Annotated in this window: 47 protein-coding genes and 13 pseudogenes (2 of these 60 cut by a window edge); 33 read left to right on the top strand and 27 right to left on the bottom strand. The window is 67.8% G+C overall.

The window, feature by feature from the left end; genetic code table 11:
* On the bottom strand, nucleotides 1-682 hold the 5' portion of the coding sequence (locus OG741_RS00995) for an oxygenase MpaB family protein (RefSeq protein ID WP_405594097.1). The gene continues 194 nt to the left of window position 1, outside the view; 682 of the gene's 876 nt are visible here — the first part of the coding sequence; its start codon is at nucleotides 680-682; its stop codon lies beyond the left edge, outside the window.
* A 339-nt stretch (nucleotides 683-1,021) separates the two neighbouring features.
* Nucleotides 1,022-1,414 (bottom strand): DUF2267 domain-containing protein, encoded by a 393-nt coding sequence (locus OG741_RS00990; RefSeq protein ID WP_405594094.1) that lies wholly within the window; start codon nucleotides 1,412-1,414, stop codon nucleotides 1,022-1,024.
* 417 nt (nucleotides 1,415-1,831) lie between these two features.
* Here OG741_RS00990 and OG741_RS00985 point away from each other — a divergent pair, with 417 nt between their 5' ends.
* Entirely contained in the window at nucleotides 1,832-2,035 is a 204-nt protein-coding gene (locus OG741_RS00985; RefSeq protein ID WP_007379522.1) for a cold-shock protein, read from the top strand.
* Nucleotides 2,036-2,309: 274 nt separating this feature from the next.
* Here the strand turns inward: OG741_RS00985 and OG741_RS00980 are convergent.
* Nucleotides 2,310-2,669, bottom strand: a pseudogene (locus tag OG741_RS00980) (CBS domain-containing protein); the annotation flags it as partial.
* 380 nt (nucleotides 2,670-3,049) lie between these two features.
* The gene (locus OG741_RS00975; protein ID WP_405605331.1) at nucleotides 3,050-3,754 is read right to left on the bottom strand and encodes a helix-turn-helix transcriptional regulator; all 705 of its coding nucleotides are present in this window, start codon (nucleotides 3,752-3,754) and stop codon (nucleotides 3,050-3,052) included.
* A gap of 84 nt (nucleotides 3,755-3,838) precedes the next feature.
* Here OG741_RS00975 and OG741_RS00970 point away from each other — a divergent pair, with 84 nt between their 5' ends.
* The 4 genes from OG741_RS00970 to OG741_RS00955 all read left to right on the top strand — a co-directional run bounded on the left by OG741_RS00970 (nucleotide 3,839) and on the right by OG741_RS00955 (nucleotide 9,112).
* The gene (locus OG741_RS00970; RefSeq protein ID WP_405594092.1) at nucleotides 3,839-4,273 is read left to right on the top strand and encodes a hypothetical protein; all 435 of its coding nucleotides are present in this window, start codon (nucleotides 3,839-3,841) and stop codon (nucleotides 4,271-4,273) included.
* A 208-nt stretch (nucleotides 4,274-4,481) separates the two neighbouring features.
* Complete coding sequence (gene tal, locus OG741_RS00965; protein WP_405594090.1) at nucleotides 4,482-5,597, top strand: transaldolase; 1,116 nt, start codon at nucleotides 4,482-4,484, stop codon at nucleotides 5,595-5,597.
* Between the two features lie 198 nt (nucleotides 5,598-5,795).
* Nucleotides 5,796-7,049: an NAD(P)/FAD-dependent oxidoreductase gene (locus OG741_RS00960; RefSeq protein WP_405594088.1), complete on the top strand. Its 1,254-nt coding sequence runs from the start codon at nucleotides 5,796-5,798 to the stop codon at nucleotides 7,047-7,049.
* 1,700 nt (nucleotides 7,050-8,749) lie between these two features.
* The gene (locus tag OG741_RS00955; RefSeq protein ID WP_405594085.1) at nucleotides 8,750-9,112 is read left to right on the top strand and encodes a peptidoglycan-binding protein; all 363 of its coding nucleotides are present in this window, start codon (nucleotides 8,750-8,752) and stop codon (nucleotides 9,110-9,112) included.
* Nucleotides 9,113-9,294: 182 nt separating this feature from the next.
* Here the strand turns inward: OG741_RS00955 and OG741_RS00950 are convergent, their stop codons facing one another.
* A complete protein-coding gene (locus OG741_RS00950) occupies nucleotides 9,295-9,651 on the bottom strand; it encodes a WYL domain-containing protein (RefSeq protein WP_405594082.1) in 357 nt (118 codons plus the stop codon).
* Between OG741_RS00950 and OG741_RS00945 the strand changes: the two genes are divergently transcribed.
* The 3 genes from OG741_RS00945 to OG741_RS00935 are packed head-to-tail and all read left to right on the top strand — an operon-like array spanning nucleotide 9,572 to nucleotide 10,562.
* Nucleotides 9,572-9,751 (top strand): hypothetical protein, encoded by a 180-nt coding sequence (locus tag OG741_RS00945; RefSeq protein ID WP_405606000.1) that lies wholly within the window; start codon nucleotides 9,572-9,574, stop codon nucleotides 9,749-9,751. The two genes, OG741_RS00950 and OG741_RS00945, sit on opposite strands and share 80 nt — an antisense overlap.
* Nucleotides 9,748-10,020 (top strand): WhiB family transcriptional regulator, encoded by a 273-nt coding sequence (locus tag OG741_RS00940; protein WP_405594079.1) that lies wholly within the window; start codon nucleotides 9,748-9,750, stop codon nucleotides 10,018-10,020. Before OG741_RS00945 ends, OG741_RS00940 begins: the two co-directional genes overlap by 4 nt.
* Complete coding sequence (locus tag OG741_RS00935) at nucleotides 10,017-10,562, top strand: hypothetical protein (RefSeq protein WP_405594077.1); 546 nt, start codon at nucleotides 10,017-10,019, stop codon at nucleotides 10,560-10,562. Before OG741_RS00940 ends, OG741_RS00935 begins: the two co-directional genes overlap by 4 nt.
* A 114-nt stretch (nucleotides 10,563-10,676) precedes the next feature.
* On the opposite strand, the gene OG741_RS00930 is transcribed toward OG741_RS00935, so the two are convergent.
* The 5 genes and pseudogenes from OG741_RS00930 to OG741_RS00910 all read right to left on the bottom strand — a co-directional run bounded on the left by OG741_RS00930 (nucleotide 10,677) and on the right by OG741_RS00910 (nucleotide 13,448).
* Nucleotides 10,677-10,907 carry a hypothetical protein gene (locus tag OG741_RS00930; RefSeq protein ID WP_405594075.1) on the bottom strand — a complete coding sequence of 77 codons (231 nt, stop codon included), beginning with the start codon at nucleotides 10,905-10,907 and terminating at the stop codon, nucleotides 10,677-10,679.
* Between the two features lie 98 nt (nucleotides 10,908-11,005).
* Nucleotides 11,006-11,302, bottom strand: coding sequence for a hypothetical protein (locus OG741_RS00925; RefSeq protein ID WP_405594073.1), 297 nt, complete (start codon nucleotides 11,300-11,302; stop codon nucleotides 11,006-11,008).
* Nucleotides 11,303-11,574: 272 nt separating this feature from the next.
* Entirely contained in the window at nucleotides 11,575-11,718 is a 144-nt protein-coding gene (locus OG741_RS00920; RefSeq protein ID WP_405594071.1) for a hypothetical protein, read from the bottom strand.
* On the bottom strand, nucleotides 11,718-12,623 hold the full coding sequence (locus OG741_RS00915; RefSeq protein WP_405594069.1) for a hypothetical protein: 906 nt from the start codon (nucleotides 12,621-12,623) through the stop codon (nucleotides 11,718-11,720). The genes OG741_RS00920 and OG741_RS00915 overlap by 1 nt, the downstream gene beginning before the upstream one ends.
* Nucleotides 12,624-12,765: 142 nt before the next feature.
* Nucleotides 12,766-13,448, bottom strand: a pseudogene (locus OG741_RS00910) (recombinase family protein).
* Between the two features lie 340 nt (nucleotides 13,449-13,788).
* Here OG741_RS00910 and OG741_RS00905 point away from each other — a divergent pair.
* Both OG741_RS00905 and OG741_RS00900 read left to right on the top strand, forming a co-directional pair.
* Nucleotides 13,789-15,717 carry a pentapeptide repeat-containing protein gene (locus tag OG741_RS00905; protein WP_405594066.1) on the top strand — a complete coding sequence of 643 codons (1,929 nt, stop codon included), beginning with the start codon at nucleotides 13,789-13,791 and terminating at the stop codon, nucleotides 15,715-15,717.
* Between the two features lie 678 nt (nucleotides 15,718-16,395).
* Nucleotides 16,396-17,442, top strand: a pseudogene (locus OG741_RS00900) (beta-propeller fold lactonase family protein); the annotation flags it as partial.
* Nucleotides 17,443-17,564: 122 nt separating this feature from the next.
* On the opposite strand, the pseudogene OG741_RS00895 reads toward OG741_RS00900, so the two are convergent.
* A pseudogene (locus tag OG741_RS00895) lies at nucleotides 17,565-19,118 on the bottom strand (ISL3 family transposase).
* 76 nt (nucleotides 19,119-19,194) lie between these two features.
* Here OG741_RS00895 and OG741_RS00890 point away from each other — a divergent pair.
* A pseudogene (locus OG741_RS00890) lies at nucleotides 19,195-19,699 on the top strand (transposase); the annotation flags it as partial.
* Here the strand turns inward: OG741_RS00890 and OG741_RS00885 are convergent.
* Nucleotides 19,691-19,939 (bottom strand): annotated as a pseudogene (locus OG741_RS00885) (transposase); the annotation flags it as partial. The pseudogenes OG741_RS00890 and OG741_RS00885 overlap by 9 nt on opposite strands.
* 365 nt (nucleotides 19,940-20,304) lie before the next feature.
* Here OG741_RS00885 and OG741_RS00880 point away from each other — a divergent pair.
* Nucleotides 20,305-20,808: an N-acetyltransferase gene (locus tag OG741_RS00880; RefSeq protein WP_283461651.1), complete on the top strand. Its 504-nt coding sequence runs from the start codon at nucleotides 20,305-20,307 to the stop codon at nucleotides 20,806-20,808.
* 271 nt (nucleotides 20,809-21,079) lie between these two features.
* A protein-coding gene (locus OG741_RS00875) for an IS5 family transposase (protein WP_405605329.1) occupies nucleotides 21,080-21,875 on the top strand; the annotation gives its coding sequence in 2 pieces (ribosomal slippage) (nucleotides 21,080-21,322 and nucleotides 21,324-21,875; 795 coding nt in all).
* Between the two features lie 89 nt (nucleotides 21,876-21,964).
* On the opposite strand, the gene OG741_RS00870 is transcribed toward OG741_RS00875, so the two are convergent.
* A complete protein-coding gene (locus tag OG741_RS00870; protein ID WP_405594064.1) occupies nucleotides 21,965-22,351 on the bottom strand; it encodes a hypothetical protein in 387 nt (128 codons plus the stop codon).
* Nucleotides 22,352-22,592: 241 nt separating this feature from the next.
* Between OG741_RS00870 and OG741_RS00865 the strand changes: the two genes are divergently transcribed.
* From OG741_RS00865 to OG741_RS00855, 3 genes are all read left to right on the top strand, one after another.
* Nucleotides 22,593-24,512 carry a hypothetical protein gene (locus OG741_RS00865; RefSeq protein WP_405594062.1) on the top strand — a complete coding sequence of 640 codons (1,920 nt, stop codon included), beginning with the start codon at nucleotides 22,593-22,595 and terminating at the stop codon, nucleotides 24,510-24,512.
* Nucleotides 24,509-25,003: a hypothetical protein gene (locus tag OG741_RS00860; RefSeq protein ID WP_405594061.1), complete on the top strand. Its 495-nt coding sequence runs from the start codon at nucleotides 24,509-24,511 to the stop codon at nucleotides 25,001-25,003. The genes OG741_RS00865 and OG741_RS00860 overlap by 4 nt, the downstream gene beginning before the upstream one ends.
* Before the next feature lie 520 nt (nucleotides 25,004-25,523).
* The gene (locus OG741_RS00855; protein ID WP_405605998.1) at nucleotides 25,524-26,183 is read left to right on the top strand and encodes a hypothetical protein; all 660 of its coding nucleotides are present in this window, start codon (nucleotides 25,524-25,526) and stop codon (nucleotides 26,181-26,183) included.
* On the opposite strand, the pseudogene OG741_RS00850 reads toward OG741_RS00855, so the two are convergent.
* Nucleotides 26,173-26,577: pseudogene (locus OG741_RS00850) on the bottom strand (ISAzo13-like element transposase-related protein); the annotation flags it as partial. The gene OG741_RS00855 and the pseudogene OG741_RS00850 sit on opposite strands and share 11 nt — an antisense overlap.
* 450 nt (nucleotides 26,578-27,027) lie before the next feature.
* The gene (locus OG741_RS00845) at nucleotides 27,028-27,435 is read right to left on the bottom strand and encodes a nuclear transport factor 2 family protein (RefSeq protein ID WP_267003010.1); all 408 of its coding nucleotides are present in this window, start codon (nucleotides 27,433-27,435) and stop codon (nucleotides 27,028-27,030) included.
* Nucleotides 27,436-27,948: 513 nt separating this feature from the next.
* Between OG741_RS00845 and OG741_RS00840 the strand changes: the two genes are divergently transcribed.
* The 11 genes and pseudogenes from OG741_RS00840 to OG741_RS00790 all read left to right on the top strand — a co-directional run.
* Nucleotides 27,949-28,926 (top strand): alpha/beta hydrolase, encoded by a 978-nt coding sequence (locus OG741_RS00840; protein WP_405594058.1) that lies wholly within the window; start codon nucleotides 27,949-27,951, stop codon nucleotides 28,924-28,926.
* Nucleotides 28,919-31,381, top strand: coding sequence for a histidine kinase (locus OG741_RS00835; protein WP_405594056.1), 2,463 nt, complete (start codon nucleotides 28,919-28,921; stop codon nucleotides 31,379-31,381). Before OG741_RS00840 ends, OG741_RS00835 begins: the two co-directional genes overlap by 8 nt.
* Nucleotides 31,378-32,058 carry a response regulator gene (locus OG741_RS00830; RefSeq protein ID WP_405594054.1) on the top strand — a complete coding sequence of 227 codons (681 nt, stop codon included), beginning with the start codon at nucleotides 31,378-31,380 and terminating at the stop codon, nucleotides 32,056-32,058. The genes OG741_RS00835 and OG741_RS00830 overlap by 4 nt, the downstream gene beginning before the upstream one ends.
* A gap of 246 nt (nucleotides 32,059-32,304) precedes the next feature.
* On the top strand, nucleotides 32,305-32,454 hold the full coding sequence (locus tag OG741_RS00825; RefSeq protein WP_405594052.1) for a hypothetical protein: 150 nt from the start codon (nucleotides 32,305-32,307) through the stop codon (nucleotides 32,452-32,454).
* A gap of 133 nt (nucleotides 32,455-32,587) precedes the next feature.
* Nucleotides 32,588-33,037, top strand: a pseudogene (locus OG741_RS00820) (alpha/beta hydrolase); the annotation flags it as partial.
* A 92-nt stretch (nucleotides 33,038-33,129) separates the two neighbouring features.
* Entirely contained in the window at nucleotides 33,130-33,501 is a 372-nt protein-coding gene (locus tag OG741_RS00815) for an alpha/beta hydrolase (protein WP_405594050.1), read from the top strand.
* Nucleotides 33,502-34,025: 524 nt separating this feature from the next.
* A complete protein-coding gene (locus tag OG741_RS00810; protein ID WP_405594049.1) occupies nucleotides 34,026-35,264 on the top strand; it encodes an alpha/beta hydrolase family protein in 1,239 nt (412 codons plus the stop codon).
* Nucleotides 35,265-35,545: 281 nt separating this feature from the next.
* Nucleotides 35,546-36,754 (top strand): glycosyltransferase, encoded by a 1,209-nt coding sequence (locus tag OG741_RS00805; protein WP_405594046.1) that lies wholly within the window; start codon nucleotides 35,546-35,548, stop codon nucleotides 36,752-36,754.
* Nucleotides 36,755-37,236: 482 nt separating this feature from the next.
* Nucleotides 37,237-37,536 (top strand): hypothetical protein, encoded by a 300-nt coding sequence (locus OG741_RS00800; protein WP_405594044.1) that lies wholly within the window; start codon nucleotides 37,237-37,239, stop codon nucleotides 37,534-37,536.
* Nucleotides 37,537-37,590: 54 nt separating this feature from the next.
* Nucleotides 37,591-37,917, top strand: coding sequence for a TnsA endonuclease N-terminal domain-containing protein (locus tag OG741_RS00795; protein ID WP_405594042.1), 327 nt, complete (start codon nucleotides 37,591-37,593; stop codon nucleotides 37,915-37,917).
* Nucleotides 37,918-39,205: 1,288 nt separating this feature from the next.
* Nucleotides 39,206-39,687: pseudogene (locus OG741_RS00790) on the top strand (3'-5' exonuclease); the annotation flags it as partial.
* A gap of 165 nt (nucleotides 39,688-39,852) precedes the next feature.
* On the opposite strand, the gene OG741_RS00785 reads toward OG741_RS00790, so the two are convergent.
* The 3 genes and pseudogenes from OG741_RS00785 to OG741_RS00775 form a co-directional block, all read right to left on the bottom strand.
* Nucleotides 39,853-41,247, bottom strand: coding sequence for a DUF2079 domain-containing protein (locus tag OG741_RS00785; protein ID WP_405594040.1), 1,395 nt, complete (start codon nucleotides 41,245-41,247; stop codon nucleotides 39,853-39,855).
* 528 nt (nucleotides 41,248-41,775) lie between these two features.
* A pseudogene (locus OG741_RS00780) lies at nucleotides 41,776-43,873 on the bottom strand (ATP-binding cassette domain-containing protein).
* Nucleotides 43,874-44,227: 354 nt separating this feature from the next.
* Nucleotides 44,228-44,779 (bottom strand): YceI family protein, encoded by a 552-nt coding sequence (locus OG741_RS00775; protein WP_405594037.1) that lies wholly within the window; start codon nucleotides 44,777-44,779, stop codon nucleotides 44,228-44,230.
* A gap of 776 nt (nucleotides 44,780-45,555) precedes the next feature.
* Between OG741_RS00775 and OG741_RS00770 the strand changes: the two are divergent.
* Nucleotides 45,556-45,684 (top strand): annotated as a pseudogene (locus tag OG741_RS00770) (transposase); the annotation flags it as partial.
* Nucleotides 45,685-45,824: 140 nt separating this feature from the next.
* Here the strand turns inward: OG741_RS00770 and OG741_RS00765 are convergent.
* The 6 genes and pseudogenes from OG741_RS00765 to OG741_RS00740 all read right to left on the bottom strand — a co-directional run bounded on the left by OG741_RS00765 (nucleotide 45,825) and on the right by OG741_RS00740 (nucleotide 51,260).
* Nucleotides 45,825-46,439, bottom strand: coding sequence for a LuxR C-terminal-related transcriptional regulator (locus OG741_RS00765; RefSeq protein ID WP_405594035.1), 615 nt, complete (start codon nucleotides 46,437-46,439; stop codon nucleotides 45,825-45,827).
* A 63-nt stretch (nucleotides 46,440-46,502) separates the two neighbouring features.
* Complete coding sequence (locus OG741_RS00760) at nucleotides 46,503-46,922, bottom strand: hypothetical protein (RefSeq protein WP_405594033.1); 420 nt, start codon at nucleotides 46,920-46,922, stop codon at nucleotides 46,503-46,505.
* Nucleotides 46,923-48,465: 1,543 nt separating this feature from the next.
* On the bottom strand, nucleotides 48,466-48,648 hold the full coding sequence (locus tag OG741_RS00755) for a hypothetical protein (protein ID WP_405594031.1): 183 nt from the start codon (nucleotides 48,646-48,648) through the stop codon (nucleotides 48,466-48,468).
* Between the two features lie 362 nt (nucleotides 48,649-49,010).
* Nucleotides 49,011-49,631 carry a DUF2079 domain-containing protein gene (locus tag OG741_RS00750; protein ID WP_405594029.1) on the bottom strand — a complete coding sequence of 207 codons (621 nt, stop codon included), beginning with the start codon at nucleotides 49,629-49,631 and terminating at the stop codon, nucleotides 49,011-49,013.
* A 53-nt stretch (nucleotides 49,632-49,684) separates the two neighbouring features.
* Nucleotides 49,685-50,155: pseudogene (locus OG741_RS00745) on the bottom strand (DUF2079 domain-containing protein); the annotation flags it as partial.
* A 154-nt stretch (nucleotides 50,156-50,309) separates the two neighbouring features.
* Nucleotides 50,310-51,260, bottom strand: coding sequence for a helix-turn-helix transcriptional regulator (locus tag OG741_RS00740; protein WP_405594027.1), 951 nt, complete (start codon nucleotides 51,258-51,260; stop codon nucleotides 50,310-50,312).
* 65 nt (nucleotides 51,261-51,325) lie between these two features.
* Between OG741_RS00740 and OG741_RS00735 the strand changes: the two genes are divergently transcribed.
* The gene (locus tag OG741_RS00735) at nucleotides 51,326-51,700 is read left to right on the top strand and encodes a VOC family protein (protein ID WP_405594025.1); all 375 of its coding nucleotides are present in this window, start codon (nucleotides 51,326-51,328) and stop codon (nucleotides 51,698-51,700) included.
* A gap of 25 nt (nucleotides 51,701-51,725) precedes the next feature.
* Here OG741_RS00735 and OG741_RS00730 read toward each other — a convergent pair whose 3' ends face one another.
* From OG741_RS00730 to OG741_RS00720, 3 genes are all read right to left on the bottom strand, one after another.
* Nucleotides 51,726-52,295: a transposase gene (locus tag OG741_RS00730; protein WP_405605327.1), complete on the bottom strand. Its 570-nt coding sequence runs from the start codon at nucleotides 52,293-52,295 to the stop codon at nucleotides 51,726-51,728.
* A complete protein-coding gene (locus tag OG741_RS00725) occupies nucleotides 52,211-52,459 on the bottom strand; it encodes a winged helix-turn-helix domain-containing protein (protein ID WP_405605324.1) in 249 nt (82 codons plus the stop codon). The genes OG741_RS00730 and OG741_RS00725 overlap by 85 nt, the downstream gene beginning before the upstream one ends.
* Nucleotides 52,460-52,936: 477 nt before the next feature.
* Nucleotides 52,937-53,716: a S1 family peptidase gene (locus tag OG741_RS00720; RefSeq protein WP_405594023.1), complete on the bottom strand. Its 780-nt coding sequence runs from the start codon at nucleotides 53,714-53,716 to the stop codon at nucleotides 52,937-52,939.
* Between the two features lie 1,272 nt (nucleotides 53,717-54,988).
* Between OG741_RS00720 and OG741_RS00715 the strand changes: the two genes are divergently transcribed.
* From OG741_RS00715 to OG741_RS00700, 4 genes and pseudogenes are all read left to right on the top strand, one after another.
* Nucleotides 54,989-55,564: an ATP-binding protein gene (locus OG741_RS00715; protein WP_405594021.1), complete on the top strand. Its 576-nt coding sequence runs from the start codon at nucleotides 54,989-54,991 to the stop codon at nucleotides 55,562-55,564.
* A 227-nt stretch (nucleotides 55,565-55,791) separates the two neighbouring features.
* A pseudogene (locus tag OG741_RS00710) lies at nucleotides 55,792-56,163 on the top strand (RNA polymerase sigma factor); the annotation flags it as partial.
* Between the two features lie 155 nt (nucleotides 56,164-56,318).
* Nucleotides 56,319-56,741, top strand: coding sequence for a hypothetical protein (locus OG741_RS00705; RefSeq protein ID WP_405605996.1), 423 nt, complete (start codon nucleotides 56,319-56,321; stop codon nucleotides 56,739-56,741).
* 285 nt (nucleotides 56,742-57,026) lie between these two features.
* Nucleotides 57,027-57,076: the 5' end (the start) of a sigma-70 family RNA polymerase sigma factor gene (locus OG741_RS00700; protein ID WP_405594019.1), read on the top strand. 1,627 nt of this gene lie beyond the right edge of the window; only the first 50 of its 1,677 coding nucleotides appear in the window; it begins with the start codon at nucleotides 57,027-57,029; its stop codon lies beyond the right edge, outside the window.

Here is a 57,076-nt window from a genome sequence, read left to right as displayed (position 1 = left end):
GGGGCGGGTGAAGGAGAATGAAATGCGCTGCTTCGCGGGCCTCTTGCGTGGCGCGCAGTTCGGGGCGGTAGGCAGCCAGCCGGTCGGCCAGCTCGGCCTGATCACGTGGAGGGTCGATGACCCCGAGCGCGGTGGCTATCCGTGACATGTCGGCGATGTATTCGTCGCAGGCGGCGGCATCCAGTAGGTGCGCGCCGTAGCGCTGGTGTGCGCGGAGGAAGCTGTCGATCTCGGCGACGTGTACCCATCCGAGCAGGTGCGGGTCTGCGGCGTGGTACCTCTCTCCGGCGGCAGTGGTCCCTTTCACCCGGTCATGCACTGCCCGGACGTGCTCCACAGCCTGTTTCGCGTCGTCCGCGGTGCCATAGGTCGTCACGGCGAGGAAGGTACTGGTGCGCTGGAGCCGTGCCCACGGGTCGCCGCGGTAGCCGGAGTGAGCCGCCACGGCGGCCATGGCCAGCGGGTGCAGGGACTGCAGCAGCAGGGCCGTCAGCCCGCCGATGAACATCGAGGCGTCTCCGTGGACGGTACGGATGGGCCGGTCAGGACCGAACCAGCGAGGTCCCGGCGTGCCGTGGATGCGGGCGCGATTGTCTGGGCCTGCCGGGCCCGCGACGCGCGTGAACAGGCTCCTGCCGAGTCGCTCCTGCAGGTCCGAGACCTTGGTTGCGGACACGTCCATCTGACAAGTATCCGCCGGAACAGGCGGCAGGTGAGTCGCTCCGGACTCTCTCGTTGTCGCGGCCCGAGTGGCTGTCGCCTTCAAGCGCACGGACAAGGCCAAGCGCCCATGCGCCCCCGAGGTGCCGGTGGTCGTCGACGGCGCCTCGGCCGCCAGGACCACAGTCCTGCGTGCTGGAGGGAAAACGATGCGGGGACAGGAGCGTCCACCTGCAGGCGCTGGCCGGCTAAGGCTCATTCCTTGTTGTCGGCCTCGTCCGCTCGGTTTTGGACGTCGGGCAGTGGCGGGGGATGTTGCGTGGGGGTCGGCAAGACTGTCCAGGTTGAACGGCCGGGATCCTTAGTCGCTCAGTTCCGGTTTGCCGAACAGGGCTGCGTATCCGGAGGGCAGCTGGGTGAGGATCTGGTTGAGCTCTCCTCCGGAGACTGCGTCGGCGAGTGTGGACAGCACGGCGCTCGCGTCCCACACGGCGGTCCTCGGGCGGGCACCGGTCCGTTCCGCCACGCGGCGGCCGAATTCCTCCACCCCGTACGACTCAGCTTCTCCCGTCGCAGTTTCCTGGAGCACCTCGCTGAGTGGGGTAGGCAATTGGGAGGCGAGATCCTTGACCTCCCCGGCGTTGATCCGGGAGGCGAGCACCTCCAGAACCGCCACCGTGACCTGCTCGGCTTCGTCCCTGCCGACGTACTCCCCACGATCGCGGACAGCTGCCAAAAACTCCTCGTAGCGCATTGGTGCTTCCTTCCTTGTCCGGCGCGTTGTCCGGGGTGGGGCTCTTCTGGAGAGCAAGGTTCCCCAGGATCCTGCGATCCCCACGGGCGACACACCGACACCTCGCCGATGTCCTCGCACCGCTCGCGCGGTAGGCGCTGGCCCGGCAGGCAGATCGGCGGATAGCCAGCGCGCTGGGCGGCCAGCGGCATCTGTCGGCCTACCACTTCTGATGCGTAGTGTGGGTGCGGATCTTCGTGCTAGCGGCGGCAAGGCGGGCGGTGTAGCGTCGAAATGAAGCAGTCGTGGTTCCGAAGTCCTGTTCGCCCGTGATCACGATCATGGGCGTTCTTGCTGTTCTGTTCAGCGCCTCTCCGGACCAGGGCGATCACCTACCCGGACCTGCGGGCGGCCCGGCTTCCCTTGAAGGAGACAGTCATGGCCAAGGGCACTGTGAAGTGGTTCAACAGCGAGAAGGGCTTCGGCTTCATCGAGCAGGAGGGTGGCGGGCCCGACGTGTTCGCCCACTACTCCAACATCGCTGCCCAGGGCTTCCGCGAGCTGCAGGAGGGCCAGAAGGTCGAGTTCGATGTCACCCAGGGCCAGAAGGGGCCGCAGGCAGAGAACATCCGCCCTGCCTGACCCCCAGGCCCTGGCACCAGCGCCCCCACGAGCGACCGGTGCGTCCGGCTGGCAGACGATGCGCCAAAAGCCGCACATGACGGGGGGACAGCCCGGTCACCGCCTCGCCATCGGACCCTGTGCGCGGGAGAGCGCCCGTGAGCTCGGAGATGGCGCAGTCGGCCGTCACCGGTCGTCGCCGTCGCTCGGGGCGAGCTGTCGGCATGTCGCAGCCAGGCTGACGGCCGGCCTGCCCAGGGTTGCATGCTGGTCCCCTGCAGGCTTCCGAGGCGTTTCATTGGTTGGGTTCGGCCGAGCTGATGTCGCCCAGCGCGGAGCTGGGGTCGCGCTCGATGGCCAGGTCGCCGAGGGAGATGGTGCCCACCGGGCGCTCGTTCTCGATGACCGGTAGCCGGCGCACTGCCTGCTCTCTCATCAACTGCACGGCGGGGTCGATGTCGTCGTCGGGGGAGACGGCGACCAGGTCGTCGCTGCACGCCTGCGAAACGGTCGCCTCGTCGACGTTGCGGCGTTCGGCCAGGACGCGCATCACCAGGTCCCGGTCGGTGACCAGACCGCGCAACCTCTCGTCATCCACGACGAGAACCGCCCCGATGTCTTCGTCACGCATCCGGCGTGCGACTACCGACGCCGAGCGAGACGCGGTCCGTGCCTACGCCCGCCAGGAGTGGATCACCGGGGTGAAGGCCTGGCTGACGGCAGCAGGGCCCGCGCCTACGGCTACCGCGACCGTCCCGCCCCGGCCATGCACCCGGGCGTCGGCGTCGAATTCCACTCAGGCGCCCGCGCGAACCTGCCCTTCGTCCACACCGCCCGCCCCGGACAAGGATGCGGACGCAACGCATTTCAGCTGCAGAGCGAGTTCTAATGGCTTACGCGAGGCCCGGTCTGCACCGCCGTCCGGGGGCCGGGGATGCCGGCGAAGGGGGTGGGCATGCCAGCCGAGGCCGTGACCGGTGCGGTGATGTCCATGACGTACTCCTCGGGGATGTCGAACTGCCGGGCGGGAACGCCTCAGGACGGGCGCACGCTGGTGGGCGGTGAGGAAGCCGGCTCCAGACGGACACAGCAGTGACCGGGGCTGGGCGCCAGGCACGCATGGAGGCCGCTTTCGGCGAGCCCTTCCAGCACGCCGCGAAGCAGGTGGAGGTTCATGCCGCACACCGTCTGGGTGTGTTCGCGGGCGAGCGCGTGGAACGGGCAGTTGCCAAGGACGATGGCGTCACCGTCGCAGCGGGGTTCGAAGCCGTTCTCTTCCAGCACGGCGAACACATCTGCCTGGTCCGGTCCGGCGAGCTGTGTGCCTAGCTCGTGGGCCTTTCGGTGCAGGACTGAACGGACCGGTTCACCGGTGGCCTCGGATACCTCCAGCGCCTGGGCGAGGAGCCGTCCGGCCAGCTCGTAGTGCCGCTCGGGCAGGCTGACGGTGACCTGCTTGCTGGAGCGCTTGTAGAGCTTGGCGGGCCGGCCCGCTCCCGGGCCGGTGCGTCCGCTGCGCCGTTCGTAGACGACGTCGAGCAGTGATTCGTCAGCCAGCCGGTCCAGGTGGAAGGCCGCGGTCTGTCGGGCTAGGCCGAGGGCCTCGGCGGCTTCGTCGCGGCTGACCGGTCTCGGCTGGCGCACGACGTGGTCGTAAAGCCTCCTGCGGGTCGGCTCGCCGAGCGCGGCGACGGCGGAGACGTCGGGGCGGGGTGCTTCCTTCGAGTGGTCCACGAACACCAGTGTAAAACCAATAGCCATTGACTAAAGAAGGTATACGCGCTTCTATCGTTAGTAAAAGTTGTCGATAGAAGGAGGGGCGTCATGTCGTCCGCAACCACAACCACTACATCCGCCGTCCGGCGGGCATGGCTCACTGATCCCGGCTACCAGGCGTTCGTCATCCTGCGCACCGGGTTCACCGTGGCGCCGATCCTGTTCGGGCTGGACAAATTCGCCAACCTGCTCGTGGACTGGCCCACCTACCTCGCGCCGTGGATCAACGACGTCGTTCCTGGCAGCGCTCAGGCAGCCATGTACGCCGTCGGAGTGATCGAGATCGTCGCGGGCCTTGCCGTCGCGCTCGCTCCGCGCTTCGGCGGCTGGCTGGTGGCTGGATGGCTCGCCGGGATCATCGTCAACCTGCTGACCGTCCCAGGGCACTACGACATCGCGCTGCGCGACTTCGGCCTTCTGCTCGGCGCGGTCGCCCTCGCCCGGCTCGCGCAGCGCTACCACGGCAAGCGGAAGTCTCACTGACGGCAGGCAGCAGTCACGGAAGGTGAAGGCGGGTGGGCACTCCATCGGCTCACCCGCACGCGTTGCCGGGGCGGGCTCGGCAATTCCGGAATGCGGTTCACACCCGCCCGACATCGAGTCACTGCGCCGTCGCCGACCTCCTTGCGTGATCGAGGTCTACACCCGGTTCGCAGGAGATATCGGTGAAGCGAAGCGAGGGAGGAAGATCATGAGTGAGAACCTGGACCGGCTGGCCGCCCAAGGCGTAGCGGTCTGGCTGGACGATCTGAGCCGGGAGCGGCTCGCGGGTGGCCAGCTGACCGACCTGGTGCGGGAACAGCGGGTGGTCGGCATCACCAGCAACCCGACGATCTTCGCCAAGGCGATCCGTTCGGGTGCCCGCTACGACGAGCAGGTACAGGATCTCGCCCGGCGCGGGGTTCGGGTCGAGGAAGCCGTCAGGCTGCTGACGGCGTTCGACGTGCGCTGGGCCTGCGACGTACTGCGCCCGGTGTACGAGGCCAGTGACGGTGTCGACGGGCGAGTGTCGCTCGAGGTGGATCCGCGCGTCGCCCACGACTCTGCGGCGACGGTCGCCGAGGCGCGGGCCCTGTGGTGGCTGGTGGACCGCCCGAACATGTTCGTGAAGATTCCCGCCACGCAGAAGGGCACCGAGGCGATCAGCACGGCGCTTGCCGAGGGCATCAGTATCAACGTGACCCTGATCTTCTCTCTGGACCGCTACGACCAGGTGCTCCGCGCCTTCCTGGACGGCATGGGCAGGGCGCATGCGGCGGGCCACGACCTGACGTCCATCGCGTCGGTGGCCTCCTTCTTCGTCAGCCGGGTGGACACCGAGGTCGACAGCCGACTGGACAAGATCGGCACGCCGGAGGCACGAGACCTGCGCGGCCGGGCAGCAATCGCCAACGCCCGCCTGGCCTACCAGCACTTTGAGGAGGCGTGCGCATCAGACCAATGGAGGGCCCTGGCGGCGGCCGGGATGCGCCCGCAACGCCCGCTGTGGGCATCCACCGGGGTGAAGGACCCCGCCTACCACGACACCCGCTACGTCGACGAACTGGTGGCTCCCGGGGTGGTCAACACCATGCCGGAACAGACCCTGCGCGCGGTCGCGGACCACGGCCGCAACGAGGGCGACACCATCCATGGCACGTATGCGGCAGCCCAGCAGGTGCTGGATGACCTGGAGGCTGTCGGAGTGTCCTATGACGACGTGGTGCGTGTGCTGGAGGACGAGGGCATCGGCACGTTCACGGCCTCCGGCAACGAGCTCTTGGAGCAACTGGAAACCGAACTGCACACCAAGCGCGCCGCCGCCTGATGCAGCCCGTCGCCGACCGGATCGTCCCGGCAAAGCAGCCTCCTGCGACCACCGATCGGCAGACACACCGGCGAACACCGCAACCACCCGCGGCGCAGCGCCATCGACGACGATTGGCTCCAGGGCTGCAGGCGCGGACCAACTCGCAGCGGACCGCCATCGCTCTGCGGGCACAGCCAACGCAACCGAGGAGAGGACATGGCAGCGAACACAGGATTCGTGATCGTCGGAGCTGGCCTGGCCGGTGCGAAAGCAGCACAAACCCTCCGGAAAGAGGGCTTCGACGGCCCCATCGTGCTGCTCGGAGAGGAGAACCAGCGCCCCTACGAACGGCCGCCGCTGTCCAAGGGCTACCTGCTGGGCAAGGACGAGCGCGACAAGGTCTACGTCCATCCTCCCCAGTGGTACGCCGAGCACGACATCGACCTGCGCCTCGGCTCCGCAGCCACCGGCATCGACCCGGCCGGACATGAGGTGACGCTCGCTGACGGCAGCCGGGTCGGTTACGCGAAGCTGCTGCTGACGACCGGCTCCTCACCGCGCCGCCTGCCGGTGCCCGGAGCCGACCTCGACGGGGTGCTTTATCTGCGACGGCTCGCGGACAGCGACCGCATCAAGGAATCCTTCACGTCCGCATCCCGCGTTGCGGTGATCGGCGCCGGATGGATCGGGCTGGAGACCGCGGCCGCCGCCCGCGCGGCCGGTGTCGAGGTCACAGTGCTGCAGGCGGCGGAACTCCCGCTGCTGCGCGTGCTCGGCCGCGAGGTCGCCCAGATCTTCGCCGACCTGCACACCGATCACGGGGTCGACCTGCGCTTCGGTGTCCAGGTCGCCGAGATCACCAGCGCCGGCGGCCGAGCGAGTGGCGTGCTGCTGAACGACGGCAGCCGCATCGAAGCCGACGCCGTCATCGTCGGCATCGGCATCACCCCCAACAGCGGGCTTGCCGAGGCAGCCGGCCTCGAGATCGACAACGGCATCCGCGTCGACGCCCAACTGCGGTCCTCCGACCCCGACATCTACGCCGCGGGAGACGTCGCCAACGCCTTCCACCCGCTGCTCGGCAAACACATCCGCGTCGAACACTGGGCCAACGCCCTCAACCAGCCCCAGACCGCGGCCAAGGCCATGCTCGGCCAGGACGTGACCTACGACCGCATTCCGTACTTCTTCACCGACCAGTACGACCTGGGCATGGAGTACTCCGGCTACGTCGAACCCGGCGGCTACGACCGGGTGGTCTTCCGCGGCCGGACCGAGTCCCGCGAATTCATGGCCTTCTGGCTCGCCGACTCCCGGGTGCTGGCCGGCATGAACGTCAACGTCTGGGATGTCACCGAGCCGATCCGCGACCTCGTGGCCTCCGGGCACCCGGTGGACCCCAGCAGGCTCGCCGACCCCGACGTACCCCTGAGCGGCCTCCTCGGCCAGCCCGACTCCACCGGACGATAGCCCGGAGAAGGTGGTCTCAAGGTGACAGCCCCGCCTTCCTGCATATCCCGACCGAACCGGAGACCGCACAACCTCCAGTACGGGCGCACGGTATGCGCCACGGACCGCCCGCGCCTGCCCGATCCCGAACTGCCCTCCGCCTCCCCGGAACCAGCTCTGCCGCCTGAGCCGACGCGGCATCAAATACTCGACGTGGTGGTTCTGGTGGCCTTGCTGGCCGTGTGCGCCGGGTGTATCGCGTGGTCGGGAACGCCAGCTTCTCCGTGATTATCGGGGCAGTCGCCGGGCTGTACAGCACCTGGCGCATGCGGCGTGGACTGGCAGGTCGCTTTTCACCGGCACGTGCCCCTCCCGCAGGTCTGGGAATACGGAGTGGCACTGACAACCGTCAGCCAGGGCACCGTCGATACCAGCCGGGCCCGGCCGCGCTTCGAAGACATGACCTGACACCGCCCCGCCAGAAATCGTCGCTCTGCTGAAGACGCACGAGCCCCAGAGACCGCCCCTTGGCCGCCAGAGACTCGCCGACACCCTCCTGACGGCTATCGCCGCCACCTATGGCGAAGAGCAGCTCCTCCACCTCACCGACCTGATGCGTGATACCGGACTCGCGGTCTTCGTCAGCCGCTTGTGGCGCAGCATCGCCGAGGAACGCCCTCCTGCTCGTCGGGTGTGACGAGCCACCCGCCCCTGAGGGCACCGGAGGAATCGACGAGATGTGGGCCACATCCCGGAAGGCAGGTTGAGACAAGGCCGCACGGGCTGCGTATCGCCTCACAACGAAGCAGCGAAAGCCCGACCCGTACCGCCCGCCCGTACCGCCCGCCTCTCCGTCACAGACCCACCCCTGCGACCGTCATCTGACCATTTGGTGCGTAGTCACCCATGAAGGACATCGCTGTTTCTCCGCGGCAAGACATTCCATGGACGTTGGTTGAGGAGGACCGCCGGTGGGATTCAGCGACACCGAACCTCAGCGAGCTCACAGTTCAGGTCCCGATCTCGCGCAAGAGATCCGGGACTCCTTCCAGGTCGTGCTGGACGCCTTGGAGGCAGCACGCGCCGATCTCTACGCGATTGACGAGCAGCAGGGCCGGCCCGACGCCACGCCGTCCTGGCAACAATCCAGCGAACCGACCGGGGACGCGGGCGTCAGTCATCCGCCCCCGTCTGTGTCCTTGCCCCCGGCTCCGCCCCTACCCCGACGGACACAGCCTGTGGGGCCTGGGCCATTGTGCCGGGATCTGGATCCTCCGCACACCGTCGAGCCGTATGCAGTGGAGCCGCTGAGGACCGGTGGCGTACGGCAGGCCGACGCTCCGGAGGATGTCGTGGTGGAGCCCCTGTGGTTGCGCGCCACGCATCTGGAGCCTGTTCCGCCCCCGCCGTTGGGAACGCCACCCCCGGTGGGAAGGCCGCCGATGGCGAGTGGCGCACGTCGGACGTACGTCGCACCGCCGCTGACCCATCCTCCTCCGCAGGAGGGCGCGCGCGGCCGGGCCGGCCCGCACCCGTACACCAACCCATCGGCTACCCCCGGGCGCCCGGCTCCGCCCTCGGACCAACTCCTTGCCCCGTCCTCCAAGTCGCCGCTGCCATCACCCCCCGTCCGGGCGCACGCGAAGAACAGATGCCGAGGATGGCGGCGCTTCGCCGACCGACGGGACACTCGTGTCGTAGGAGTCTTCGGACTGGGCGCCGTGAGCGGACTGATCCTCGCATCTTCGCTGCTGGGCATCGACAACCCCGGACCGGCGGTCCCGTCCGCGCCGTCCGAACAACTGGACCGGCCGCCCGCGCCCGACAAACCCGCTCCCAGGCTCCCCGAGATCCCGGGCACGGGCGTGCTGCGCCATGGCGACAGCGGCCATGGGGTATACGAGCTGCAGGTCCGTCTGCTCCAGGTCCCCAACGTGTACGACGGCGGCGCGATCGATGGTCGCTACGACACGGAGGTCCGAGCGGCCGTGGCCAGATTCCAGCAGTGGTACGGCGTTCGCGGGGACGAGACGGGCATCTACGGCAACAACACGCGCCTCGCCCTCATGTTGCGTACCAAGTGAGGTCGATCCGGGAAAGGTTCAAGGGTTCGGACGCTGCCTGCGCGAGGGCGCGCATCACCAGGGTCGTCTTGCGGCCCCACCGCCCGGACCGGTCCTGAGCGCACACTGATCACCTTCGTCCGAAGGCGAGTAACCCTCTGACACCAGTTGCGGCTGAGACCTCGTACCCGGCGCAACGCCCCCTATCGGGGCTGACCGCCTCCGTTGTCCTCGAACAGGTCTCGGGTACGGCGCAGCAGCGCCTCCCGTACCCGGTCCGGTGACAGGACCCGTAGCGTGGTGCCCAGGGCGAGGCAGTAGTTGGCGAGTTGGTCGGCGTCGTTGCCGCCGATTTCGACGATGGTGGCATCGGGGCCGTCCGGGTGATGGGTGCCGATGGTGGGCGGGACCAGCCGTAGCGCCTGGTCCATGGGGTGCGGTAGCCGGACTGTCACACAGAGCGGGTACACGACGCCCGCGATGGATCGGGAGACGAGGAGCGGCCGCCCGGCCGACGTGCTGGAGACCGTCTCCGCCAGCAGGCACGACAACACCCTCATCGCCGACCAGCGCGCCGTCCAACTCGGCGGCGACGCCCACACCCACGCCGACCGCAACGGCGACATGTACGTCGTCCGCCCGAGCGGAGCGACGTCGTGAGCGCCCGCCTCGCCCCGTTCCCGCAGTTCACCGGCGCCGAGCCCTGCCAGGCCCCGGACACCGACCCCGCCTGGTTGACCAGCGACGACACGAACGACCGAGCCGCCGCCCAACTGGCCTGCCTGCGCTGCCCGAACCACGAGGCCCGCCTGGCCTGGGCCATCGACCACCCGACCGACGCCGGCGACGCCATCTGGGCCGCCACCACCGCCAACCGGCGCTCCAAACTGCGCCGCGAATTCACCACCACCCCGAAGGAGCCGAAGTGAACGTCGCAGACCGCGCCACCATCGTTGACCGCCTCAAGCGCGGCTGCAGCGCCGCCAGCATCCAGGCCGAACTGCCCGACGTGTCCGTGGGCGAGATCGCCGCCATCGCCGAGACCGAGGGACTGACCAAGGCCCACACCAAGGCCGGAGCCTCCCCGATCTCGGACATCGACCCGCAGCTGGCGCGCGCCCTGGCCGCCCTGGCCTGGGGCGAGAACAGCCACACCGCGCGAGTGAGGAACCTGGCCAAGCGCACCCGTGACGGACTCACCGAACTCCTTGACCTGCAGGCCAACGCCGGACGGATCGCCGCCGCCGAGGCCGAGGTCGCTGCTCTGCAGAAGAAGTTGCCCACGGCCCGGACGAAGCTGCACCGGGCCAAGAACGGCAAGCCTCAGATGCCGATGGCCGAGATTCGAGCCTGGGCCAAGGGACAGGGCATGAAGGTCGGCGATGGCGGGGTCCTGCCGAAGAACGTCATCGACGCGTGGAAGCGGCGGAACACCACGGCCACCGTTCCCGCCCAGCGTCAGGCCGGGTAGTCCGATGGCCGCCTTACCCGCTGGTGCGAAAGGCGGCCAGCCGCTCGCCGGTACGGGACGGGTGACCCTCTCCCGCACCGGCGGCGGCGCCGGCTTCGGCGCGTACGCGCTGCTCTACACCACCCGGCTGGTGCCCGGCGGGGGAGTGGAGGCGATCATCGCCGCCGCCCGCCCCGAGGACACCGACCCGGCCTGGAGACTCCAACACCCCTGGCCGTACGGGCCGCAGGCCAGCGAGACCCGGCCGCTGATGCGGTGGGCCGCCGCCTGGACGAGCAGCTCAAGGCCGACAGCGCGGCCGACTACCGCGTGCGTCTGGCCGTCGACCTGGTCCGCATCGGCCACAACACGCGCATCATCCCGCCGCCCCATGCGGTTGATCTCCCGCTCGCCGTCTGGGAGCCAGGAGCCAGAACCATGTCCCGTCAATGCGGCCCGGAGCGTCACCACTGCTCGGCCAGCCTGAGAACCAGGACCAGCACCGCTGACGCCAGCACGAACAGGACCCAGGCCGCGATCCACGGCCGGCGTCCGTTCACCAGGTGTCCGACGGCCCCGGTGATCTCGACGGCGGCGCCGATCAACCCCAGGACGCCGATGACCGCTGCGGTCCAGTATGCCCAGGCGTGCTCGCCGAGGTACCTCAGCAGCAGGACGGCCGGCAGCAGGAGCACGGCCGGCCAGGTGTCGGCGCTGCCCGGAGTCCGGCGCCGTTCTGTCTGGGCTGCTGGAGATTCCACGGTGTCCCCCATATCCGCGATCAAGGTCCGGCGCCCTGGAGGACGTCGGACCTTGATCGCGGGTTGCCCGTCGGCGTTGTCTTCGCTTCGCAGGCGCGCTGGCAGAGGAGGCGCCTTTTCCGGAGCCATCCCTGCCAGTCCGTGGACTCCGAATAAGCAGCCGATATCAGGAGTCCACGGGCTGACGTGCCCTCAGCATCGGCCGACGAGGGCACGATAGGGTCCGCTCGGTGTCACAGTTATGCCGGTAACAGTGACGCCGGAGCCTCCTGTCACTTCATGAGCGTGTGCACCGCCGTCATGACGGCCACTCCCACGAGCAGCGCGACGCCAATAGTGGGGTGCAGGAACGCGATGTACGTGCCGATGCCGCCGACGACCAGCAGCAGGGCAGTCCGGGTGTCGAGGCCGTTCATCAGCGGCAGCCCCTGGCAGTACGGATAGAGCAGATGCTGGAAGGAACCTCGATGTCGCCGCGCCGCTGTTTGGCGCGACGGCACTGCTCATCTGCTTGGCGTTTGGCCTTGCGCAGAACTCGTTTACCGAATGCCGCCGGGTCGGTGGCGCCGGTGGCTGCCGCGGCCTCCGTCCAGGTTGAACCCTCGCCTTCCGCGTACGCGAAGACGACCAGCCGCTCGGCCGGATCCAGGCCGCGCAGCACTGCGTTGAGCCGTTCGTCCTCGAACACCCCGCCCGCCGTTCGTGCGAGCAGGTCGACGTCAGTGGCGACCAAGTCGTACAGCGACAACCCGTTACCGAGAGCGGCGTCCAAGGACAGCACCCGTCCATGCCGGGTTCGGCGCCGCCACACCGGGACCAGCTGCCGGTGTACCAAACGGGCCTCTGCCTTCAACGTGCCGACGGCCGTCGACGGCAGATGGTTGTCCGTCCACAGGGAGGCGCTCCAGTCGCCCAGCAGTGCAGTGGACACTGCTTCGCGCCACCGCTCGCTGCGCGGGACCACGAGTGTCTTCGCAGCAAGGCTATCTACGATCCCCGCGATCGCTGAGGCGTCGGTCGCGGTGGGCACCAGGTGCTGGACTAGCAGAGCGTGCACAAGGTCGGAGGCCCCTTCCTCGACGACTGGCGGCACAATTGTCACTGCCATCGCTTCCTGCGTCTTCCAGAAGTTGGGTGGCGTTGCGACCAAGTCCAAACCGGCTTCGGTCTTCTTGAGCACCCATGTGAACGGCTCAAGCGGTTGGAGGCGGGTCGTGGGTTCCAGATGCTTGGTGAGGTGCATGATCTTGCTGAGCCTCGCCAAGTGGTCGGCCTCGCCGCTAATCAAGTCATTGACTGGAGGGAGGGGAGGGGTGGTCAACGTGCTGCGCTCCTTCTGTGCGTGTCTACGTTCACCTCCCGGCCCCGGGCGGCGGGCGGACTGACAAAAAATCTGGCCGAGTTGAGTGTGATGCTGGCCACATACAGCGTGGGCAGAGGTCACCTGGCACGAGCCTGTTCCGTCAGCGAGGCCCGGGCAGCGCCGGACGCGACTCGTTCGCAGCGAGAGAGTCCCGACCCGCCACCAGCTCGGGCACGTACTTGTAGAGGGTCGTACGGGAGACCCCAAGCAGTTTCGCGATCGAAGTCACCGTGTTGTCGGGCTGCGTGAGCAGAGCTCGGGCATGCCGGATCTGCTCGGCGGTCATCGCCGGGGGCCGCCCGATGCGTTCCCCGCGAGCGCGAGCAGCCTCCAGGCCCTCGTGGGTTCCCTGCACGATGAGTTCGCGGATGAACTCCGCCAGGGCCGCGAACACGTGGAACACCAACCTCCCACCGGGGGTGGTGGTGTCGAGGGCCTCGTGGAGCGACTGGAAGCCGATGTCCCGCTTGCGCAGGCCGGACACGATGGCGATCAGGTCCTGGATCGAGCGGCCGAGTCGGTCGAGAGAGGGCACCACGAGGGTGTCGCCGGGTCGCAGGTAGTCGAGGCACTTCCACAGCTCCTCGCGTTCCGCATTTTTCCGGACTTCTTGTCGGCGAAGACCCGCGCGCAGCCAGCCTCAGTGAGAGCTGCGATCTGCCGATCCAGCAGCTGTCCCTTCGTGGACACGCGTGCGTACCCGACCCGGGCACCGGACGAGCTGGCGGGGGAGGCCCCCGGCGGGCTGTCAGCTTCCGCCCACTCTGAAGGTGTCGTCGTCATGCTCAGCACCGTACAGAAAAGGGTCCTGACGTGTTGTTGGACGACCTGAGTTATTGAACACCCTTGTTGAACAACGGAAGTCGCATCCGGCCCGGCGTGTTGATGGTCAGGGCCCTGTGTCCAAGAACCGATCGATTGATGGACAGCCCTTCGCCTCGGATATCGAGCGGATATCCGACGCGACCACCCCCACAGGGCAGTTGTTGTCGGACCGCAGGGAGGATTTCAGGAGCGCACGATTCCTTTCAGTAGGCCTTCAGTGCCGCAGCGAAGACTTCAGTACTGCGGCCTCGGAGGGAAGGCTGGCAACCATCCGACCGTGCTCGATCGTCCTTTGGGCATGCCACACCCGAGCCCCGAACCGTCCCTGACTCCGCCTGATTGGCCTCACTGTGGCCACGGCACCACCCCGGAGGACCCGGTCGGCTGCCGTGGCATCCACGTCCCCGGCCACACCGCGTGCCTCGCCCACCTGGCCGACGCCGACCGCGACGCCTACCTGGCCGGCCTGACCCCCGGCACCGATATCGACCACCGCGGCACCCTCTTCTCCCAACCTCTCCTCGCAGCCCTCCTCGGCGCGCTCCGCGACCCCGCCACCGGACACCCCCGCTTCGGTGTCGCCCGGTTCGGGTCGGCGACCTTCCAGGGCCGCGCCTGGTTCGTGTCGGCGACCTTCGAGGGCCGCGCCGGGTTCCGGCGGGCGACCTTCGAGGGCGACGCCGAGTTTGGGTCGGCGACCTTCAAGAGCATTGCCTGGTTCGTGTCGGCGACCTTCGAGGGCACCGCCGGGTTCAGTCCCGCGACCTTCGAAGGCGACGCCAGGTTCGAGTCAGCGACTTTCAAGGGCGACGCCGGGTTCGGGTCGGCGACGTTCCAGGGCGAGGCCAGGTTCGACTCGGCGACCTTCAAGGACATCGCTGGGTTCAATTCGGTGACCTTCGAGGGCGCCGGCAGGTTCGGGTCGGCGACCTTCAAGAGCATTGCCTGGTTCGAGTCGGCGACCTTCAGGGGCACCACGAGGTACGGGTGGCGGCCCATCGAGGGCTCCGCCTGGTTCGACTCGGCGACCTTCGAGGGCGACGCCCGGTTCGAGTCGGCGTCGATCGAGGGCTCCGCCAGGTTCGAGTCGGCGACCTTCCAGGGCATCGCCGGGTTCGAGTCGGCGACTATCGAGGGTGCCGCCTGGTTCGAGTCGGCGACCTTCCAGGGCATCGCCGGGTTCGAGTCGGCGACCTTCAAGGGTGCCGCCTGGTTCGACTCGGCGACCTTCCAGAGCGACGCCGGGTTCGAGTCGGCGACGCATCTGCGCTATGCCACGGTGGACTTCGCTCACGCGGTCTTCGAATACCCCCTCACGATCGCCGCTGAGACCGACCCCTTCGTGCTGCCCGACGGACGGCCGGTGGCAGAACAGGCTCTTGCCGGCGCGCCCGACGCCACGGTGCGGATGGCCTCGCTACGTGGGGTGGATGCGGCCCATCTGGTCCTCGCCGACGTCGACCTGTCGGGGTGCCTGTTCACCGGGACCGTGCATCTGGACCAGTTACGGCTGGAGGGCACCTGCTCCTTCGACAAGGTCCCACCCCGCACGCACTGGCGGCGCTGGCGCCCCATACGGTTCACCCAGCGCCGCACCCTCGCCGAAGAACACCACTGGCGCGCGAGCCAACCGACAGCAGTCGGGGGCTGGAACGTGGCGGTGTTCGGCGCCGGACATGTCGGGCCGGCGCAGCTGGCGCCGGTGTACCGGGCGCTGCGTAAGGCGTTCGAGGACGGCAAGAACGAGCCGGGGGCGGCGGATTTCTACTACGGCGAGATGGAGATGCGCCGCCACGACCGTACCGGCACCACCAGCGCCGAACGCGGTCTGCTGCACGGCTATTGGGTGCTGTCTGGCTATGGCCTGCGCGCCTCCCGAGCCCTGGGCTGGCTCGCTGCCGCCATGCTCGTCACCATCGTGTTGCTGATGGGCTTCGGGCTCCCCCGGGACTCCCCGAAGCAGCAGGCGACCGGCACTGTGCCGCCCGGCGGTGGCAAGGTCACTTTCGAGATCGACAAGGCTGATCCCCAGAATCCCACGGGGGAAAGGTTCACCGGCGAGCGCTTCGAGAAGGCCCTGAACGTCACCCTCAACTCGGTGGTGTTCCGCTCCTCCGGCCAGGACCTGACCACCGTCGGCACCTACATCGAGATGACCTCCCGCGTGACCGAGCCCGTCCTTCTGGGCCTGGCGGTCTTGGCCGTCCGTAACCGCGTCAAACGGTGACCCAGCGCTCCCACGCCAAGGGCCGGCAGACACCGCGACCATCGGAACTCAAGCTCGGGTGCGCCCGAGCCGCCACGAGCCGCCGCAAGGAAGATTCAGTGCCCAGGTCACAGCCCCGCCCACTGAAATCTTCCGTGCGGCCCGACAGTTGTACGCGAATCGCGGACATGGGTTTCGGGGGCCGTCCGGACAGCCCGACCCACCGAGCCCGGACAGCCGTTTCCCGGGAGACGGCCGAGCGGCCGCCGAAACCCGCGCCTTCCTCCCCCACACCCCGGCACTCACCCGAACCGCCCGCCGGCGGAACTCTGGGCGTCAGCTCCCGGTGCCAGCGAAGGCAGCGGAGACGAAACGTGTCATAACGCCAGAATCCAGGAATAGAACCTAAAGTGACGCACGATCACACTGGGTGATCCGCGGCTTGTTGCCGACGCCTTGAGGGCGGTCGGCGGAGGCCGCTTCTCTCGTGAGACGGAGGTGCTGGTGGACAGGCGCGAGAGCAAACGGACCCGGTTGAATCGGCGTACAGAGCCCGAGCGGAGCGGCCTTCGGCCGTGGTCGATGGTATGGGTACGGGCCTTGATGGCGGGGCTGGCCATCCTGGCGGGACTGGCCTTGCCGGTCGTCACCCCTTCCCCGGCCTGGGCCGCCCCGGATTAGAACGCCTACGTCACCAACGCCACTTCGAACACTGTGTCGGTGATCGATGCGGCCACCAACACGGTCACCGCGACCATCCCCGTAGGCACTCAGCCGGTCGGTGCAGCCGTCACTCCGGACGGGGCGCACGCCTACGTCACCAACCGGGGCTCGGGCACTGTGTCGGTGATCGATACCGCCAGCAACACGGTCACCGCCACCGTCAACGTCGGCAGCAGTCCGGTCGCTGTGGCGGTCAACCCGGACGGCCAGCACGCCTACGTCACCAACGGGAGCGCGAACACTGTGTCGGTGATCGATACCGCTACCAACACGGTCACCGCCACCGTCTTCGTCGGCTCCCAGCCGTTCGCTGTGGCGGTCACCCCGGACGGAGCGCACGCCTACGTCGCCAACGTGGGCGCGAAAGACGTGTCGGTGATCGATACGGCCACCAACACGGTCACCGACACCGTTCTCCTCGGCGTTGGCACCTCGCCGCAGGCTGTCGCAGTTACCCCGGACGGCCTGCAGGCCTACGTCGCCAACACAAACGCGGACACAGTGTCGGTGATCGATACCGCCACCAACACGGTCACCGCCACCGTCACCGTCGGCAGCGGTCCGTTCGCTGTGGCGATCGGCTCGTTCACGCCGACGCCGCCGACGCCTTCCTTGACCATCACCAAGAGCCACACCGGGAACTTCGTCCGAGGCCAGCAGGGCACCTACACCATCACTGTCGGCAACAACGGGACCGCCCCGACCGATGGCACCACGGTCACCTTCCAGGACACCCTCCCGGCAGCACTCAACCTCAACAGGGTCACCGCCCCCGGATGGGAATGCACCCGGCTCCCCCTCACCTGCACGCGCAGTGACGTCCTGGCCGCCGGGAGCAGCTACCCGCCCATCACCATGAGGGTCCGCGTCGCCCGCAACGCCCCCTCTCAGGTCACCAACACCGCCACCGTCACCGGAGGCGGCGACACCGACACCCACACCGCCACCGACCCCACCACCATCACCGGCAACTGGCAAAACTGGGAATGGAACTGGCACCGGCCACCCCACCGCCCCCGGTGAGTACCGCAGCGGGAGTACATAACCGCGCGACCGTGAGCGACCAGTGGTGCCCAGCAACATCCCGGCAGGGGACTGTAAATCGTTCGGCCCTGGCTCACATTCGGTGGTGGCGGAGGGTGACGCTATCCGAGGAGGATGCGGTGGCGGAGGAGCGGGAAGCCTGCCTGGCCGTACATCTGCCGCGCGATCAGCTTGGTCTTGGTGTTGACGCCCTCGGTGGGTCCGTTGCTGTGCGGGAGGGTGAGAGCGGCGATCGCAGCCTCACGGTCTCGCTCCAGCCCTCGGGTGAAGGCGTGCAGGTGCGGCAGATCGGCCGCGCGGACCTGGGCGATCCAGAACTCGAGCGTGTCGGCATTTCCTGGGTGTGGCTTCAGGAGCTGGGCGAAGGTCCGGATGTGGGCGGCCAGCTGTGTCACCTCGGGGCAGGCGGCGGTGAGCCAGGCGAGGAGGCCGTGATGCTCTGACGTGAGGTTGTCGGGCCTGGTGAGCAGCATCCGGGCGAGCCTGCGCGCGGAGATGTGGCAGCGGTCGGCGTCCGCGCGGCCTTGGTTGATGTACTTGTGAAGCAGGTTGACGCAGCCCGTGAACCCGAGGGCTTTGATCTCTTCGAAGAGGTGCAGGACGGGGACGGCGGGGTCTTCGGCCCGGCCTTTTTACAGGTGCTCGCGGTAGGGATCGACAAGGCTGGCCCGGTACTTGGGGACGCGGAGCATCCGCTCGGGTCGGTCGGCGCGGGCGTAGCGCTTGACGGTGTTCAGGGACAGTTGCAGGCAGCGGGCACATTCGAGCAAGCCCACGCCCGCCTCAAGGAGGTCGTGGACCTGGTGCCAGCGCTCCAGGGTGGTCTGGGCGCGGGGCCCGTCGTACAGGGGTGCGTCCAGCACGGTGGCCCAGCAGCCGCTGTGCGCCTTGACCTCGCTCAGGGCGCCTTCGCACAGGTTGTGCCACAAATGCCATCGATCAGCGACCTGTGTTGCCTTGGGCAGGGCGCGGCGGATGGCCTCGGCGTAGGTGGCCGAGCCGTCGCGGCACACGATCTCGACGCCCGGATGGGTCCGCAGCCACGATTCCAGGGTGTCGGCCGTGCGGTCGGGCAGTACGTCGATCCGCTCATGGGTCTCGGCGTCGATCACCACGGTGGCATAGCGGTGCCGCCGGCGCAGAGCGAAATCGTCGACGCCTATCACGCGAGGCACCCGCCCGACGGCCAACGGGATGCGCAACAGGGCGCGCAGGGCAGTGTGACGCGACAAGCCCACCGCGGGTATCGAAAGCAAACGTGCCCCCGCCCGGCCCGCTAACTCTTTGACCACGGCCTTGACTTGCCTGGTCAGACGGGCTGTGCGTCGCTGGTATCGCTCCAGCACGCCAGGCACCTGCTCGCGGAAGGTGTGACGGCAGCCGCGCGTGGGACACACCAGGCGCCGCACCCGCACACGGACCACCACCCGCCGCCCGTCCACCGGTACGTCGGCCACGGTCCGCAGGTGAAAGCCGTGCACACGATCGGACGGCGCCCCGCAACCCGGACACGGCACCGGTTCCTCCGGCGTCCGTGCCCGCACCAGAATCCGCTCGGCCTCGTCGGTCACATCCTCGATGGCCAGCGGCGACAGACCCGAAAACACCACATCTACAAGCTCGTTGACATCACGCACGCCATGCCAACGACCCATCACAACCCTCCGTCACCACCGAATGTGAGACAGGGCCAAACGAACGGTGTAACTCCTGATCATGGAAGATGCGCCGATGACCAGTAACAACGTGCCTGAACCTGAGACCGTCGAGGTGGCTGAGCCGCAGTCGGCAAAGGCCGTGGACAACGAGCTGATCGAGGAGTTGGTGGTCCGGGCCAAAGCCGAGGGGCTGCAGCTGACCGGCGACGGAGGGCTGTTGCAGCAGCTGACGAAACGGCTGCTGGAGTCCGCTCTGGAGGGCGAGGTCACCGACCACCTCGGCTATGACCGGCACGATCCGGCCGGGAAGAACGGTGGCAATTCCCGCAACGGCGCCCGTTCCAAGACCGTGTTGACCGAGGTCGGCCCGGTGGAGATAGCCGTTCCCCGCGACCGCGACGGCTCCTTCGAACCGAAGATCGTGCGAAAGAGGCAGAAGCGCCTGACCGGCGTCGACGAGATGGTGATCTCGCTCGCCGCGAAGGGCCTGACGACCGGCGAGGTCCAGGCCCACCTGGCCCAGGTCTATGGCTACCGACGTCTCCCGCCAGACCATCTCGACCATCACCGACAAGGTCGGGAAGTCCTTTCAGCCCGTCGCAGACGAGCATGAGGACGTCGCCAACGCCGCGGTTCTTGATCTCGGTGAGGATGTGCAGCCAGTGCTTGGCTCCTTCTCCGCCGTCGCCGGCCCACAGCCCAAGGATCTCGCGTCGGCCCTCGGTGGTGACTGCGAGGGCGACGTAGACGGGGCGGTTCGCGACGGCACCGTCCCTGATTTTCACGTGGATCGCGTCGATGAAGATCACGGGGTAAATCGCCCCCGATCAGGAAGATCATCTCGACCACCAACGCGACCGCTGCCCTCAAACGTCTCTACCTGACCACGCTCGCCCTGGACCCCACCGGCCGCGGACGCCAACGCTGGTCCAACCGCTGGAAGGACGCGATGAACGGCTTCGACATCGCCTTCGACGGCAGACTCTCGGCCGAACGATCGTAGGCCAGTCAGATCAACCAGAAACCTTTAGAAGCCGTTGCCATACCGATCATGGAGTCTGTCGATCGAACGGGAGTCTCGATCGGGTGATCGCGGGCCTTGCCCGGCATGAGAGCAGAGCCTGGCGGTATGCGGGGAAAATCCAGGGGAGCGGACGGCCGCGCGCTGCTACGGTCGGGCGCCATGAGCTGGCTTCCCGATGACTTCGTCCACCCCGTCCTGGTACCGCTGCCGGGCGGTGGTCATCACCTGCGGCCGATCCGGGAGGTGGACACCCCGCTCGACTATCCGGCTGTGATGGGTTCGCGCGAGCGGCTGTGGACCATTTTCGGCCCGGCCTGGGGCTGGCCCGCGGACACCATGACCTACGAGGCCGACCAGGCCGACCTTTTGCGGCACGAGAAGGAGATCGCCGCGCACCAGTCCTTCAACTACGCGCTGTTCGACGCGGCGGAGACAGTTCTGCTCGGCTGTGTCTACATCGACCCGCCGGAGAGGGCCGGCGCGGACGGCGAGATCTCCTGGTGGGTGGTGGACGAGCTGGTGGGCAGCAAGGTCGAGCAGGCCCTCGACGCGCTGGTGCCGCAGTGGATCGCCGCCGACTGGCCGTTCGAGCAGCCGCGCTTCCTCGGCCGTGAGATCTCCTGGTCGGACTGGCTCGCCCTGCCGCAGCATCCCGACACGTAAGTGGTTGTTGCCCGTACCGATCTCAAAGGCTGTCGGTCGAACGGGAGTCTCGATCGGGTGACTGCGGCGGTTTCCGCGCGTGGAAGCAGGGCCTCCTGGTAGCTCGGGGGTGCGATCCCATTCCGAGTGGTTCCCGGAGGCCCTGTTGTCTTTGTTGTACGTGCCCGAGCATGTTGACTTCAACTCGCCCGCCGTGTCGTGCGATTGCCTCGCGCATGTGTACGGCAACGCGGCCGACCATCCGGACCGGGTGCGCCGGTATCCGTCGGACATGACGGACGCGGAGTGGGCGGCCGTCCGGCCGTTGCTGCCGGTGCCTGCCTGGTTCCAGGGGCGGGGTGGACGGCCCGAGGGCTACTGTCATCGGCAGTTGTTGGACGCGATCCGCTACCTGGTCGCGGGCGGGATCTCGTGGCGGGCGATGCCCGCGGACTTCCCCGATTGGGGCCGGGTCTACGCCTTCTTCCGCCGCTGGCGTGAGCACGGGCTGATCGCCGAGTTCCACGACCGGCTGCGCGGGACGGGTGCGTGAGCGCGAGGGCCGTGAGGCCGAGCCCACAGCGGGGATCATCGACGCGCAGTCGGTGCGGGCCGCCGCGACGGTGCCGGCCGCCTCACGCGGCTACGACGGCGGGAAGAAGGTGCCGGGCCGCAAGCGGCACATTGTGACCGACACCCTCGGCCTGCTCCTGGTCGTCGCGGTCACGGCTGCGAACATCGGCGACCGGGACGCCGCGGCGGGCCTGCTGATGCGGCTGCGCCGTATGCACCGCGACATCACCCTCGTGTGGGCCGACGGCGGCTACACCGGCGGCCTTGTCGGCTGGTGCCGGGACAAGCTCGCCCTGACCTTGGAGATCGTCAAGCGCACCGACGACATGGCAGGGTTCGTGGTGCTGCCGAGGCGGTGGGTGGCAGAGCGCACGTTCGCGTGGTTGATGAACTCCCGCCGTCTGGCCCGGGACTACGAGACCCTGCCCGCCACCAGCGAGGCGATGATCCGGTGGTCGATGGTCACGCGGATGAGCCGGCGTCTGGGACGGCCACGGTCCGCCGGACGGCACTGAACGCCCCCGACGCCTCCAGGAGGAGCCACCCGCGCTCCGCCAGGCGCCGGGCTTTCGACCGCAGCCCCTCGACCTTCGCCGGCGTCGCGTCAAGGCCCAGCTCCACCGCGATCTCCTTGGCCCGAAGCGGTCCGTGACCCCGTGGATCGCTGCCGTTCCAGCACGCCCAGAATGCGCTGATAGTCCGGCGCCAGAACCGTCACCGGCAGCCCTTCCCGCCAGGGCGGCACCGTCGAGCCCGGCACCGGCGCGAGCGACAGCACCGCTTTCTCCTCGGCCTCGGTCCCGGCGGTGGTCTCGGCAGCCGAGGCTGCCAGGGCCTCGACCAGCTCTTCCCGCGCGATCACCCGCCGGTCCAGCTCGATCTCGGCGGCCTCCAACACCTCAGCCAACCGGGCGACTTCCTCCCGTAGCCCTTCCACCCGCACACGGGCCGCTGTCTCCCGCTCCTCCAGCATTCCCAGCACCGACGCCATCGCGCACCCCTCGCTCACGGAGCGGAAACAAGACGCCGGATGTCTCTCTCATTCCGAGCTACACCATGCCTGACCAGCAGAAATCAACGGATCACGTTCGGTTGAGATACGGCTTCTTACATCAACCGAGTGATGTACACCTGATTCGTGATAGTCCCGGGGAGCAGCCAATACTCAACTGTGGTTGCGGGGATTTCCGGTGGGCGGTGGCGTGTCAGTGGGGGTGGTTAGGCTGCCGGTCATGTCTGGTGATCCGGGAGATGGAGATGGTGGTCGCGGCTGGTCGGCGGCGTGGGAACTGTATGAGCGCTTGTTGGGCGCCGACAGGCTCTCCGCTGTCGAGGAAGCTCTTCGACGGTGTGACGTGGGTGGCAGCGAAGCGTTGACGGTTGCTGCGGCGGTGGCGTGGGCTGCGTCGGAGGCTTGGCAGGAGCCGGCCATGGGGCCACTGGTGTCGCGTCTTGGGGCCGACTGTGAGTCGGCGGGCCGCCAGAGGTTGTGGATGGAGGCGGCAACCGCAGCGGTGGCACAAGCGCGCACGGAAGGAAGCGCCGAAGCCGCCGGCATTGGTGATGTGGAGCCTGCTCACGTCGATCCGAGGGTATTGGACGACACGGTTGCCGACATCGAGGGGGCTCTGCGGTCGCGCAAGGTCGCCGATGTCCGCGCGGCCGTTGCGGACGCGCTCCGCTTGTTGTCGCAGGCCGCACCCCGTCTGGCACCGGCGCTGCGAGCGTTGTGCAGCCATCGGAGCCGGGCGGTGGTCGAGGAGGTGCGTGCGGGCGTACGGCGGGAGGTCCGAGGTCTCGCCGTGAGTGACCCCGGCGCCTGCCGTGTGATTCTCCAGGCGTTCAGCGACGGCGAGCCTGAGCTGTGGCGCGAATTGATCAACGCGGCGGCGGAAGCGGGTTATGGATGGGCGGTTGATCGCGTCAGCGACACCGAACCCCTTTACTATCGCTGCTGGCTGCGCGGGGACTCGCCGGGATTCGCCGCGGCCGTGCGGTCGGCGGCGGGGACGGGGACGGGAGAACTGTTCCAGGTGGTGGGTTCGATCTACGCCGGGAGCACGCGCCGCTGGCCACGAGGGCGCAACATCCAGCTAATCGTCGACGGGATCCATCCCTGCATCGCCTCCGCGGAACCCGATGTACGCATCGTGACGATCGCGACTTTGGCCGCATGCGCGGCTGCCGGCGCGAACGTCGAAGCGGCTGTTCCGGCGCTACTGGACGCTCTGACAGACGAGCATCGCAAAAAATCCGGTCTTCCATCGGAGGGCCTTTGGTGGCACGCCACGGCCGGGACGCACGCCGCGCTGGCCTTGGGCCAGGCTGTCGGCGCAGTGGCCGATCCGGCATTCATCGTGGCGGGACTTCAGGAGGCGTTGTCCCAGCGCCGTGGGCAGGCCCGGCAGGCGGCGGCGTTCGGTCTCGGCGTGGTCAGCGCACGGCTCGGCGGCGACTTCACAGCGCTGGAAGCAGTGCTCGGCCGACGCGAGCTGGTCTATGCCGCCGTTGAGGGCGTGATGGACACCTCGTATGGGCAGCTCGCACCTTCCTTGGTGGATTGGTTGGTGGCCAACGACTTCGACCCGGCCTGGTGTTTCGAATCCGAGTCGGCCTTCCATCCCAGATTCGCACCTCACGTTCGGGTGCAAACCCGCGAGGGTCTTGGCATCCTGATCGACCACCTGGCCGGCCGACGCCGGGGGAGCGCTTTGGGCGCGTTGGCAGCCGCAGCCAGCAACGGATCCGACGTAACAGCAGCGGTGCCGGCGATCGCGGGGACCTTGTTGTGCGGTGACTGGCGGGTCTCTCTCGACACGACTCTGGAATGCCTGCGTGACATCGCGAAGGCCGGCAGGTCGGTGGCCTCGGTGGCTCGCTGGCTGCCGGCCTTCCTCGTCCCTGGCCGGCCCGGTGCTCGCGCCGCCGCCGAGGTCGCCCGGCTGGCCGTGGCACAGGGCGCGGACGGACGCTGCCTGGTGGAGGGCCTGACCGCAGTGGCCGCGCATCCCTTCGACACACCCGGCTCCGATGCCGCTTCCTGGGCGTCGCTCGCTGCCAGCCGCGAAGCAGCCGCCGCCCTGGCGGCCCTCGCGTCGCGCGGCACAGACATCGGCAACGATTTTCCTCGAACGGAGCTGACCTCCATATGAGTACCGCAGCACAGGACCGGGCGGATGACCGGCTGAGGGCTGTCATCCGGCCGTTGTGGACTGAACCGGATCCGCAGCCCCGGCGTGCGATCATCACCCGGCTCCACCAGCAGGCACGCGATGTCCACGACGTGCGGGTGGCCCAGCCCGCACTGACAGTGGCCATCCTCGACCCCGACGTCGACGTCCGACGTGCCGCCATGGCCGTCACCGAGGAACGGGCCGCCAGCGGCGCGGACATCCGCCTTGCACTGCCCGCGATGGCACTGGTCGCCGAACACCCCGATACCGAGATCCGCGAGCGGGTATGGGGTGCGCTGATAATGAGCGACAGCCGCCACGACGACGCAATCATCGCTCTGTCAGACCTCGCCCACCGGGTCAGCGTTGGGGATCCTGATCCTGACATCCGTCATGCGGCCAGCAGGATTGCTGCCCGCATTGCCCGCGTCAAGGACCAGCACTCCAGCGTTGCCGCGAACGAGATCTGAGCTTGATTCTCTATCTCCTCGGCTTCGGCCTTCGGTCCGGTCAAAACCCGAGATCCAGCCCTCGTCATTTCACGCGGGCCCCCAACGCACCGCCCTGGACAACTGGTAGCCGTTGTCCTACCGAACTTGATCGTTGAGTTAGCGGCAGGCCCAGGCAGTCCACGGCCCCGTTTCCCTCCCGGGCCCCAGGCGGTGAGGTTTTCCTGGGCCTGTGGACGGCGCCCTGACGGTCATCCGATACCCGCCCGAACCGGCCGCCCTCCGTCCTCGTCTGCAACGACATGCGGCATCTGCCTGCCGAGCTGTGCTGGACCGGTTTCCCGCCTGAGAAACCGCGCCGACAGGTGCGTTGGGGGATCCCCCGTAGCAGGAACAGGCACGGGCCTTGGTGATCACAGAGTTGCGACGCTCCGTGATCACCAAGGTGGCCTGTGCCTGTGCTGCCGTCGGAAGCCGTTGTTGAACCGGATGTGATCGTTGAGTTCCTGCTGGTCAGGCATGGTTTCGGTCGGGGTGAGGGATGGTCTCGACGTTCTGTTTCTGCTTGATCGTCGAGGGGTGCGCGATGGCGTCGATGCTGGGGTTGCTGGAGGCGCGGGAAACGGCTGCCCGTGAGCGGGTGGAGGCCCTGCGGGAGGAAGCGGCCCGTATAGCCGCGGCGCTGGAGGCCGCCGAGATCGAGTGGGACCGGCGGGTGATCGCGCGTGAAGAGCTCGTCGACGCCCTGGCCGCGTCTGCTGAGGAGACCACCGCCGCGGCGGAGGCCGAAGGCGAGGAAGTGCTTTCTCCTGTGCCGGTGTCCGCGTCGGTGCCGGGAGCGGTCGTGCCGCCCTGGAGGGAGGGGCTGTCGGTGTCGGTGCTCTCGCTGGACAACCAGCGGATCCTGAACGTGCTTCAGGACCGGCCGGGCCACGAGCCGGTGCGGGCCAAGGACATCGCGGCGGCCCTCGGGATCGAGGCGTCGGTGGCGGCGAAGGTCGAGGGAGTGCGGTCGAAGGCGAACGCCTGGGCGAGCGCGGATGGTTGCTCCAGGAGGCGTCGGGGGCGTTCAGCGCCGGCCGTCGGCTCGTGGCCGGGCCAGCCGGCGGCTCATCCGCGTGATCATCGAGAACAGGATCATCGCCTCGCTGGTCGCGGTCAGCGTCTCGTAGTCCCGGCACAAACGGCGCGTCCGCACTGACCCGGTGCCCGGCCCGGGTCAGTTCCCCCGCGAGTGCGCGGGTCGACTTCAGCGTCCACCGCAGCGGCGACATCGGATCCCCCCGCACATCCGGCTCGACCGGCGCCAGCAAGGCCCGCCGCAGCCCCGGATCGAGTTCCGCGACCCGTTTGCGACCTCCTCCCGGCCGCCGCACCCGCCCCAGGGGCTCCTCACCGGCCTCCAGCTCGAATACGCCCTTGCGGACCGTCGTCTCGCTGACCGCGGCCGCCCGCGCGACGGCCCGAACACCGCCGTGACCGAGCACCCGGGCCTCGGCAGCCATCATCAGCCGCCGCTGTCGCTCGTCCAGATGCGGGAACAACACCGCGAATTTCACAGTGAGTCGGTCACGAACCTCGTCCGGGATGCGCATACCACATCAACGAGCTCCAGCACGGGAAGCAACACCTTGATTCCCTGCAAGCCCTTAGGCTCTTGAGCCGTGACGCGATAGTTGGAACCGGCGAGACGTGTTGGCCTGGCTGTTCTCGTTATGCGTGACACGGTTGTTGGAACTGATTTGCCAAGATTCTTGGAACCAAGTGGTCACTCGTCATTCTTGTTGGAACCAGTTCCGAAGATGCCGATGCGGTAGCGGAGACGACTGCGCTCCTGGGGACATGGAAGAGAGCGGTGGTCAACGCAACAAGACTCATCCTGCCGGTCCGAGTGCGACCGCTCCGTTGTGCTCACACCTGATCTCCTGGGAGAGCTTGCTCCGCCCTGAGCCCGTTGATGGCGGCAGCCCGGGAACGGGTCGCCGCCGGCCAAGGAGCGGCCGAATGGTCAGCGCATCCTTGCGGCGGGAACTGCTCGGACGTCCTCAGCTCATCACCTCGGGCGCGAAGTAGTCACGCAGTCGAGCGATCTTCCCGTCGCGGATGCGAAAAATCTGTACCAGCGAGACAGCCACGTCATCTCCGTCCCCGTCGAAGACCGTGTCGATCTCGGCGATGAACACGTCGGGATCGGAGGTGGTGTGCAGCACGTATCCGGACTTCTCAAGGCTCGGCGAGCGGTCGTCCTTCACCTGTTGCTCGTAGTACGCCGCCATCGCGCTACGGATCTCCTCGCGCCCCACCAACCTCCTGGGGAAGGTGGCGCCGGCGGGCATGAGCGGCGCCTCGAAGACGCCGTCCGCGGTGAAGTTCTCGGCAAGGGCATCGGCATTCCGGGTCATGGCACCGGCGTAGAGGTAACCCTCGAAGATCTCCTGCGGCGTTCGGGACACTGCGGCCTCCCTGGACGGTGGCCGCGCGATTCCGTGACGGCCTTGAAGAACCAACGTAGAAAAATCGATGCCGGAAAGAATCAAGCCGGAGAGCCAACCCGAGCAGCTCTTAAGGACTAGAGGCCGCCCCAGGAGCATGGCAGTACGCCTCATGCGTGACCTGAGCTTGCCCGACGAGTGCACCAAGGCGACCGCGTCGCGCTTGAACTCGGGCGTGTACCGCTTGCTCGTGTTGCTCTTCTTGCTCACTACCTGGAACTGCTTCCTCCGGGACCGTCCGTCCCAGTATCAGGCTGTCCAGGCCACAGGGGGAACTTCACTTCCATACCTTTCCCGAGACTCAGGACACTACTGCAGCACCACCTTGGCGCCGCGTTCCCCGCTGAATGGTTCGCTTTGCGACGCCGCGTCATACCTGAGAGCCAGACAGGAAGGTGGCTCCGCAGCGTGAGGCTGACCAGCAGGTTCGCTCCGTAACTTCCCCTCCAGATGAACGTCTGGAGGGGAAGTATCGTGAGCGTCCGAACCCGAGTTACCCGGCTACGGCGGAGCGTACTGGCGGCGATGATCACCGCCGCGCTGTGCGGTCCGGTTTGGGCTGCTGCTGAGCCCCGCACTCCCGCACCGGCCCCGGCTGCGCTGCCCGCCCTCTCCGCCGAGAGTCTCGACGCCCGCTACACGGCCAACCGCGGCAACATCGCCGAGGCCGCGGAGATGGCGAAGGCAGCCGGTGATGTTCCGCGGGAGCGCGCGCTGCGTGCCCTGGCCGCTCCCGGCCGGCACTTCCTGTCGTTCGACGGCCGGGGCGAGGGCCGCGCGGTCGAGGTGCTCGGTGACCTGGCCGCCGCCGACCGGATATCGATCCTGGTTCCTGGTTCGGACACCACCCTGGACACGTTTGACGGCCCGTCCTCCAGGATCGGCGGGGCGGCCCGCTCGCTCCAGGAGCAGATCCACCGCCAAGCCCCTGAAGCCAAGGTCGCGGTAGTCGCCTGGCTCGGATATACCCCGCCCAAGACGATCAGTACGGATGTGCTGACGACCACCCGCGCCGAAGATGGAGCACGCGAACTGCGTGGCTTTGTTTCCGCCCTGGAGCAGGCCAACGACGCCGCAGGGGTCTCGCTGATGTGCCACTCCTACGGATCTGTTGTGTGTGGCCGGGCGGCGAGCGGGCTCGAAGTCGCCGACATCGCCGTCTACGGCAGTCCGGGCACTGGCGCGGATTCGCTGGCCCAGTGGGGCACCGCCGCACGGGTCTGGGCCGCCCGAGGCGAGCAGGACTGGATCTCGTACGTGCCCAACGTCAGCGCCACGTTCCTTGGCACAACGGTCGGATTCGGCGCCGACCCCACCTCTGCTGCCTTCGGGGCCCGGGTGTTCGCCAGCGGTGCCGCGGGTCACAGCGACTACCTGGCACCGCACTCCGTGTCATTGAAAAACCTCGCTCGCATCGCGCTCGGAACGGCCCAGGAGGTGAGCGGTGACTGACCTTCTGAGCCGTGCCGCCCCCAGCGGCATCGGCACCACGCGGTCCGCTCGAGGAGTGGCCGATGCCGGAGCTGCTGCGCAGCATGACGGTCATGACCCGGCGTTGGAGACGCTCTGGGCCATCACCGTCGTAGGTGTAGTGGCGGGCAACTGGCTGCTGCACGGTGCCGTTGACGGCAGTCGGGGGCGGCTGGCGGAATTCAGTGAGCTGCAACACCTGGCCTGGCTCACGCCGGTGTCCTGGGTGGTGCCGCCCCTGGCGGTGTTGTTCCTCGTCCAAGGGCATGCCACCGCCAAGAGCTACGCACGGGCCCAGAGCCGAGGTGTCAGTTACCGCGAGTGGCTCGGTCGACGGCTGTCCCGGCTGTTCGGGCCCGTGGCATGGCTGCTCGGGCTCTGGACCCCGGCAGCGATCGTGATGCTGGCCCTCGGCGTCGACATCGGGATGCTCCTGGTGGAGTTGGACATCGCCCTGTCCCCGCTGTGGTTTCTCCCGGTCCTCGCCCTGTTCACCGCGGTGACCCCGATTGCCGCGCGCATCGGGCCGCTGTGGCCGATCGCCGTCGTCCTGCATGTGGACGTGATCCGCCTCGGTGTCGGAGCGCTGGACTGGCTCGGCTGGGTGAATGCGGTGGTCGGCTGGCTGGTGCCCTTCGGCCTGGGTGCGATGTGGGCACGGGACGGGTTCGGTACGCGGCGTGCCGGCTGGCTCCTGCTGACAGGGGGTTCTGCGGCCGCCGCAGGGCTGGTCGTCCGGGCTGGCGGTCCCGTGAGCACCTTCGGTGTGACAGGGTCGACGACCACAGGCCCGAACTTGGCCGCCGTGTCACTGGGGTTGGTGCAATGCGGTCTGGCCCTGCTCCTGTACGAGCCGCTACGCAGGGCCACTTCCAGGCGGACAGTCCGGATGACGGCCCGGGTGGTCGGCCGCGCGGATGCCGCGATCCTGGCGTGGCACCAGACCGCGATGCTCGCGGTCACCAGCAGCCTGCTGGCCCTTGGCCCCCTCCCTGGGCTGCACACCACAGTGGATGGCCCCCGCTGGTTGATCGCCCGCCTGTGCTGGTTCCCAGCCTTCGCTCTTGCCCTGGCCGTATGCCGAGCCGCGTTCTGCCCACCGGCAAGCGCGGACACGACCGCGCAGCTGGACTTTCCACGACCGGTAGGGAACAGACTGATGGATGAACTGGACCATACTGAGCGCATGGACACGGCTGTGAAGGGGACAGTGCGCGGAGCACTGCACACGGTAAGGAAGGATCTGTTCACGCTGGCCCCGCAGCCGATGCCGCCCATGAGCGGGCCGAGTCCGCTGCGGTGGCTGCCGTCTCTCGCAGTCGCCGCGGTGGCGGTTCTTACCGCGTACTGGGGCACAGAGGACATCTCGCCGAGGCCCGTCGGGATGGTCCACGCGGCGCTGCTCGTGCTGGCGCTGCGCTGGCCGGTGCCGGCCTGGTGGCTGTCGCTGGTGATGTTGCCAGTGTTCTGGCTCCATCAGCCTTTCAGCGCGTACGAGGGGTGGGCGTGGGCTGTGCATGCCGGGCTGCTGTTCTTGATCGCGTTGCGCAACCCACTGCGGGTGATGGTCGAGACAGTGCTGCTGAGCACCGTGCTGCTGCTTGGGCTGCAGGTATCGGGTGGCGGGATCGGGCCCTGGCGCTACATCGTGATTGTTCTGGTGATGTTCGCTCTCGCCGTGGCCGCCGCGATCGGGGTGCGCAGGACCCGGGAGGTCCGCACCCGGCTCGCGGAGCAGGAGTCAGCCATCGTGCAGGAGCGGGCACGCCGCACCGTTCTGGAGGAACGCGCTCGCATCGCACGCGAGTTGCATGATGTGGTCGCCCACCACATGTCGGTCATCTCCATCCAGGCCGATGCCGCCCCGTACCGTGTCGCGGATCCGCCCAAGGAACTGGTCACGGCGCTGGCCGACATCCGCGCGGGCGCCCTGGAGGGGCTGGTTGAGCTGCGCCACCTCCTCGGAGTGCTGCGCTCCGAGGACCATCCCGACAGCAACGCTCCCGAGGCTCCGCAGCCCACCCTGGAACGGCTCGACGGCCTGCTCGCCAGCGTGCGTACGGCCGGGCTCGACGTGACAGTGGTGATCTCCGCCGCCCGCCGCCCGCTGCCCGAAGGCGTGGAACTGTCGGCCTTCCGGATCGTGCAGGAGGCGCTCAGCAACACACTGCGCCACGCCCCCGGCGCCACGGCCCACGTCGAGCTCACTTACTCCCAAGACGCTCTTCACCTGCGGATCCTCAACAGCCCCGGACTACAGACCGCCCAGCCCTCACCAGGAGCCGGCCACGGCGTCCTGGGTATGCGCGAACGCGCCGCGATGCTCGGCGGAGAGCTCTCCGCAGGTACAACACCCCACGGCGGCTACGAGGTCACCGCACTGCTGCCGGTGCCTGCCGCCCCGACTACTCGGACAGACAGGGAACAAACCGCATGACGATTCGAGTGGTGATCGCCGACGACCAGGCGATGGTCCGCGAAGCCTTCTCGGTGCTTCTCGACGCCCAGCCCGACATCGAAGTGATCACGACCGCGGTGGACGGCCTGGAAGCCGTCGCCAAGGCCGAAGAACTACGCCCCGACGTGATCGTCATGGACATCCGGATGCCCGGACTGAACGGCATCGACGCCACTCGCCAGATCACCGCGCAGGCCGACCTGCCCACCAAGATCCTGGTCCTGACCACCTTCAACCTCGACGAGTACGTGTACGAAGCGCTGCGTGCCGGCGCCAGCGGATTTCTCCTCAAAGACGCCTCGGGAGTCCAACTGGCCGAAGCCGTACGCACCGTGTCCGCCGGAGAGGCTCTCCTGTCCCCCGAGATCACCAAGCGGCTCATCACGGAGTTCTCCCGCCTGAGCAGCTCTAGCTCGGCGAAGCCACCCGCCCACGTACGGGTCGACGGGCTCACCAACCGCGAAACCGAGGTACTGACGCTCGTCGCCCAAGGGTTTTCCAACGCGGAGATCGCCGGCGAGCTCGTCGTCGCCGAACAGACCATCAAGACCCACATGGGCAGCATCCTGCACAAGCTCCAGCTGCGAGACCGCACCCAGGCAGCCGTCTTCGCCTACGAGACGGGCCTGGTCGCCCGAGGCCGCACCAACCTGTGACCCCACGGCGAGGCTGGGCCTCAGCGGAATCTGAGCCTGTGGCAGCTGATGTCTCATGCACCCCTGCCTGAGAGCCATTCCAAGGAATGGCTCCGTAGCGGGAGGCCGAACCAGGGGCCCGGTTTCTACCTTTATTGAGTGAGTTCGCCCTGGCCGCTTCACATGCGGTTCCCGAGGATGTTGCGGCTCCCAATCAGTCCAGCAGGCGGCCGAGTTCCGCCCACGTACAACCGCAGGAGCGCAGCCATGACCACGCACAGAAGTCCCACCGCACCGACCAGCGGGCTGGTCCGGATCCTGCGTGTCATCGCCGCCGTCCTGGCCTCGTTCCTCGCCTTCCTGGCCGTCGCCATCGTCCTCGGCGCGTGCTTTCCGGCCATCCCAAAGCCGGAGTGATCGGGCCGGTCCTGGGCGGGCAGTATCCCTTCCACCTAGCCCTGCTCGCCGTCGCGGCAGCCGTCCTCGCCGCGCTGGCCCGGCGTGCCGGCCTGGTGCGCTGGGGCCGCACGGTCACCGTCATCACGACGTTGTGCACCCTGGGTGCCCTGGCCATCGGCGGAATCCAGTTCCGTGCTGCGCAGAACGCCGGCGTCGACATCTCCTTGGGCCAGGCGTTCACCGAACTCGCCTATCCGGCAGCGAAGCCGGACGCAACCAAGACGTACGCCAGCCCCGAAGGCAAGCCACTTCAGGTGGACGCGTACCTCCCCAAGAAGACCCCGGGCAAGCAGGTGCCCGCCATCGTGCTCGCCCACGCCGGCGGTTTCCACACCTTCGACAAGAGCGACCTGCGCGGCACCGGCCGCTGGCTGGCCGACCACGGGGTCGCCGTCTTTGCCTCGACTACCGCCTCGCCGGCCCCGACCGGCCCACCTGGAACAAGGCCCCTCAGGACCTCGTCTCTGCCCTGCGCTGGGTGCAGAAGAAAGCCGACGAGTACGGCATCGACAGCTCGCGGATCTCGCTCGGGGGCATGTCGGCGGGCGGCACCCTGGCGATGAACACCGCCTACCGCCTCCACAACGAAACCATCAAGACCACCGACGGCACCCCCCCCAGCCTCTGGCCTCCGTGGTCGGCTTCTACCCCGGCACCGACGTCACGCAGATGTGGAAGGACGATGTGTCCGGAACTTGCGAGGCGGCGGAAATGTTCACCGGCGGTACGCCGCAGCAGTACCCGGACCGCTACCGCGAGGTGTCCCCGACCTCCGACATCCACCCCGGCCTGCCCCGCACCCTGCTGGTGGTCGGGGACCGCGATCGCAGTGCCCGCCCCGAAACCATCACCGACTTCGGCGACGCGCTCAAGAAGAAGGGCGTCGACATCGAGGTCAAGGAACTGCCCTTCGCCGAGCACGCCTTCGACGACGCCTACGGCAGCCTCACGTCCCAGACCAGCCGACAGAACCTGCTCGACTTCCTCACCAAAGACGCACGCTGACCTCGCCGTCCCGCCCAAGCCCGCTGGCCGGCCCGTTCCGACCTGGGGCAGGGCCGACCCGGCCCACGTTCGAGGGGCACGCACAGCCCAAGGACTGTGCGTGCCGCTCCGCTCGCGCCGGGCGGGCGACCACCTGATTCGGGACGCTCCCGGGGCGCGTGTACATCAGAGCCGCGGCCCCGGTCTCCATAATCGTGCGGGCCCACCAGGCGCCGCCGGAACGCATAAAAAGGAGGCCCTTCAGAAGGCGCCTCCCGGCGGCACCGAGCCCGATGACCATGACCTCGGACGAAGCTCTACCTGGCCGATCGCGGCCCGTTTGTAAAGGCGCCCGTATTTCGCTGGTTCTAAACTCGCAGCTCAGTTCGCGTATAGGCCCTAAGCCTGCCGTGCTCCCGGGGGCCTCTAGTCCTTAAGAGCTACTGCTCGGGTTGGCTCTCCGGCGTGATTCTTTCCGGTCTCGATTTTCCTACGTTGGTTCTTCAAGGCCGTCACGGAATCGCGCGGCCACAGAGAGAAAGGTGATGGAAATGTCCGTACACAGTCGTGGAGCCGTTGCCGTCCTGCTTGCCGGCGCTGTTGCCTCAGGCGTGACCACCCTGACCGCTTGCAGTTCTGAGGATTCGGCCGCTGTGTCCTCCTCCTCGTCCTCTCACGCTGCCGCTTCGGAGGATCGAAAGGGGAGCCTCGCGCTTCCTGCCCCGACCGGTGAGTACGCGGTGGGCCGCGACTCGTTGCACCTTGTCGACAAGGGCCGCCGTGACCCCTGGGTGTCGAAGGCGGGCGACAGGGAGCTGATGGTGTCGATGTACTACCCGGCGCAGAAAGGAACCGGCAAGCCCGCCCCGTACATGAGCACCGAGGGGGCCCAAGCCTTCCTGAAGCAAATGAAGTTGGAGGTCCCCGCCAAGGTGCTCAGTGGCACCCGCACCCACACATACGCCGACGCGAAGCCCGAGTCGGGGAAGTTCCCGCTGGTCGTCTTCTCGCCTGGCTTCAAGACGCCGGGCGCCACTCTCACCGGCCTGGCCGAGGACCTGACTAGCCGCGGCTACGTCGTCGCGGTCGTGGACCACGCCTTTGAGGCTGCGGGCGTCGACTTCCCTGGCAAGGGCATCCTGCCGTGCACGGCCTGCGGGAAGGTCGGCCCCACCAGCTTCCAGCCCGCCGCCGAGGGCCGAGCCAAGGACCTCTCCTTCGCGCTGGACCAGCTGATCGGGAGCACGTCGCCCTGGAAGCACGCCGGCATGATTGACAAGGGCCGGGTCGGGATGGCCGGGCACTCCCTGGGCGGCGCTGGCACCGCCGCCACCATGGCCCAGGATCCGCGCGTGCGCGCCGGGGTGAACATGGACGGCCCGTTCATCGACTCCGGCAGCAAGTCCGGCCTCTCCGGGCGGCCCTTCCTGATGCTGGGCACCAAGGCCGACCACAGCCCCGGCGGCGAGGACAAGTGGGACTCGGTGTGGAAGAAGCTCGAGGGCTGGAAGCGCTGGGCCACGGTCGCCGGAGCCGACCACTTCGCCTTCACCGATCTGGCCCCGCTCGCCGGGCAGTTGGGCCATGACGACCCGAAGGGCCTGCCCGGCAAGCGAGCTGCGGAGATCACCCGTGACTACGTGGGCGCCTTCTTCGACGAGCAGCTGCGCGGCAAGAACGAGCCGCTGCTCGACGGCCCGAGCAAGACCAACTCCGAGGTCACTTTCCAGCACTCCTCCGCGCGGGACGCCAAGAACAACTCAGGCACCCCATCCCGACCCTGACCGCGGCTGCGTCACGCGGCGGCGGTGCGGTCTCGGTCGTTCGGATACGCCTGGCCGGTCGTACGCGTGTGGAGGCGGAGCGCAGCCTGTCATGCCGCCGGGGGCGGATGGGACCGCTCGCTGCACTCGGCATCGCCGTTCGGGACCCGAGGCGGGCAAGTCGCCCTACTTCCATCTCCCGTTTAACGGTATATCGCATGGGGGATCTTGCCGCAAGCCCCCCATATCGGGCGAAGATGGCCCTCCGCGTCACGAGGCGCGGCAAGAGTATGGGAGTGAACATGCGGGTGCTGTTGTCCACTATCGGATCGCGCGGAGAGGTCCAGCCGGTGATCGCTCTGGCCGTGCAGCTGAAGGAATTGGGACAGGAGGCCGTGGTGTGCGCACCTCCTGATTTCCAGGAGTGGGCCAAGTCGTTGGGGATCACCTACGTCCCGGTCGGCCCGGAATTGCACGCCACAGCCAAGCGGCCGGCAGGGGCAGTGCTCACACCCGAGCAGCGGCGACAGATGATCGAGGGCACGGTTGCGGATCAGTTCGCGGCGGTGGGTTCGGCCGCCGAGGGATGCGGGATGATCGTGGGAGGCGGTGCTCTGGCGATCGCCGCCCACTCGGTGGCCGAGCAGCGAGGTATCGGCTACGTGTACGCCGCGTTCGCACCGATCACGTTGCCCTCGCCGCACCACGCGCCGCCCGTGTTCGGATTGCTGGGAGAAAAGCCGGCGGACAGCCCCGTCGACAACCAGACCCTGTGGGCCCAGGACGCACAGTGCTGGAATGTCATGTGGAGCGCGGCAATCAACGCACAGCGAGAGGCTGCCGGGCTCGCCCCGGTGAGCGATGTAAGCCGTCATATCTTCACCGACACCCCGTGGCTGGCCGCCGATCCGACCCTGGCACCGTGGCCCGAGCCATCGGAGCTGAACGTGTTCCAGACCGGGGCGTGGACGCTGACGGATCACCGGCCGCTCTCGCCCGAGTTGGAAAGGTTCCTCGACGCCGGCGAGCCACCGATCTACTTCGGATTCGGCAGCGTACGCGCCCCCGAAGGCATCGCCCGGAGGATGATCGCAGCCGCCCGCGCACTCGGCCGCCGCGCGATCCTCGCCCGCGGCTGGGCCGAGCTGTCTCTCGACGAAGCCGCGCCCGACTGCCTGGCGATCGGAGACGTGAACCAGCAAGCGCTGTTCCAGCGGGTCGCCGCAGTCGTGCACCATGGTGGGGCGGGCACGACCACGACGGCCGCCGCAGCCGGGGCGCCCCAGGTGATCGTCCCGCAGATGTTCGATCAGTTCTACTTCGCCCGCCGCGTCGACCAGCTCGGAATCGGCAGCGCCCACGCGGTCAGCGACCCGACGGCCGACTCCCTCACCGCAGCGCTGGGCCGAGCCCTCGCCCCCCAGGTGGTCGAGACCGCACACACTCTGGCAGGGCGGGTGCGCACCGACGGTGCACTGACCGCAGCCCGCCGAATGATCGAGAGGCAGTAGCACCCGCTCGCGCCCGCCTTCTCCGGCCAGCAGCACTCTCGCCTCTATCATCACTGTCCGTATTCAACGGCGGCAAGACGCTTCGTAAACAGACCGCCCATGTAGTGCGGACGGCGCGGGGCCGGGTCGGCGTCGTAGACGACCGCCAGGTGGCCATCCTCTTGCGGCAGGTCTTCTTGTCGGCGTACACACTTACGTGGCTCTGGCAAGATTTTCGTAGCCGGAGATCATCTTCGTGCCGTGGTCGACTGGTCCGCATAACGGGCAGTCTTTGAGCGTGGTCTGTTGAACTGCCGTACCTGTTACCGCACTTGGCGGGCGTGTTGGTTTCCTCGGTCGACGGCTCCGGACCTGAGGTGGTTGTCCGTGCGCGTACGCGGTCGCTTGCTCCCGCACGGTGGACGGGCTGTGGGACACCGAGCGGGTGGTGTCACAGTCGTTACGTCAGACGGTTCGGAGATACGTCGCTTGGCGGCCGCCCCGTGCTGATCGAGCTGAGCGTGCGCCGTCTGTACTGCGAGAACGCCTCTTGCGGGAAGGTGACGTTCGCTGAGCAGGTGCCGGGGCTGACCGCGCGTTACCAGCGGCGCACGCCGCTGCTGCAGCGGGTGGTCGAGGCGGCTGTGACTCGTCACGCCAGTTGTCGTCCTCTATCGCCCCGACCTGGGAGTTCGATGACCGATCGGCACGATATCTGTCGTGAAATTGGCGGGCTTCCTGTCGTCTGGTGGGCATTGGCGGGCAAGTTGTCGTCAATATCGGGGATCGTCCTCGGGGCGTGAGGGGGCCGCTTACCTGAAGGCGTGGAAGGTCTTCAGGATGTCAGCGCTGCAGGTATGACCGGTGGACGGCGTGGTCCTGCGCCTCTGTGGTCGCACGCATGCCGCTGGGAGGACCTGCTCGTCCCGGACCGGCTGCTGGTTGCTCTGGACTTCCGCGGTGAGGTTCGGGAAGTGCTGTCGCAGCCACTGAAGCTGAGGTTCTGCACGAGGAGTCGATGGCGTAAGCACACGCCGGACTTCCTCGTGCTGACCAGGATGGGTACGTGGCTGGTGGATGTCCGGCCCGCTCGGCTCATTGATCCGGAAGCCAGGGAGTCGTTCGCCGCTGCGGCCGAGGTGGCTCTTGCCTGCGGGTGGCGCTACTCGGTGGTGGCGGGATAGACCGCATGTGCCTGGCACTGGGAGCCACCATTTGACGAGCTGTGACGTCAGTTCGTTTTGGTTGGCCTTGCAGTGAGACCGTGAGGTGTGCCTATCCGCTGTCATGACTAACGCGCAGCCGAAAGTGGAATTTTTCGCGAATCGCCGGGAACACTCGGTGACAGCGGTTGGCCGACTTCCCCCACCGGCCGCCGCATCGACCCTCTGTTGTCCGGGCACCGCCCCACCTTTCGGCAACAACCCCGCCGTTGTTGACGGCCGACGCACGAGATGGGCCTGCGGCCAAAAGCCGATCGCGGGCAGTCTCCAGCAGTCCCCGGTTCCGTCACACTGATCCGGCCGGGGGTCACCGAGGTCGAAAGCACCCCGCCATACCTGCGTCGACCATCACGAAGAAACTGCCCAGGTGTCATATGGTAATTTTTGGACGGTGATGAAATCCTCGCCTGTTGAGGACGTATTCGCAGAAGAGTTGCTACTTGAGGCATGCGGCGGTCCGGACGCACTCCATGTGCGCGACCACGCTCGCTACGTCTTCAAAGCGGTGCACGAGGGGGCGGCGCTCGCTCCCGATGACGCCGAGAACCTGACCGACGTGCTCGGTGACCCGCAGGCCTTCGTCAATGAGCCAACCGAACCCGCCGATCTGCGTGAGAAAAATCGCCTCCACATCACTATGGCGCTTCTGATCCACGCGTGTCGCACCGGCGACCCAGGCCTCGTTCGACGGCTCCGGCAGGTATCCCGCTCCGAGATCTACCGCATTGACCCTCGGCTCCCCATCCCAGCGCCGTGCCTGCTTGCGCTCTTCGCTGATCTCGGACAAGAAGAACTACCCATACGCCACGCCGCCATGAGCCTGGTCCGGAACATCCACCTGCAATCCGATGTGACGCCGATCCTCGACATCATCATCAGCGAGCTGGGCTCCCCAGAGCGCCGTCGCGGATTGGTCCGTGAAGGCCCCGCCGTGGAAGCCGGCTTGGCGCTGGTTGCTTACAGCCTCAGCCTCAACTCCGAGAAACCCGACGGTTTGTGCGAGCGGGTCGCGGCGGCGATCAATCCGTCTGCGCCGGCACAAAGCGCGCTGCGCACGCTGGCCGCGCTATACGCGGTTGCTGAACAGTTCGACCGGGTGACCAGCCTCGTCGGCCAAGCAAGCACCCGGGCCGAGGTCATAGGTGGGCTCTATGACGCCATCGGCGCGATTGCCTGGAACCTGGAGCATGCGAGGCCCGTGCCCAACGCTCGGTACCCCTTCGACGAGGCAGTCACTCTCGCCGAGGGCCTGGCAACCGCCGCCCGCGACCTCAAGGAAGGCCGCCGCACCTGGCACCCCGAACTCCTTCTCTTCCCTTCCTGGGGCGAATTGCAGGACTACGCCGAACACGACCCCGCCGGAGGTGACCTGAAGCCGTTCGTCGACCTCATCGACCAGCACGGCCCGGATGCCATCCTCGCCGCCGTCGACCAACTCACTCCGATGCACATGCCGACATCACTGTCTCCACCGCCCACCGCGCCAAAGGCCGTGAATGGGGGACCGTCAGAATCGCCGATGACTTCCTTCCGCCCAAGGACACCGATCGGCAGGACGCGAACGGCCCCCCGATTCCCGGCCCGATCGACGACAGCGAGGCTCGCCTCGCCTACGTCGCCGTCACCCGTACCCGCGGCCGCCTCGCCCTCGGCGGCCTGTCCTGGATTCACAACCATCCCGAGAGGCGCATCCCTACCGACCCTCAGCCAGCAGCGCATGATTCGTCCTAGGATCTGACCGGATTCGTCATCGTCCGAGCTGACAGTCCAACGTTCGCACGGCCGTCTGTTGCTCCGCCTGTTCAGCCGCGGCCTGCTTGATCTGCAGTCGACCGCGGTGGGGGCTGGCGGCAGCCGCGGGAAGCCATGCCGCGCGGCAAATGAAGTGTGGATGAGTCATACACGCCGCAGCAGGACGTATCCGAGTGTTTCAGCGACGGTTGTGTACCCGTTCGTGCGGAGACCGGTGAGCTCTCTGAGCTGCTCGCCAGGGCTGATAGGCCATCCCTGGGGTGTGGCTGCGTCCACAACGATCCATTCAGGATGTCCTTGGTTGGGCGATCCAAAGACTGTAACCGTACAGCGATTGGTGAGCTGAGGGACAATTCGGTTTGAAGCGGCGACAGTTGCCCCATCGGGGATACGGACGAGGAGATGCCGGACGGCAGTGATCCGCGGTCCTGCCTGCCAGGTATTCTTCTCCGCGAGCTGGCCAATCGGGAAGAGTGGCAACGTCAAGGCCGTGAACACCGAACTGAATATCAATGCTCCGCGACGAGGCATTACGCTGGCTAGGGACTTATCTGACCGGAGGGTCGCAGCGAGGGCATCTATGAATGCGGCGAAGACGATGGGCATCAGTACCGCACTGTAGTGAAATCGAATATCCCAATAAGCTTCATTGCTGGACGTGAAGCGCCATGCGAGCGTGGGCACAGTCAGCAGAATCAAAGGTGATCGCAGCGCGAGAAAAGCTGTGGGTGCCAGCAGCATCAACACAGTTCCCAGCTTCTTGGCCAGGCCGATCGCATGGTCAAGCAGGAGGTCTGCCGGCGGTCCCCCGGAGCCGGAACTCTTGTCCCAGTAGGCGAAGCCACCACTTGGGTTATAGGCCGGAATGAGGACCAAAACCTCGAGCACCGTCCCGGCCAGGCCAGCAGCCACGGCCAGAAACCCCAACTTGCGACGACCGCGATAGGCGACGTAGCCGCCGAAGGCCGCCACGGTCAGACCGAGATCTTCCTTGACCAGCAGCAACGGAAGCACCCAGGCGACCGCGGCACGCCAACGCTCCTGGCCCAAGGCCTCGAGCGAGAAGGCCAGCAGGGGAACGGCGAAGCACACCTCGTGGAAGTCGAAGCCGACGGTCTGAGCGATTCCCCAGGACGCACCGTAGCCAACCCCCACCACCAGCGCTCCAGCAGCGCCGAGCGTGCGATGCGCCCAGCGGGTCAACGGGACTGCAGCTACAGCGAGCAGTGTCGCCTGCGCGATGAGCAGCGTGACTGGTGATGGCCATGTTCGATAGAACGGCGCGATCGTGGCGGTGATCGGTGAAAAATGATCACCCAGCAAAGGGAAAGCTGGGCCCTTGAGTTCCGCGATGGGAAGGCGGCCATGTGCATAGGACCGCACCGCTTGCTCGAATATTCCGAGGTCGTATCCCGTCGTCAGTATAAGTTGATGCCGGCGAACCGAGAGCGTGGCATATATGACGAAGAATGTCGCCGCCAGTCCCCAACCCCAGCTGGCGCTCCGCGATCGAGATGCTCTCCCGGTCAGCTGTTCCACGGCCTCACGAGAAGCGGTTCTCCGACGAGTCTTCAGCGCTTGGGGAAACATCGGTGCCGAGAACCTTCCGATAGTCATCATGTTGGGGAGACGCTGCTCTCAGGGATCGGAGAACGGCCAGGGGTGCCTCTTACCTCTGGGCGCAGGCCATGAATGGCCACGACGGTGGCTTCGCCCGCTCGGGGCGGAAGGTTGTCGGCGAGTGCTTGAGGGTGAGCAGGTACGACCTGGCCCCGGCGACATGAACTCGTGGCCGCATTCCACCGCCTGGCTGCTCTGACTCGCCGTCCCCGCTCACCCTCGACTAAAGGACCTTGGAGAACCCGACCCCGTGTCGGGCCCTCACCATGTCCACCGGCAGACACGGCCTCAAGCAACCCCGCTCATCCACCCAGCAGCCCCAACTGAAACGGCGAGGTTAGGGTCCGTCCGACGACCCCCATGCCGTCGCAGCAGCCTCCCGGCGGAGTTGGGACGACCTCACGCCGCACCAGCCCAGCGATCACCTCGGTTGAGAGTCGCGCGAACTCAGCGTTTTTGTACGACTTCCGGTTCGTGGCGGCGCAGGAACCGGATGGTGAGCAGCGTGCAGACGATCGCCGCGCCGAGGAGCGCTCCTGTGTCGGTCAGCCACTGGCCGAAGGTGTGACGCCACAGAGGGTCTCTGGCGGAGGGAATCGTCTTGTCCTGGGGGCCGAGCAGCTGCCCGAGATCGAGTGTTGCGCCTTCCGCTGCGACGGCCCACCGTGATGGCATCAGCCTGGCCACGTGTTCAACACCGGGATTGTCGAAGAGTTTGAAGACGATGCCTGAGAACATGTACTGGGCAACAGAAAAGACAACCAGCAGAGGCATAGTTTTCTCGGCGGTCTTCACCAGTGCGGAGAATGACCAGACCGCACATCATGGAGGTGAACCCGAGCAGGGTGATGACGAATGTCATCTCCAAGACCGGGGTGCTTTTCACGACTACGCCTTCTGACGGCAGTTCGCGCGGTGCAAAGCTGAGCGCGCAGAGGACGATCCCCTGCAAGCCCGTGATCAGTCCCAGCACCGTGATCTTCGACATCAGGTAGGCGGATCTGGACACGCCCGCCGCCCGTTCCCTCTCGTAGATCACCCGTTCCTTGACCAGCTCCCGGAGAGAGTTCGCGGTGCCGATGAAGGACATGCTGATGACCAGGGATAAGAGGACGGTGCCGGCCTCGACGTTCGCCTTGCCGTCGGGTGCTTTTCGAAGGCCGAAGTCAGCAGGTATCACGGTGTTGGCCAGGCCCAGGACGACCGGCAGGAGGGCCATCAGGCCGACGAACCCCTTGTCGGAGGCCACGACCGCCAGGTACCGGCGGACGAGCGTGAAGAGCTGAGCTGTCCAGCGAGGTGGCTTCGGCGGATGAACGTCCTCGTGTGCCGCATGCCCCGCCCTCGTGCCCGTCTGCTGCGGGGTGACCAAGGAGGCCAGGTGCTGCCTCGACTCGCGCCACCGTCCGGACCAGTCGGACTCGTGTTCCTTCTCGAAGGCGGAGAAGACGTCGGCCCACTGCTCGTACCCGAAGAATTCCAGTGCCATCTCCGGCGGACCGTAGTACGCCACGGATCCGCGCGGGGCCAGGACCAGCACCTTGTCGCACAACTCCAACTCCCGGACCGAGTGGGTCACCACGATGATGGTCCTGCCGTCGTCAGCGAGTCGTCGCAGCAGTTGCATGACGTCGCGGTCCATGCCGGGGTCCAGGCCGGAGGTCGGCTCGTCCAGGAACATGAGCGAGGGTCTGGTCAGCAGTTCCATGGCGACAGAGACGCGCTTTTGCTGCCCGCCGGAGAGCGCGGCGATGCGTTTGCCGGCGTGGGGGTCGAGTTTGAGCTCACTCAGCACCTCCTCGACGCGACGGTCGCGCTCCGCAGCGTCGGTGTCGCGGGCGAAGCGCAGTCTGGCGGCGTACCGGAGCGCGGTCCGTACAGTGAGCTGCAGATGGAGAATGTCGTGCTGCGGGACGATGCCGATGCACTGACGCAGTTCAGCGAACCGCTCGTGGAGGTTCTGGTTCTCGTAGAGCACCTCGCCTCTGACGTCCCGCTGGTGACCGGTCAGGGCGCGCAGCAAGGTGGACTTCCCAGAACCGGACGGTCCGATCACCGCGATCAGAGCCTTCGGCGGCACCGCGAAGCTCACCTTGTTCAGCAACGTAGTTCTGCTCTTGCCGCACTTGACCTTGACGGTCAGCCGACGGGCGATCAGCGTGGCGTCGCGGACGGCCTGTCCATGGGAGCGGGGGGCGGTGGGTTGACTGTCCCGGTGTGCCTGTGGTGGCGCGACGCTGCCCTTCATGTGACCGTTCTGCTGGTGCGTCGGCGCACTGAAGCGAAGCTGCGGACCATCGGATTCACTGCCGAGGCTGGATACAGCACCGTGGGTGATGTCTGCCAGAGGCATGCACCGACCGTTGGTGTATGTGCCGTTGGTGCTGTCCAGATCCTGCAGGACCCAGCTCTTTCCGTTCCAGTAGATTCGTGCGTGCCGCCACGAAACGACGGGCTCCTGGAATTCCATGTCCGACTGAGGATCACGGCCCAGCACGTACGTTCTGGCAGGATCGAGTCTCCTGGCGGTCCCGTTGAATTCCATCGAGAGCTCTATTCCATGCTCCACGATTGTTGTCTCCTGACAGTCTTGTACTCCTGCTGAGCACGTCGGCGACGATCGCGGCATCGGCCGACACTGGCGGCTGCGGCCGGATCGCCGCCCACTCCGCCTGCCGGAGGCGGCGCGGCAGGTGCTTGCTCGTGCCGCTGGTGCGGACGGGGGTCGGCAGCGCCAGAGTGCCGTCATTGACTGCGCCGGCCGCCGTCCGTTGGAATGCAGGGCGGCTGTCACGCCCGGCGGTTATCCACCCGCGGGCTGGTGCGTCTGGCCGCTGTCTCCCAGCAAGGGACGGAGGGAATACTCCAACCATCCGTGCCGGCCTCACTGGTCGTGGCATCAGTGATCCTTGACCGCCTGGATCTCCAACTCCAGCATGACGGTGTCACCGATCAGCGCGCGTCTTCCAGCCACGGGCGCATGGCCCGTCACGCCGAACTCGGATCGGCGGATCCGGGTGTAGGCCCGGAATCCGGCCCTGGTCCTGCCCGACACGTCGGTGTCCACACCGAGCAGGAACAGGTCGAGGGTTACCCGCCGGACCTGGCCCCGGATGGCCAGCGCCCCTTCGACGAGGTATCGACCGTCCTTTGTGCGGATGCGAGCAGACGTGAAGCACGCCGTCGGGTGGTTGTCACTGTCGAGGAAATGGGTGGCGCGCAGGTGCTTGTCCCGCAGGGAGTTGCGGGTGTCGACCGACGCGGTGTCGATCTCTGCCCGCACGCTGGACTGCGGAGGGTCGTCCCCGACCGTGATGGTCCCGGAGAACCGCGTGAATGCGCCGCGCAGCCGGGTCATGAGGTGGCGTACGCAGAAGCCGACCTCGGAGTGGGCAGGGTCGATCTGCCAGACGCCGGTGAGCTGGTCAAGATCGACTGGAGTTGCGAGCATGGTGCTCTCCATGGGAGCGTTGGTCAAGGAGCGTGGCAGCAACGGGTTCTCGGCGGCCTGTCGGCAGCGGCGCAGGGTGGGTCAGCACGGGGCGGTGGGGTACCGACGGCACCCGTTGGCAGCCGGGCTCGACCACTCTGACCGCACCCTGCACCGCATTGCGGTGACCAACCCGGGCAGTGTCAACCCCACCTTCACCGTCGTGTCGAGCCAGACCGCGCCGTCGGCCACCGACCTTCTCCCGCCCAGAAGCGCGAGGACACCCGCCAACCAGTTGCCGGGCTCCGTACGTGGTGTCCGACGCACGGTTCCACCCGCGCAGCGCCGACATGCGCACGCCTGTCAACGCAGCCACCCGCCATGAGCCTGCTGACGTGCCATCGCGGACCGCGGCCCTGTTACGCACCACAACAGCCCGGAAGGCTGCCGCTCTGCTCTGTCGCACAATCGGTCCGATCTGCGCGTAGCCGAGCCGCTGATGGACGTGGTGTGTAAGAAGACACTTGGGACCATCGAGTTCCCCAGATGTGCGTGGTGCTTACGGCGGTCACTAGGGAGGACTGTGTTCGGTGGCGACCATCCCGCTACTTTGCCAATGCTTTACCAAGTCGACCCACGTGGAGCCGAGTTGATTGGGTGCGCGTGCGGGTCCGCCCTGCCTGTCCGAGACCGGCGATGAGTAAGCGCGGCGGCCGGTTACGATGACCGGCTCTCCCCGGGTCTGATGGAGTCGGGTTGCTGGACAATTGACGATCCAGCAGCCTCCGGAGGCCGTGATGCCCCGTAGTTATCCGCCCGAGTTCCGCCGTAAGGACCTCGATCTCGTTGCATCCGGAAGGAAGGTCGCCGAGGTCGCCCAGCTCCTCGGCATCAGTGACAAGACGATCTATGCCTGGCGTCGCCAGCACCTGATCGATACACGGCAGTTGCCCAGCGCGACCAGTGGCGACCGCTGGGCTAGGGATACCGGCGCGCCCCAGTGCACCTGTGCGTGTCAGCACCCTGGGCCTCCTGTCGGCGGAGGACTTTTGGAACCGACCGTTGCTCAGCTTTCCGGTTCGCTGTTCTTGCGGTCTTTGACGGCAAGGTCCTGCCGGGAGAGGGCACCCAACTTCCGTAGTGCGCGGGCGACATGCTGCTCCACCGTCCGCGGGGACAGGTGCAGGGTGGCCGCGATCTCGCGGTTGCTCAGGCCAGCCCCGGCGAGTTCTGCCACCTCCTCCTCGCGGGGTGACAGCCGTTCGCCGTAGCTGGGCCTGCCCCGGGGGCGGCGCTGTTCGGCACCGAGGTGGGCGCGCAGTTCCGCCCGTACGCGAGCCACGTCCCATGTCGCGCACATGGCTTCCAGCTCATGTGCGGCAGCGGCCAGTTCCGGGACGCCCGCAGCGCTCTGCGGGCGTCCCGCCACGGCGGACCGTCCGCAGGCCTCCGCGGCGAGCGCCGCCTCGTAGGGCCGGGGAAGCGCCTGGTAGCGCGTGCGGGCACGCCGGAAGCAGCCGGCTGCTTCGGCGAAATCGCCGTCCGCTTCGGAGAGCACCGCTCGGCACCACATCAGTGCGGCGAAGGCGGCGGGCGCCTGTCTGCCCTCCATGCCTGCCGCGAACTCGTCCACCATCTCCCGTGCCGTGTCCCGCCTCCCGGCCCGGGCGGTGGCCTCCACGGCCCATGGAGCCAGCTCGGCCGCCCATACCCATACGGCTTTGGCCCGCAGTCTCGCCCATGCCTAGGCCGCCTCCCGGGCGGCGCCGGCAAGGTCCTGGCGGGCCAGCGAGAGCCTGATGCGGCCGCCCGCGGCCGCCGCGGTCAGCGGGATGGCGCCGTCCTCTGCGACCAGGCCGGGACCGCAGAGCCAGGTGTCTGCCTGGCCCCACTCGCCCTTGGCCAGGGCGAGCAGGCCGAGGACCAGCCGTGTATCGCCCGCGACGGCCGGCATCTCGGCCGTTTCCGCCACCATGGCGCGGGCCCGGGCGGCCAGGCCCGCCCAGCGGCCGGTCATCAGGTCCACTACCAGTGACGTGGCAAGGGCCTCGGCCTGCAGCTCGCGGGATCGCGCGTACTCGCCGAGCCAGACGGCGGCATTCGCGACGGGTGGCGGCATCTGGAGCAACTTCCCCGGCAAAGCGATGATCTCCGGATTCTGCATGCCTCGGGCAATGGTCTGAGCAGCGCCCCGGATCACCCACACAGACCACCACGGTCATCCGGGTCACCGCGACCCTTGCCTGGACCATCCGGTCCCCGCTCCCGGCCGCTGTCGCCTCGGCCCGCGCCAGCCAGGCGAGATTCTCTGCCAGTGATCCGCCGGGCCAGTAGGGGACCCCAAGGGATGACATCGCCCGCGCCGCCAGGACCGGATTGCTGTGCAACTCCTCAGCTGCTCGTACGAGTTCGGCACGCGCCTCGGCGCTCCGCCTGACCATGTGCATGAGGCTCCCGAGGTTGAGCCGGATCTCGCCACGGGCGGCGGTGGGCAGCGTGGGGTCGTCGACCACCCGGCGCAGTACCTCGACCGTCTGGTCGGAGCGCAGCCCCTTGAGTGCAGTGTGGGCGAGCAGAAGGGCCAGCCTGGCCCGGTCCGACGGCGCGACTCCGGGATGTGCCAGCGTGTCCTCGAGCAGCGAGATCGCCGAGGGGTGATCCCCTTCGCCGATTGCCTCACGCGCGGCGTTCTCCACGCTCTGAAGCCAGTCCGCGATCCGGCCGGACGCGAGTTGCTGGCGGGCGAGGCGCACCCACGGCACCGGACGCCGTGCCGCCAGGGCCTCGGCCGCGCGATCGTGCAGCTGCCGCCGCACCGGGCCGGGCAGCAGCTGATGCACGGCCGCGGCCTCCATCGGTACCCGAAAGCCGTACCGGCCGAGCCCCAACTCGTTCAGCAACGCTTCGGACAGCGCATCCGTCAGCGCCGCACGGCCGCCCTCCGCCGACAGGCCCGCCACGAAGGCCAGCTCGTCCTCCGTCGCGGCCTCGTCGAGCACCGCCGCCGCCCACACCACGCGCCGCGGCTCCACGTCCAGCGCCGCCATGCGGCCGACCACCAGCTCGGTGAGCCGCTCCGGCACCGCGGCCTCGTCCACGTCCCTGGCCGTCAGCCGGCACGGGCCGACGACCGCGGCTCCCACGCCCGGGAGCGGACCGCCCGCATTGCTGTGCCACAGACCGGCGCCCCGTCTTCGCCTCGGCCACCAGATCGGACACCACCTGCGCGTTTCCGCCCGAGCGCTCATGAAGCCGGGCGATGAACCCCTGCGAGCAGCGGTCCTCGCCCAGCGCCGCCATCGCCATCCGGCGGACCTCAACCTCGCCGAGCGGCCTGAGCCGTAACCGTACGAGACTCAACTCGGCCGGATACCCCACCGGCGCACCCAGCACCAGCCCAGGACGGGCCAGCTCCTCGGGCCGATAGGTCAGCACGGCCCTCAGTCCGGCCGGGGGATGGGCCAGCACGGTACGCAGCGCGCGCGTCCCGCTCGTCCGCACGGTGAACGTCCTCGGCCACGAGCAGCACCGGAGCCACTGGCATTGGCCGCGCCGGACGCGAGGGTGCTGGTTCTGGTCGGTGGAGAGGCAGGGACGGGCAAGAGCTGGTTCGTGAGGTGGCTGCTCGCGCATTCGGAGCTCGGCCGGGCGCCCCGTCTGAATGTGACGTTCACGGCGTCGGGGGCCTGTGTCGTCCGGGAGCCTGCCTACCCGAAAGGGACCGAGGCGGCGGTGTCCGAGGCCGGGCCCGTACGCCGTCCCGGCGGACGGCTGGCCGCCGGGACGGTGCCGCCGTGGCCGGGAACGCTCACGGCCTCTTCGCTGGGAGAGCTGGCGGCCTCGCTCGACACCGGTGCGCGTACCGCCGTGTCCCACTCGCTCTCACGCATCTCGGTCCCCCTGCCTTGCTTCATGCCTGCCATGACGCTGTTCCGGTCACAGCCGGTTCAACACCCGTAGCGCCGGGCCTTCTTACGTATAGATGCGCTGGGGCCTGTCTGGAGGACAGCGAACCGGCCAGACGTATAGGTGGACCCGTGGTTGCGTAGTGGCGCCCGGGACGGACGCTCCGTCCCGTGCTCAGGTACGACCACTTCCACAGCTCACGGCAACGCCACTTCGCCGAAGACTGACGGACAGGTCATTCGACCCTCATGTGCGGCGTGCGAGGGGACCAACGCGGCACCGCCGTCACCCTCGACAAGATCGCGCACACTCAGCGCCTTCGAGGCTCGGGGCAACGGGATGAAGCTCAAGGTCGGCGCAGCAAGAGGTAGCCGTCCCGGTCGATGGCTGTCCGGTAGCCGCGGGCTCGTGCAGCATCGATGTCGCGAGCTTGTTGGGCACTTGAGATGGGCCAGCCCTGTGGGGCGGCGGTATCGACGACGATCCATTCAGGGACGGGTCTGCGGCCGGGCAGGCCGAATTCAGAGACAGTGGTGCGGCTGGTGAGCTGTGGAACGAGACGGTTGGAGGCCGCGACGGTTGCTTCGTCGGGTATGTGGTCCAGGATGCGGTGGGCGGCGGCGATGCGCGGATTACTTGTCCAGGTGGTGGCCTGGCCGAGGCGTGCGAGCGGGAACAGCGGCAGCAGCAGGGCGCTGAGGGCGGCACTGATGGCCAGGTGGGCGCGGACGGCGCGTTGCCCGCCCGGTCGGGTGGTGACCGCTTCGACGAGCGCGGCGAAGACGAGCTGGAGCAGCGGGGAGCGGGCGGCCAGCAGCAGCACCACAGTGAGGCTGCATGCGGCGGGCTGCATCCCCGTGGGCGCGGTCCCGGTGACCCCGCCCGAGCCGAGGTTGTTCCAGTACGCGTACTGCCGGCCGGGGCTGAACGCCGGGATGATGACGAGGACTTCCAGCAGTGTCCCCACGATGTCAAAGGAGCGGCCAGGCCGAGCCGCACCTGGCCGCGGCGGGCCACCAGTACACCGATGACCGCGAGGGTGAGGCCGAGGTCTTCCTTGACCAGCAGCAGCGGCAGCGCATACAGGACGGCAGCGCGCAGCCTCCCTTCGCCGAGCGCGGCCAGCGAGAGAGACAGCAGCGGTACGGCGAAGCAGACCTCGTGGAAGTCGAAGCCCACGGCCTGAGCTATCCCCCAGGAGGCGCCGTAGCCGAAGGCGACTACCAGGGCGGTGGTTCGGCCGGCTGTGCGTTGCGCCCAGGAGGCCAGCGGCACCACTGCCACGGCAAACAGCGCCGCCTGGGCCATGAGCAGCAGGATCGGAGAGGGCCACAGCCGGTAGAAGGGCGCCGGGGTGGCCAGGACGGGCGAGAAGTGATCGCCGAGCAGCGGGAAGCCGGGGCCCTTGAGCTCGGAGACGGGCAAGTGGCCATGTGCGTAGGAACGCACGGCCTGCTCGAAGATGCCCAGGTCGAATCCGGTGGTCCTCATCCGCTGGTGGCCTCGCACCGATACGGCCGCGTAGAGAGTGAACAGCACGGCCCCGAAGGCCCACGGCCATACTGACTGCGGCGTTTCAAGGTGAGGGGCGGTGAAGTCTCTCCGTCTTGGGGATTGTGATGTTTCTTCGCCTTGATCGTCGCTGTCAGCGATTGGCTGTCAGGAGAGCGTGGGCGTGGCGGATGAGTGCCTGGCGTACCTCGTCTGGGGACAGCACTGTGAGCGGTGTGGCCAGGCTGAGGAGGTAGGCAGCGAGACGGTCGGTGCTGTTGCCGCCGATCTGAACCACGGTGGCTTCGGGGCCGTCAGGGCGGTGTGTGCCGATGGTGGGTGGGACTTTTTGCAGGGCGCGGTCCCAGGGGAGCGGAAGGCGGATCGTCGTGTACACGGGGTAGACGACGCTCGCGATCCCCCAGGAGACCAGTGCTGCGGCGTCGGGCGGATCGGTCAGGTCGGCTGGTTCGGTGGTGGGGCGCACGCTCACCACCCGGTCGGCGCGGAATGTGCGCCATTCCTGTTTGGTGACGTCCCGGGCGACCAGGTACCAGCGCAGGCCGGTGTGGACCAGGCGGTATGGGTCGACGGCTCGCACGGAGGTCCGGCCGACGTGGTCCCGGTAGGAGAGGGTGGTGCGCAGTGCGCTGTGGCAGGCTCGCGCCAGTTCCAGCAGCAGAAGCGTGTCGATCTGCGGTTCGCCGGAGCGGGGAGTGTGTTCGAGGGTCCCGTCCAGTGTGCTCAGCTGGTCCGCGAGGTGTGTGGGCAGGCTCTGGCGGAGCTTGAGCAGCGCGGAGAGGGCGGCCTGCCCGGTGCCGAGGACTCCGCTGAGCGCGGCTTCGCGCAGGGCGACAGCGACGGCCAGGGCCTCCTCGTCGTCCAGTACCAGCGGCGGCATCCGGGCGCCGGGGCTGAGCCGGTAGCCGCCCCAGGGGCCGGGCGCGGACTCGACTCCGTAGCCCAGGTCCCGCAGCCGGGCGATGTCCCGGCGGACTGTACGGTCGGTGACCGCCATGCGCTCGGCCAGTTCACGGCAGGTCCATTCGGGGCGCACGGACAGCAGCGACACCAAGCGCAGCAGACGGGAGGAGGTCCTGATCACAATCCCCCAGTGTCCCGTATGACCAGGACACGTCCTGTCAGGGTCATGGCCTACGGTCCCGTCCCATGAGCACTCCAGAGATCCGTCTGCTTTCCTTCGACTTCGACTGTCCTGACCCGGCTGAGCTGGCCCGCTTCTACGGCGATGCCCTGGACCTGCCCGTGCTGTACCGCAGTGACGACTTTGTCCTGCTGGGGCGGGCGGGAGCCCCTGGGCTCGGCTTCGTCCGCCAGGCGGGCTTCCAGCCTCCGGCCTGGCCTGATCCCGCCCACAGTAAGCAGGCCCACCTCGAACTGGGCGTCGACGACCTGGACGCCGCGCAGGAGAGGATGCTCGCCCTGGGTGCCGTCCTGCCTTCCTTCCAGCCGCGGCCCGATGTGTGGCGGGTGCTCCTGGACCCGGCGGGTCATCCCTTCTGCCTGTCGACGCACGGAATCTGAGCCCGTCCCGCACTGCCTTCGGCTCTCAGTGTGCTCGTGGTGGGAGGTCGAGGGAGAGTCCGGTTCCGGTGAGGAACCCGTCGAGGATGTCGGGGCGGTACTGAAGCCGTTGGAGCCGGTTGCGGACGAGCGTGACGAGTCTGTCCAGTGCGACGCTGGCGAGGTTCGCAAGGCTGCGCTTGACGTGGGCCCACAGGTACTCAACTGCGTTGAGCTCCGGGGTGTACGCGGGCAGGATAAACACCGTCAGCCATTCCCGCGCGCCAATCAAGCCGCGCATCGCATGGGACACGTGGGTGTTGAGCCGGTCCCAGACCAGGACGATCGGCGCCTTGACCAGCTGGTGGATTCCGTCGATCAGAGCGATGTAGTCGCGCTCGGACAGGCTGCGGCGCTCGCCCTTGCGCCCGGTGTGGCGCCGCAGCCTGTGACACAACCGGGTCCGCGAGCCCGGCCGCATCGCGAGCAGCCCGGCGACCGAGACCCTCCCTGAGCGGCGGCCGCTCACTTTCACGACCGGGGTGATTCCGCGCCGTCCCCACGTGCGCCCCCTCGGCGGCCTGCGAGTGAATCCCGCTTCGTCCTCGAAGCAGATCCACCCATCGCAGGCCGCCCGGGCGCTTGTACCTCCGCCCAGGTCGCCTCCCTCCACCCGGTCACGGCCTGCTCGTCGCGCTCCGCGGCCCTTCGGGCCGGGACTTGAGGGGTGAAGCCGAGCCGGCGCATCAGCCGGGTGGCCCCGGAGATGCTGTAGGACACATGGAACTTCCTGCCGATCAGCGTGGCCACCCGCGAACCGGTCCACACCTGGTCCTCCACCCAACCGTGCGCCGCCGGCCCCTGCTCCAGGAACTCGGCCAAGGGCAACCTCCGGCGGCTTGACCCCCCTCGGCGAACAACCCGGCAGCCTTCAACCGCACCGCCTCGCGGCGCTGACGGCCCTTCGCCGTCAACCCGGCCCCATCCGCATAACGCACACCAACGGCTGGGTTGATCAGTCGAACTGGGTTCTGGATCGGGTGATCGCTGGGGTGCCGGAGTATGAAGGCAGGGCCCCCTCGGCAGCTCGGTCAAGCACCGAGGAGGCCCCGTTGTGGCAGTCTTGTGTGACCGTGCCCGCCGCGTTCAACTGCCGCGTGTCGCCGTGGGATTGCCTCACGCACAGGTTCGGCAATGCCAGAAGCGGCAGTCGTTCTTCTTGGCCGCTCGACCGCTCCCCACCCCGGGCCGGGATGCCTACACGCCCGTGATCTGCCTGATCCAGGTGCGGTAGTTGGCGATGTTGGTGTAGCCGCTCCAGCCTCCGGACGGCTTCGGGCCGACCGCGCTGACGCCTGCCTGCACCCACCTGCCGGTCTGAGGGCTCCACACCATCAGCGGTCCGCCGGAGTCGCCGCCGGCCGTGGTGCCGTTGCCCGCCCCGAAGCACAGCACGGCGGGGTTGGCGGGGGTGCACCGGGTACCGATCATGTAGCCCCTAGCGTACTTGAGCTGGGTGGGCAGGGGGCCGCCCCAGTCGGCCCGCTCGGCGCCCCAGCCGTACACCTCGGCCGCCTGGTACTGGGCGATGTCGCCGGCGCTCGCCAGCGGGGAGTACGTGGTGCGGACATCCCGGTCCAGCTGCACCAGCGCGATGTCGTTGCTGGGCCAGTTGTAGTAGGGGTGCCGGATGACGTTGACGGCCTGTGCGGTGATGCCGCCCTGGGTGCGGTCCAGCGAACCGATCCGCACGAAGGGGCGGTCGCCGGGGCCGACGCAGTGGGCGGCGGTGAGCACCCAGCGCGGGGCGATGATAGTGGAGGTACAGCGGTGGGGATCGCCCCCGAGGGAGGCGATAGAGGGCTTTTGCTCAGTGACGAACCGGCCATCGACGATGCGCGTACCGACAGAGCCGGGGGCGGTGTCCTGGCCGGTGCTGCCGTGGGCGGTTGCCGGCACAACGAGCGCGCTGGTGGCCAGTGCGGTGAGCGCCGCGCTCAGCAGCGACCGCCGACGTATGACGGATCGTATACCCATAACTGTCCTGCCTTTCCGGGTAGTTGATGGTGCGGTTCGTTCTGACTGGGGACATGCAGTTGCCCCACGTGGGTCGCACGGCATCGGCCGACACGGGCGGCTGCGGCCGGATCGCAGCCCACTCCGTTTGCCCGAGGGCGGCGCGGCAGGTGCTTGCTCGCGCCGCCGGTGTCGGCACCACCAGAGCGCCGTCATCGACTGCGCGGCCGGTGACGGCATGACGCTGCCCGGCAGCTGTACCCGTGGGCGACCGCCGCCGTGATTAGGAAGCCCGCGAGAGAGGCACCTGAGGCCAGGACCGCCTGGGCGCCTCGTTCGCGCAGCTCCTCCGCCGCCTTGACAACGTCGCCGATCGCGGCCAGGGGGCGGCAGTGTGTAAGAGGACACTTGGGACCATCGAGTTCCCCAGATGTGCGTGGTGTTTAGGCGGTCACTAGGGAGGACTGTGTTAGGTGGCGACCATCCCGCTACTTTGTCTACGCTTTACCAAGTCGACCCGTGCGGCGCCGAGTTGACGGGTGCGAGTGGAGGGTCCGCCCTGCCTGTCCGAGAGGGGCGATGAGCAAGCGCGGCAGCCGATGCGTGGACGGGCCGGCTTGGCCTGGCCCGGAGGGTCTGCAGGGGGGCCGTGACTGTGACGGGCCCGCGGATGCTCGACGTCCGTCGCGGTTCGGCGCCATCTGCTCCTCGCCCGTGAACAGGCGACCCCGCAACAGCCCCGACCCAATGCCTGAACAGCCGAACCCACACACGAGGTTCGGAAAGAGAACGGTTCTAAGACAGCGTCCTGCACGGCGAGTTGGCCGTTGTGCTCGTCATGGTGAGTGGGCGGTGGGGACGTGTTGTTCCGGACGGTTTGTGAGAGCTTGCTCAGCCGTTGTTGCCGCTCCGCGGGTGCGCCGCTCCCGTAGGCGGCGGCAGCAAGGCGGAGCGAGCGGGGGCCGGTGCTGCGCGTACGACGGCGGCGCTGTTGGGCATGGCGGTCATGGTGTGGCCCCGTGGCGGGAACTTCTTGTTGTGATGAAGAGGGAGTACAGGCCACACCATCCAGTGACGTGACCAAACCGTTAGCGAGAGGCAGCCGTGCCGTAGCGCCGGGCCCCTGTTGTGCCCGGAAGATCAGGTCAACTCGCCGTCGCCCGCGGCCTCGTCGAGCGCCGCGGCCGCAACCTGCAGTGCAGTCAACGCCCGAACCTTGCGTATCCGTAATTCGGCACTCCTGCTTGTCCTGCCGGGTCGGCTGCAGTCACGGTGGGAGCGATCCGATCCTCGATGCCTGTTTCAGCGGGCACTTCCACGGAGTCCGATTTGGCCAGCACTGACCACACTCGCCGGGCGGTCACCAGCCGCCCTCGACCGATCCTTGCGAAGCCGCCTGGTCGGGCACGATGTCGGGCGTTCTGCATCACCCGGGCAACGCGCGCCACCGTGCCGGATTTACGTCGCTTCGCGGTCCATGCAGCCCGGCGGTGGGCGATTGGGAAGGACCCGTACGACATGCTGGCGCTGGTCGTCAGCGAACTGGTCACGAATGTCGTGCTCCACAGTGGCAGCCCGGACGTCGCGCTACTGATCACCTTCGACGGTGTCGACCTGAGCGTCGAAGTCACCGACAGCGGACGGTGGCTGGAGCATGACGCCGGGGCCCCCACGCTGGAGCACCGCGCCTCCTTCGGGCGAGGACTCGAACTGGTCCGGGCATACAGCAGCTGGTGCACCGTCCTCGCCACCGCGGCCGGCACCCGTGTGACGGCCGGTATCCCTGTCATGGAGCCGGACGCGAGCCGTGTTGAGGTCCGCGAGCACAGCGGTTCGGCACGCTTCGGGCAATTTCTTGGGTATGGGTGATCCGCCATCCGCGTATTGCCGATCCCGCGCCGTCCGCGGTGAGATGAGAGCGCACGGGGCTCCACACCGGAGCATCTGGCCCGCAGAGCTGCGCTGGTGATTCACGACCTGAACTCGCCGGCTGCCCGATCGCCGGCGCGGACCGGCACCCCGGACTGCCGCTCGCCCGGGTTCACGTCCGGCTCGCGGCGCGGCTGACCTGTCACCGGACGATCCGCTTCCCCAGGATGCGGACGGCAAACCGTACACGCGTGCACCTCCGGCCTGCTCGGCCCGGTGGACACCTCACGCACCCGCGTGTCTCAGGCCCCGTGCACCACACCCCGGGCGGCTTCCGTACCCGTTCTTACGTCGCCCCGTCACCGACCCCTGTTTTCATGGAATGCGGAAGGCTTGGCTGCTCCATGGTCGACCACCAGGACGAACCGCCCACTGACGCCGAACTCGTCGCCGCCGCTCTGAGGAACCCTGGATCCGACGCCGCAGTGCAGGTGTTGTACCGGAGGCATCGTAAGCCGGTCCTTTCGTACGCGTACACCTGCCGCCGTGATCCATGGAGCACCGAGGATCTCACCTCGGAGGCATTCGCCCGCGCGGTGCGAGACGCCCGATCCAGCTGCGGCCCCACGATCGCCTGGCGCCCGTATCTGCCCACTGGCGCCGAACTCGGCGCCGCCAGCTGGGCAGGCACAGCCCGCCGCACCCAGCTGTCCAGAACCGGTGCAACGGCAGCAGAACCCAGCTCTGGGAGACTGTGTCGCTCAAGGAGAAGCCGGGCAACAGCCGCCTGCGCAACGGCGCCGGCGGTGAGTGCATCGACTATCACAGCGGCATCCAGCCGTTGCACCGGAATGCCGTCAACATCGCTGTCGCCACGGGCCCGTGCCGAACCACGGGGGAAGGGCGGCTGTTCCGCATCGATCCCCTCCCGGGCACGAGCGGCGACGGCAGTTGTCTTCTGCGCGCCGAACTCCGCGCCGGCGAGCCCGGGCACGAGACGCAGCTCGGCATGCTCACCTGGTTGGGAGGGGAATGCCCATGCCCCCCTCCGGAGCGGGGCGCGCCGGTCGTGCTCACGTGCAACTGCTACGGCGCCGTACGGCTCTGCTGTCTCGTCGACGTCCTGGCACCCGCATCGGGCGCGCCCTTGTACACCTGCGTCAACTCGTCGGAGTGACGCACGGATTACAGCTGAGCGAAATCCATCGCCTCCCACGGCTGCCACCTGTCACCGGAGATGAGTGGAAGACTCCTATGCAATTACTCCTCGGCTCGCGACCGCTGCAGCAGCCGTTCTCCGACGTTGCCTTGGTGCTTGCGGTCGCAAAGGTCATCTCGTGCTGTTCGGACTTCTTTGCCGCCGCCCGCTACCCCGTCGAAGCGGATTACCCAAAACGCTCCCACTGGCATTCGAGCATCGGCCACAATGTCGCTTCCGCCTCATCGAAAGGCCTTGCTACGCATGTCCGGTGATAGTGTTGGCTCCCTGTCCGATGCCGAACTCGCGGCAGC

Source organism: Streptomyces sp. NBC_01410 (assembly GCF_045040195.1).
Taxonomy (GTDB): domain Bacteria; phylum Actinomycetota; class Actinomycetes; order Streptomycetales; family Streptomycetaceae; genus Streptomyces.
Note: the sequence above shows the minus strand (reverse complement) of the source record. Positions and strands in the feature narration are given on the sequence as shown.

Bases quoted from the DNA above. Each gene is read 5' to 3' on its own strand.
- OG741_RS00990 (WP_405594094.1), bottom strand. From the start codon at position 1,414: ATGCGCTACGAGGAGTTTTTGGCAGCTGTCCGCGATCGTGGGGAGTAC.
- OG741_RS00985 (WP_007379522.1), top strand. From the start codon at position 1,832: ATGGCCAAGGGCACTGTGAAGTGGTTCAACAGCGAGAAGGGCTTCGGC.
- OG741_RS00970 (WP_405594092.1), top strand. From the start codon at position 3,839: ATGTCGTCCGCAACCACAACCACTACATCCGCCGTCCGGCGGGCATGG.
- tal (WP_405594090.1), top strand. From the start codon at position 4,482: ATGAGTGAGAACCTGGACCGGCTGGCCGCCCAAGGCGTAGCGGTCTGG.
- OG741_RS00960 (WP_405594088.1), top strand. From the start codon at position 5,796: ATGGCAGCGAACACAGGATTCGTGATCGTCGGAGCTGGCCTGGCCGGT.
- OG741_RS00945 (WP_405606000.1), top strand. From the start codon at position 9,572: ATGGATCGGGAGACGAGGAGCGGCCGCCCGGCCGACGTGCTGGAGACC.
- OG741_RS00950 (WP_405594082.1), bottom strand. From the start codon at position 9,651: ATGAGGGTGTTGTCGTGCCTGCTGGCGGAGACGGTCTCCAGCACGTCG.
- OG741_RS00920 (WP_405594071.1), bottom strand. From the start codon at position 11,718: ATGAACGGCCTCGACACCCGGACTGCCCTGCTGCTGGTCGTCGGCGGC.
- OG741_RS00905 (WP_405594066.1), top strand. From the start codon at position 13,789: ATGCCACACCCGAGCCCCGAACCGTCCCTGACTCCGCCTGATTGGCCT.
- OG741_RS00880 (WP_283461651.1), top strand. From the start codon at position 20,305: ATGAGCTGGCTTCCCGATGACTTCGTCCACCCCGTCCTGGTACCGCTG.
- OG741_RS00870 (WP_405594064.1), bottom strand. From the start codon at position 22,351: ATGGCGTCGGTGCTGGGAATGCTGGAGGAGCGGGAGACAGCGGCCCGT.
- OG741_RS00865 (WP_405594062.1), top strand. From the start codon at position 22,593: ATGTCTGGTGATCCGGGAGATGGAGATGGTGGTCGCGGCTGGTCGGCG.
- OG741_RS00860 (WP_405594061.1), top strand. From the start codon at position 24,509: ATGAGTACCGCAGCACAGGACCGGGCGGATGACCGGCTGAGGGCTGTC.
- OG741_RS00855 (WP_405605998.1), top strand. From the start codon at position 25,524: ATGGTCTCGACGTTCTGTTTCTGCTTGATCGTCGAGGGGTGCGCGATG.
- OG741_RS00830 (WP_405594054.1), top strand. From the start codon at position 31,378: ATGACGATTCGAGTGGTGATCGCCGACGACCAGGCGATGGTCCGCGAA.
- OG741_RS00825 (WP_405594052.1), top strand. From the start codon at position 32,305: ATGACCACGCACAGAAGTCCCACCGCACCGACCAGCGGGCTGGTCCGG.
- OG741_RS00810 (WP_405594049.1), top strand. From the start codon at position 34,026: ATGGAAATGTCCGTACACAGTCGTGGAGCCGTTGCCGTCCTGCTTGCC.
- OG741_RS00805 (WP_405594046.1), top strand. From the start codon at position 35,546: ATGCGGGTGCTGTTGTCCACTATCGGATCGCGCGGAGAGGTCCAGCCG.
- OG741_RS00795 (WP_405594042.1), top strand. From the start codon at position 37,591: ATGACCGGTGGACGGCGTGGTCCTGCGCCTCTGTGGTCGCACGCATGC.
- OG741_RS00775 (WP_405594037.1), bottom strand. From the start codon at position 44,779: ATGCTCGCAACTCCAGTCGATCTTGACCAGCTCACCGGCGTCTGGCAG.
- OG741_RS00760 (WP_405594033.1), bottom strand. From the start codon at position 46,922: ATGCAGAATCCGGAGATCATCGCTTTGCCGGGGAAGTTGCTCCAGATG.
- OG741_RS00755 (WP_405594031.1), bottom strand. From the start codon at position 48,648: ATGCGTGAGAGCGAGTGGGACACGGCGGTACGCGCACCGGTGTCGAGC.
- OG741_RS00735 (WP_405594025.1), top strand. From the start codon at position 51,326: ATGAGCACTCCAGAGATCCGTCTGCTTTCCTTCGACTTCGACTGTCCT.
- OG741_RS00720 (WP_405594023.1), bottom strand. From the start codon at position 53,716: ATGGGTATACGATCCGTCATACGTCGGCGGTCGCTGCTGAGCGCGGCG.
- OG741_RS00715 (WP_405594021.1), top strand. From the start codon at position 54,989: ATGCCTGTTTCAGCGGGCACTTCCACGGAGTCCGATTTGGCCAGCACT.